The following is a 57,313-nucleotide window of genomic DNA, read 5'->3' on the forward strand; positions in this document are numbered from 1 at the left end:
GGATCACGGACGGTCTCCCCGCGGGTCGCCGCCCCCGACTCCGAGGCGCCGACCGGCCCCGAGGGCGGCGACCCGCGGGGAGACCGTCCGTGATCCCGCTCGGCCGGGTCCCCGACGCGCACGCCTGCTCCCGAGCGGGCTGCCCGCGGACGGCGACGTTCGCGATCGAGTGGCGGAACCCGAGGATCCACGCGGAGGACCGTCGGAAGACCTGGCTGGCCTGCGGCGAGCACCTGGAGTTCCTGCGCGAGTTCCTCCTCGCCCGCGACTTCCCGCTCGAGGTGAAGCCGCTCTACACGGTCGATCGCGGAGCGGAACGATGAGCGGCGACGCGCCCCGTCCCTCCTGGCGCTTCGTCTTCTCGCGACGCTGGTTCGGCTACCTCGCGCTCGCGATCGTCTTCGCCGTCGCCTGCGTGCTGCTCTCGCGCTGGCAGGTCGCGCGGCTCGACCAGGCCGCCTCGACCAACCGGCTGGTCACCGCGAACTGGACCGCCGACCCGGTGGCGCTCGACCGGCTGCTCCCCGCCGACTCCACGTGGGACGACGCGCTCGAGTACCGCCCGGTCGAGATCACCGGCGTCTACGAGACGCAGGGGCAGACCCTCGTCCGCAACCGGCCCTACAACGGCAACCCCGGCTTCGAGATCCTGACGCCGCTGCGGCTCGACGACGGCAGCGTGTTCGTCGTCGACCGCGGCTGGGTCCCCGTCGGCTCGACCCAGGACTCCCCCGACGCGATCCCCGCGCCGCCCGAGGGAGAGGTGACCGTCGTCGCTCGCCTGAAGCCCGCGGAGGGACGGATCGACGGACGCTCCGCACCGGCCGGCCAGATCGCCACGATCCAGCTCGACGACCTGTCGACGCAGCTGGACGAGCCCCTGCGGACCTCGGCGTACGGCCTGCTGGTCGCCGAGGCGCCGGCGCCGGTCGACGCTCCCCCGCTGGCCGCGATCAAGCCGGTCGCCGACGAGGGCCTGCACATCAGCTACGCCGTCCAGTGGGTGCTGTTCGCCGTCATGGGCTTCGGCGGGCTCGGCTGGGCGATCCGCCACGAGTACCGAATCCGCAACGCAGACGACCCCGAGGTCGTGGCGGCCGAGGAGCGGCGCGAGGAGCGCCGCCGACGCCGCGGCCGCAGCGACTCCGAGGTCGAGGACGAGCTGCTCGACGCCCGCTAGGCGAGCGTGATCAGGTCGAGGTAGTCGGCCGCCCAGTGGTCCTCGGTGCCCTCCGGCATGATCAGGACGCGCTCGGGGTTCAGCGCCTCGACGGCTCCCTCGTCGTGGCTGACCAGGACGACCGCGCCCTCGTAGTGCGCGAGCGCGTCGAGGATCTCCTCGCGGCTCGCGGGATCGAGGTTGTTGGTGGGCTCGTCGAGCAGGAGCACGTTCGCGCCCGAGACCACGATCATCGCCAGGGCGAGACGGGTCTTCTCCCCGCCGGAGAGGACCCCGGCCGGCTTGTGCGAGTCGTCCCCGGTGAACAGGAACGAGCCCAGGACCCGGCGCGCCTCGGTCTCGGTGAGGTTCGGGCTGGAGGAGACCATGTTCTCGAGCACCGAGCGCTTGACGTCGATCGTCTCGTGCTCCTGCGCATAGTAGCCGATCCGGAGGCCGTGCCCGGCCTCGATCACTCCGGTGTCGGGCTGGTCGACGCCGCCCAGGATGCGCAGGAGCGTCGTCTTGCCAGCTCCGTTGAGCCCCAGGATGACGACCTTGGAGCCGCGGTCGATCGCGAGGTCGACGGCGGTGAAGATCTCGAGCGAGCCGTAGCTCTTCGACAGGTTCTGAGCCTGCAGAGGGGTGCGACCGCAGGCGGACGGGGTCGGGAACCGGAGCTTCGCGACGCGGTCGACCGCGCGGACCTCCTCGAGCCCGCTGAGCATGCGCTCGGCCCGCGCGACCATCTGGTGCGCCGCTGCGGCCTTCGAGGCCTTCGCGCCGAACTTGGCGGCCTGCAGCTGGAGGGCGCCGGCCTTCTTCTCGACGTTGACCCGCTCCTTCTTGCGGCGCTCCTCGTCGGCGGCGCGCTGGCGCTGGTAGTTCTTCCAGTTCATGTTGTAGACGTCGATGACCTGGCGGTTGGCGTCGAGGTAGAAGACGCGGTTCACGGTCTCGCCGACCAGCTCGATGTCGTGGCTGATCACGATGAAGCCGCCGCGGTAGTTCTTGAGGAACTCGCGGAGCCAGACGACGGAGTCGGCGTCGAGGTGGTTCGTCGGCTCGTCGAGGATCAGCGTGCTCGCGTCGGAGAAGAGGATGCGCGCGAGCTCGATGCGGCGCCGCTGGCCACCGGAGAGCGTCTTGAGCGGCTGGTCGAGGATCCGGTCGGGGAGGTTGAGGTTGCTCGCGATCGACGCGGCCTCCGCCTCAGCCGCGTATCCGCCCAGGGAGAGGAAGCGGTCCGTGAGGTTGCCGTACTTCTTCATGCCGGCCTCGCTCACGGAGGTGTCGCTGCTCGACATCGCGACCGTCGCCTCCTGCATGCCGAGCACCAGCTGCCCCAGCCCGCGGGCGTCGAGGATGCGGGTGCGCGCGAGCTCCTCCGGGTCGCCGGAGCGCGGGTCCTGAGGGAGGTAGCCGATCTCGCCGCCGCGGTCGACCGTGCCCTTCGAGGCGATGAGGTCGCCCGCGAGGACCTTGGTCAGCGTCGTCTTCCCCGCCCCGTTGCGGCCGACGAGGCCGACCTTGTCGCCGTCGCCCACCCGGAAGGAGACGTTCTCCATCAGGAGTCGGGCGCCGACTCGGAGTTCGAGGTCGTGCACGCTGAGCACAGTGCTGTCCGTTCCCGCCAAGAAATGGCGTTCGGTTCGGGAGGAGTGGGGCAAGGGGCCGCGATGCGGCAGCCCCCTAGTATATTTCCTGAGCCGCGGGGCGGATCCACGTCCGCTCACCGCGGACGCGCTCGCTCCTCGCTCTCGGGCGACCAGGACTCTCGGAGATCACCCATGTCCCCTTCCTCTTCCGCCCTCCCGCGCCCGGTCCTCGCCGACCGGCTCGTCACCCGCTCCGTCGCGACCGACGCCCTGCTGGTGCTCGCGGGTGCGGGTCTCACCGCGGCGATGGCGCAGCTGTTCATCCCGATGTGGCCGGTCCCCTTCACGGGCCAGACCTTCGCGGTCCTCCTGGTCGGCACGACGCTCGGCGCACTCCGCGGCGCGCTGTCCATGCTCGTGTACGCGCTCGTCGGCGCTCTCGGCGCCCCGGTCTTCACCGAGGGCTCGCACGGCTGGGCGGTCCTCGCGGGTCCCACCGGCGGCTACATCGTCGGCTTCGTCCTCGCGTCGATCGTCACCGGGTGGCTCGCCCAGCGGCAGTGGGACCGTCGCGTCCTCGGCACGCTGGTGACCTTCCTCGCCGGCACCGCCACCATCTACCTCGTCGGTCTGCCCTGGCTGGCCGCCGCCCTCGCCTCGCTGGGGCTGCCAGCCGACCTCGGCTCCGTCCTCTCCGCGGGACTCGTGCCCTTCCTGGTCGGCGACGCGCTCAAGGCGCTGGTCGCCGCCGCGCTGCTCCCCACCACCTGGGCGATGCTCTCGCGCCGCTCGCGCTGAGCGGTCGCACGGACGCCGAAGGGCCGGGAGGACGATTCCTCCCGGCCCTTCGGGCGTCCGGCAGAGGTCGAGCCGCCCGGTCCTCCTGCTCGACCTCGGTGGGCACCTCCACCGACTCGACCGGCGGGGGCGACGACGGCCCCGGACTTCGGAGCCGTCCCGCCCGGCCGCTCCGACTCCACGATGGACTGCGACAGGCTGAAGACGACAGAGACGCCGAAGGGCCGGGAGGACGACTCCTCCCGGCCCTTCGGCGTCGGTGTGCAGCGGCTAGATCGAGAAGCCGAGTGCGCGCATCATGTCGCGCCCGTCCTCGGTGATCCGGTCGGGACCCCACGGCGGCATCCAGACCCAGTTGATCCGGAACGCCTCGACGATGCCGTCGAGCGACTCGGCGGTCTGCTCCTCGAGCACGTCGGTCAGCGGGCAGCCCGCCGAGGTGAGGGTCATGTGGATGACGAGGGCGTCGTTCTCGTCGTCCCAGCCCAGGTCGTAGATGAGTCCCAGGTCGACCACGTTGACCCCGAGCTCGGGGTCCATGACGTCCTTGAGGGCCTCCTCGACCTGGTCGAAGAGCTTCGGCTCGAGAGTGGTGACCGCCATGATCAGACCGTCGCCGAGGTCAGGAAGCGGTCGTAGCCCTCGTCCTCGAGCCGGGTGGCGAGCTCCTTGCCGCCCTGCTCGGCGACGCGGCCGGCGACGAAGACGTGGACGAAGTCGGGCTGGATGTAGCGCAGGATCCGCGTGTAGTGCGTGATCAGCAGCACGCCGAGACCGGTGCTCTGGTGGGCGCGGTTGACTCCCTCCGACACGATCTTGAGCGCGTCGACGTCGAGGCCGGAGTCGGTCTCGTCGAGGACGGCGAACTGCGGGGCGAGCAGCTCGAGCTGGAGGATCTCGTTGCGCTTCTTCTCGCCGCCCGAGAAGCCCTCGTTGACGTTGCGCGCCGCGAAGGACGAGTCCATGCGGAGGTTCGCCATCGCCGACTTGACGTCCTTCGTCCACGTGCGGATCGCGGGCGCCTCTCCGGCGATCGCGGTCTTGGCGGTGCGGAGGAAGTTGGTGTTGGTCACACCGGGGATCTCGACCGGGTACTGCATGGCGAGGAAGAGGCCCGCGCGGGCGCGCTCGTCGACGGACATGTCGAGGACCTCGACGCCGTCGAGGGTGATCGAGCCGCCGTCGACGTGGTACTTGGGGTGTCCCGCGATCGTGTACGCGAGGGTGGACTTGCCGGACCCGTTGGGGCCCATGATCGCGTGGATCTCACCCTGGTTGATGGTGAGATCGACACCGCGGAGGATCTGCTTGGTCCCCTGCTCGGTCTCGACACTGACGTGGAGATCGCTGATCTGGAGAACGGACATTCAGACTTCCTTCGTGACGGTCGGGTCGATGTAGACGTCGCCATCGATGATCTCGACGACGAAGACGGGGACCGGCTCGTAGGCCGGGAGGTTCAGCGGGGTGCCGGTGCGGAGGGAGAACTGGGAGCCGTGCGCCCAGCACTCGAGGCTGTCGCCCTCGACGAAGCCCTCGGAGAGCGAGATCTCGCCGTGGGTGCAGGTGTCGCCGATGGCGTGGATCTCGCCGGCGGAGTCCTGCACGACCGCGATCGCGACTCCGTCGACCTCGACCCGCATGGCCTGGTTGGGGATCAGCTCGGAGACCGAGCAGATCATCGCGGCGTTGCTCATGCGCTGACCGCCGCTCCGCGGGAGGAGCCGGTCTGGCCGGCGCTCCCGGCGAGCTCCGCCTCGATCGCGAGCTGCAGGCGGTCCTCGAGCTCGGCGACCTTGATCTGCTGCACGATCTCGCTGAGGAACCCGCGCACGACCAGGCGTCGCGCCTCGTCCTCGCGGATCCCGCGGGACTGCAAGTAGAAGAGCTGCTCGTCGTCGAAGCGGCCGGTCGCCGAGGCGTGCCCCGCTCCGGCGATGTCACCGGTCTCGATCTCGAGGTTCGGGATGGAGTCGGCGCGCGTGCCGTCCGAGAGGACCAGGTTGCGGTTCTGCTCGTAGCTGTCGGTGCCGGTGGCGCTGTTGCGGATCAGGACGTCGCCGATCCAGACGGTGCGCGCGCCCTCGCCCTGCAGCGCGCCCTTGTAGGTCACGCGGCTGCGGGTGTCGGGGGCGTCGTGGTCGACGTACACCTGCTGCTCGAGGTGCTGGCCGCCGTCGGCGAAGTACAGACCGAAGAGCTCGCCGTCCGCTCCGCGCTCGACGAGGTGCGCCGAGGGGTTCACCCGGACGATGGAGCCGCCGAGGGTGACCACGATGTGCTTCACCTTCGCGTCGCGTCCGACCCGCACGAAGTGGTTGGCCAGGTGCCGGGCGTCGTCCGCCCACTCCTGCACGGTGACGACGGTGAGCTGCGCGCCCTCGCCGACGAGGATCTCCACGTTCTCCGCGAGTGAGGCCTCCCCCTCGTTCTGCAGCACGACGACGGCGCGGGCGTAGGGCGCCGCCTCGATGATCGTGTGCGCGGCGCGGGGTGCGGAGCCGAGGCCCGAGCGGACGAGGGTGGCGACCTTCTCGTCCTCGCCCGTCACGCGGACGGCGAGGGCCTTCTCGAAGCTCGACCAGGCGTTCGCGGCGGCGCGGTCCTCGGGGAGGCCGGCGGTGCCGATCCGCTGGTCGTCGCGGCCGACCCACGAGACGTCCACACCGTCCACCGCCGCGTGCTCGAGCGGGGCGGGCGAGCCGTCGAGCGCGCCGTCGATGAGATCGCCGAGGCGGGCGACGGGCGTCAGCTTCCAGGCGATCTCGCGGCCGGTGACGGCCTCGAAGGCCTCGACGTCGGCCGACGCGAAGCGCTCGGAGCGCGTCTGCACGGGCGTGAACGCCCCGTCGGAGTGGGCGCTGATGCCCAGGCGCTCAGCGGCGGCCGCGCCGTCGATCTCGGGGGTCGCGGCGCTCGTGGGGACCGTCATCTGGCGGTGGTTCCTTTCGATGGGTGCGGGGCGCCCCGTCCGGGCGCCCCTTCGAGGGGGGAGGCGGGCGTCAACCGACGCTGCCCTCCATCCCCATCTCGATGAGCTTGTTCAGCTCGAGGGCGTACTCCATGGGCAGCTCGCGCGCGATCGGCTCGATGAAGCCGCGGACGATCATGGCCATCGCCTCGTCCTCCGGCAGGCCGCGCGACATCAGGTAGAAGAGCTGCTCCTCGCTGACCTTCGACACCGTCGCCTCGTGGCCGAGCTGCACGTCGTCGACACGGATGTCGATCGCCGGGTAGGTGTCGGAGCGCGAGATGGTGTCGACCAGGAGGGCGTCGCAGCGCACGGTGTTCGCCGAGTGGTGCGCGTTCGCGTCCACCCGGACCTCGCCGCGGTATCCGGCGCGACCGCCGCCGCGGGCGATCGACTTCGAGACGATCGACGACTGCGTGTACGGCGCCATGTGGACCATCTTCGCGCCGGCGTCCTGGTGCTGGCCGGGGCCCGCGAACGCGACGGAGAGGGTCTCGCCCTTGGCGTGCTCGCCGACCAGGAAGATCGACGGGTACTTCATCGTGACCTTCGAGCCGATGTTGCCGTCGATCCACTCCATCGTCGCGCCCTCGTGCGCGATCGCGCGCTTGGTGACGAGGTTGTAGACGTTGTTCGACCAGTTCTGGATCGTCGTGTAGCGCACGCGGGCGTTCTTCTTCACGATGATCTCGACCACGGCCGAGTGCAGCGAGTCCGACTTGTAGATCGGAGCCGTGCAGCCCTCGATGTAGTGGACGTAGCTGTCCTCGTCCGCGATGATCAGGGTCCGCTCGAACTGGCCCATGTTCTCGGTGTTGATCCGGAAGTAGGCCTGCAGCGGGATGTCGACGTGGACGCCCTTGGGGACGTACACGAAGGAGCCGCCGGACCAGACCGCGGTGTTCAGCGCCGCGAACTTGTTGTCGCCCGCGGGGATGACGGTGCCGAAGTACTCCTCGAAGATCTCGGGGTGCTCGCGCAGCGCCGTGTCGGTATCCATGAAGATGACGCCCTGCTCCTCCAGGTCCTCGCGGATCTGGTGGTAGACGACCTCGGACTCGTACTGGGCCGCGACACCGCCGACGAGGCGCTGGCGCTCCGCCTCCGGGATGCCGAGCTTCTCGTACGTGTTCTTGATGTCGTCCGGGAGGTCGTCCCAGGTCTGCGCCTGCTTCTCGGTGGAGCGGACGAAGTACTTGATGTTGTCGAAGTCGATGTCCGACAGGTCGGCGCCCCACGTCGGCATGGGCTTGCGCTCGAAGAGCTTCAGGGCCTTCATGCGGCGGTCGCGCATCCAGGCGGGCTCGTTCTTGAGCGCGGAGATGTCGGAGACGACCTCGGGCGAGATGCCGCGTCGTGCGGAGGCTCCGGCGGAGTCCGAGTCGGACCAGCCGAACTCGTAGACGCCCAGGCTCTCGAGCTCGGGGCGGTCGATCAGGATGTCTGACATGTGTACCTCGTTTCCTACCCACTGCTAACCGGTCGGGTCCCGGAGTCATTCCCCCGGGGGTGGCCCGCGGGTGCTCTCCGGCCGGTCGCGCGATCGATCTGATGCGCGGAGCGGATGATGTGCGTCCCTGGATTCCGGAGGTGTGCGTCGGCGCTCCATCGGGCCGTGTGCGGATCACGTGCGCAGGGTGCGTCGAACCGTGACCAGCTTCTCATTCTACCGGCGTCCGCCGTTCAGCGGAACCTCCGCACCTGGGTGTCGGCCGGGCGCCGGCGGCGCACCTCCACACGCGCATGGCCATACTGGTGTCGGTGGTCCGTGATTCGGTTCCGCCATGACGAACGACGCATCGACCCCGATCCCCGCCCGACTCGTGACCGCACTGGTGGGCGCCCGCCTGCCGGCCGGACCCGCACGGGCGTTCGGCCCTCTCGCTCGCGCGATCGCGGCCGACCTCCCGCTGCGGGCGCTCCCCCGCGTGCTCCTGCGCCTCCGGCGGCACCTGCTCTCCGCCGAGCCGGAGCCCGCGGTCAGGCGGCGGTCTGGAGCTCCTGGGCGGCGTCCCGGCGCTGGGCGCGCACGGTGAACAGCCTCGGGTTCACGTCGAGCAGCACGCGGACCGCGCCGACCCAGATGAGCGCCGAGCCGAGGAGGTGCACCGCGACGAGCGTCTCGGGCAGCGCGGTGAGCGACTGCGCCACCCCGACCAGTGCCTGCAGCACGACGACCACGAGGAAGGCGATCACGCGCCGCCGGGCGAGCTCCGAGCCCGCCGCCCGCGACAGGCGCAGGAGCAGCGCGGCGCCCACGACGAGCACCGCTGTGCCGAGCACGCCGTGCACGACGGTCACGCTCTCCCAGTGGAACTGCATGCGGGGCACCTCCGCGGAGTCGCCGGCGTGCGGGCCGGTCCCCGTCACGAGGGTCCCCACGAGGATCACGAGGAGCGTCAGGCCGACGAGCCCGATGCTGAGCGCCCGCGTCGCGCGGTCCGGCTCGAAGGCCACGGACTGCGAGCGGTGGGCGCGGTGCCACGTCAGTGCGGTGGTGGTGAGGAGGGCGATGGCGAGAACGAAGTGCCCGGCCACGATGTACGGGTTGAGGCCCGAGTGCACGGTCGCGCCGCCCGCGAGGGCGTTCGCGACGACGAGCCAGAACTGCGACCAGGCGAGCCGGGTCATGGTGCGGTCGCGCGGCTTCTGCAGGCGCGCGGCCGTGATCGCCCAGCCCACCGCGACCACGAGGACGCCGGTGAACGCGCGGTTCGTGAACTCGATGAAGCCGTGGATCCCGAGCTCGGGGGTCGAGGTGAGCGAGCCCGGCTCGCACGCCGGCCAGGTGGGGCAGCCGAGGCCCGAGCCGGTCAGCCGGACGACGCCCCCGAAGAAGATGATCAGGATGCTCGCGACGAGCGCCGCGGTGGTCCCCCAGCGCAGTGCGCGCGGACCGAGGGTCACCCGCTCGGCGAGCAAGGAGAACGGCGTCACCATCAGAAGGGCAGCAGCGGGTCGATGCCGACGGCGAGGAAGAGCAGGGTGAGGTATCCGATGGACCCGTGGAACACCCGCATCGGCGAGACGTGCTCGTGACGGATCGCGAGGCTGTAGAGGCGGTGCGTCTCGGCGATGAACCAGACTCCGCTGCCGAGCGCGACCACCGTGTAGAGCACCCCCATGCCGGCGACGGGGATCAGCAGGAGCGAGCAGGCGACGGTGGCCCAGGCGTAGAGGATGACCTGGAGCCCGACGATCGTGCGTCCGCGCACGACGGCCAGCATCGGCACGCCGGCGGCCTGGTAGTCGTCCCGGTACTTCATCGACAGCGGCCAGTAGTGCGGCGGCGTCCAGAGGAAGATGACGGAGAAGAGGATGACGGGGGCCCAGTCGAGCGAGCCGGTGACCGCCGCCCAGCCGATCAGCACCGGCATGCAGCCCGCGATGCCGCCCCACACGATGTTCTGCGGCGTCCGGCGCTTGAGGAAGAGCGTGTAGAACACGACGTAGATCAGGATCGCGGCGAGCGAGAGGCCCGCGGAGAGCCAGTTGGCCGTGAGGCCGAGCCAGACGATCGACAGGACGCCGATCGTGGTCGCGAAGACGAGCGCGGACCGGTCCGAGATCTCCCCGGTCACGAGCGGCCGGTTCTTCGTCCGGTTCATGATCCGGTCGATGTCGCGGTCGAAGTAGCAGTTGAACGCGCCCGCCGACCCGGCGCTCAGGGCGCCGCCGATCAGGACGTTGAGGACCAGCAGCAGGTTCGGGATCCCGCCCTGCGCCAGGATCATCGTCGGAGCGGTCACCACGAGGAGCAGCTCGATCACGCGCGGCTTCGTCAGAGCGACGAAGGCCTTCACCTTGCGCGAGAGGGACGTCGGCGACGCCCCGTCCCGCTCGACGGCGGTGGTCTCCACGACTGCGTCCATTGCTCCTCTAACGATTCGATGATCCCGAACGAGTGTAATGCGCCCGTCCGGGAGCCGGGCCCGGCGTGCACGCTTGTCCAATCGGACGCAGACATATGCGACCACGCAACCCCCGGTCAGCGGCGCACCCCCCTCCGTATACTCGGGACTGCTCGCCAGAGCGCCCGGCACGCACCCGAGCCCGCCCGACGGTCGTCGGCACGGGGCCGAGAGGGCCGTCGCCGGAGCATCGTGTCGAAGTCGTCATGCGGCGTGCTCCACCATGCGAGAGGGCGGACGGTCCCCGTCTGCCCCACGTCTCGAGAAGGGTCAGTACCAAGTGTCAGAACTGCAATGGGAATCCATTGACGAGAAGGCAGTCGACACGGCGAGGGTTCTCGCCGCGGATGCGGTCGAGAAGGTCGGCAACGGCCATCCCGGAACCGCCATGAGCCTCGCGCCCGCCGCCTACCTCCTGTTCCAGAAGGTCATGCGCCGCGATCCGTCCGACGCGACCTGGATCGGCCGCGACCGGTTCATCCTGTCGGTCGGCCACTCCTCGCTGACCCAGTACGTCCAGTTCTACCTGGGCGGCTACGGACTCGAGCTCGACGACCTCAAGGCGCTGCGCACCTGGGGCTCGAAGACCCCGGGCCACCCGGAGTACGGCCACACCGACGGCGTCGAGATCACCACCGGACCGCTCGGCCAGGGCCTCGCCTCCGCCGTGGGCTTCGCCTACGCCTCGCGCTTCGAGCGCGACCTGTTCGACCCGGAGGCCGCCGCGGGCACCTCCCCGTTCGACCACTTCGTGTACGTGATCGCCGGCGACGGCGACCTGCAGGAGGGCGTCACCAGCGAGGCCTCCTCGCTGGCCGGCCACCAGAAGCTCGGCAACCTGGTCGTCATCTACGACTCCAACCAGATCTCGATCGAGGACGACACCAACATCGCCTTCACCGAGGACGTCAAGGCGCGCTACGAGGCCTACGACTGGCAGGTCCAGGTCGTCGACTGGAAGAAGACCGGCGAGTACCACGAGGACGTCGCCGAGCTGCACGCCGCGATCGAGGCCGCGAAGGGCGAGACCGACAAGCCGTCGCTCATCATCCTGCGCACCATCATCGGCTGGCCGTCGCCGAAGAAGCAGAACACCGGCAAGATCCACGGCTCCGCCCTGGGCGCCGACGAGCTCCGCGGACTCAAGGAGGTGCTCGGCTTCGACCCCGAGAAGACCTTCGACGTCGCCGACGAGGTCATCGAGCACACCCGCAAGGCCGTCGAGCGCGGCCAGGCCCAGCACGCCGAGTGGGACGAGCAGCTCGCCGCCTGGGCGTCCGCGAACCCCGAGAAGAAGGAGCTGCTCGACCGGGTCCTCTCGGGCGAGCTGCCCGAGGGCGTCCAGGAGGCGCTCCCCGTCTTCGAGCCCGGCAAGGAGGTCTCGACCCGCGCCGCGTCCGGCAAGGTCATCAACGCCCTCGCCGGCGTGATCCCCGAGCTGTGGGGCGGCTCCGCCGACCTCGCCGAGTCGAACAACACGACGATCGAGGGAGCCGGCTCCTTCGTCCCGACGGAGTTCTCGACCCACGAGTGGACCGGGAAGAAGGGCGGCCGCGTGCTGCACTTCGGCATCCGCGAGCACGCCATGGGCGCGATCCTCAACGGGATCGTCCTGCACGGCAACACCCGCCCCTTCGGCGGCACCTTCCTGATCTTCTCCGACTACATGCGCCCGGCGGTCCGTCTCGCCGCGCTCATGAAGGCGCCGGCCATCTACGTCTGGACCCACGACTCCGTGGCGCTCGGCGAGGACGGCCCGACGCACCAGCCGGTCGAGCAGCTGTCGACCCTCCGCGCGATCCCGGGCCTGGACATCGTCCGCCCCGGCGACGCGAACGAGGTCGCCTACGCCTGGAAGACCATCCTCGAGCGCCGCGAGGGCCCCGCCGGCCTCGCGCTCACCCGTCAGAACATCCCGGTGTTCGAGCGCGGCGAGGGCGACGCGGAGGGCGAGACCTTCGCCTCCGCCGCGAACGTCGCCCGTGGTGCCTACATCCTGGCCGAGGCGCCGGGCGGCACCCCGGACGTGATCTTCATCGCGACCGGCTCCGAGGTCCAGATCGCCGTCGAGGCGCGCGAGGCCCTGAGGAGCGAGGGCGTCAACGCCCGCGTCGTCTCGGCTCCGTCCCTCGAGTGGTTCGAGGAGCAGGACGCCGAGTACCGCGAGAAGGTCCTGCCCTCCTCGGTGAAGGCCCGCGTCTCGATCGAGGCCGGCCTGAGCCTGGGCTGGCAGAAGTACGTCGGCGACGCCGGCCGCTCCGTCTCGATCGAGCACTTCGGCGCCTCGGCCGACTACAAGACCCTGTTCCGCGAGTTCGGGATCACCACCGAGGCGGCACTGTCCGCCGCCAAGGAGTCGCTCGCAGCCTCCTGACCCGAAGGCCGCGTCCACCACGGACGCGGCCTTCGCCGTCGGAGCAGCGGCTCCCCCTCACACCACGCACCACCTACGCAGAAGAAGAAGAGACATGACCGAGAACACCCCCACCGCAGAGCTCTCCGCCGCCGGCGTCAGCATCTGGCTCGACGACCTCTCCCGCTCGCGCATCTCCACCGGAGGGCTGCAGAAGCTCATCGAGGAGAAGAACGTCGTCGGAGTCACCACGAACCCCACGATCTTCGCCGCGGCCCTGACCAACGGCGAGTCCTACGACGCCCAGGTGCGCGAGCTCGCCTCCGCCGGCACCTCGGTGACCGACGCCGTCTTCGAGATCACCACCGACGACGTCGCCGCGGCGTCCGACATCTTCCGCCCGATCTACGACGCGACCAACGGCTACGACGGCCGCGTGTCGATCGAGGTCGAGCCCGGCCTGGCGCACGACGCCCAGGGCACCATCGAGCAGGCCAAGGCCCTCTGGGCCAAGGTCGACCGCCCCAACGCGATGATCAAGATCCCCGCGACCGTCGAGGGCCTCGAGGCCATCACGGAGGTCATCGGCTCCGGCATCTCGGTGAACGTCACCCTGATCTTCTCGCTCGCCCGCTACCGCGCCGTCATCAACGCGTACCTGGCCGGCCTCGAGAAGGCCAAGGACGCCGGCATCGACCTGTCGACCATCCACTCCGTCGCCTCGTTCTTCGTCTCGCGCGTCGACACCGAGATCGACAAGCGCCTCGAGGCCGTCGGCACCGACGAGGCCCGCGCCCTCAAGAGCAAGTCCGGCGTCGCCAACGCGCAGCTGGCCTACGAGGTCTTCGTCGAGGCGTTCGCCACCGAGCGCGCCCTGCTGCTCCAGGAGTCCGGCGCCAACCGCCAGCGCCCCCTCTGGGCCTCGACCGGCGTCAAGTCGACCGACCTCCCCGACACCCTCTACGTGACCGAGCTCGTCGCGGCCGGCGTGGTCAACACGATGCCCGAGAAGACCCTCGAGGCGACCTTCGACCACGGCGTCATCACCGGCGACACCGTCACGGGCTCGTACGCCGACGCGAACGCCGTCCTCGACGCCGTCGCGGCGCAGGGCGTCTCGTACGCCGACGTCACCGAGCTGCTCGAGAAGGAGGGCGTGGAGAAGTTCATCGTCTCCTGGAACGAGCTGCTCGACACCGTCACCGCGGCGCTCGAGGGCGCGAAGGCGCAGGCCTGATCATGGCCATCCAGATCCACGTCAGCGGAGACGCCGAGAAGGCCGTCGACCGCGTCGTCCCGGAGCTCGTCGCCGACGAGGTCGCGTCCGGCATCACCGCCCAGGTCCCCACCCTGTGGGGCGCCGCGGCGGAGGAGGAGGCGGCCAAGCGCCTCGGGTGGACCGAGTCGACCACCGTCTCCCGCCCCCTGATCCCCCAGATCCTCGCCCTGCGCGAGGAGTTCCAGGCCAAGGGCGTCGACCACATCGTCCTCGGCGGCATGGGCGGCTCCTCGCTCGCGCCCGAGGTCATCACCCGCACCGCCGGCGTAGAGCTCACCGTGCTCGACTCGACGGCGCCCGGCCAGGTGCTCGCGGCCCTGAACGACCGGCTCGCGTCGACCGCGGTCGTCATCTCCTCGAAGTCCGGCTCGACCGTCGAGACCGCGAGCCAGAAGAAGGCCTACGAGAAGGCGTTCACGGAGGCGGGCATCGATCCGCTCGACCGCATCGTCATCGTGACCGACCCGGGCTCGCCCCTGGACACCTCCTCCCGCGAGGCCGGCTACCGCGTGTTCAACGCCGACCCGAACATCGGCGGGCGCTTCTCGGCGCTCTCCGCGTTCGGCCTCGTGCCGTCCGGGCTCGCCGGCGCCGACATCGAGGCCCTCCTCGACGAGGCGGCCGAGGCCTCCCTCGGGCTCGCCGTGGACTCCCCCGAGAACCCGGGCCTGATCCTCGGAGCGGCGATCGCCGCGACCAGCCCGCGCCGCGACAAGCTCGCGATCGTCGCCGACGGGACCGACATCGTCGGCTTCGCCGACTGGGCGGAGCAGCTCATCGCCGAGTCCACCGGCAAGGACGGCACGGGCATCCTCCCCGTCGTCCTCGGCACGCTGGCCCCCGAGCTCTCGGAGGACCTGCCCGACGTGCAGGTCGTCCGCCTGGTCGAGGACGCCACGGCGCTGCACCTGTTCCCGCGCGACCGCCACGAGGGCGAGATCCTCCTCTCCGGCTCGCTCGGCGCTCAGATGCTGACGTGGGAGTACGCCGTCGCCGTCGCGGGTCGCCTCCTGGGCATCAACCCGTTCGACCAGCCCGACGTCGAGTCGGCGAAGGTCGCGACCCGGGCCCTGCTCGAGAAGCGCCCCGAGCCCGAGGCGCCCGCGTTCACCGACGCGGGCATCGAGGTCACCGGCAGCAGCAGCGTCACCGAGGGCGTCTCGACCGTCGCCGCCGCTGTCGACCGCCTCCTCGCGCAGCTGGGCGACGGCGGCTACGTCTCGATCCAGGCGTACGTCGACCGCCTCGCGCTCCCGCAGCTCGAGGGCGTGCGCGACCTCCTCGCCGCGCAGGCCCAGCGCCCCGTCACCTTCGGGTGGGGCCCGCGCTTCCTGCACTCGACCGGGCAGTACCACAAGGGCGGGGCGCCGACCGGCGTGTTCCTCCAGATCACCGAGCGCTCCGACGTGGACCTCGAGATCCCGGACAGCCCGTTCACCTTCGGCCAGCTCATCCTGGCGCAGGCCGCCGGTGACGCGAGCGTGCTCGCCGAGCACGGCCGGCCGGTGCTGACCCTCACGCTGACCGACCCCGAGGCCGACCTCGAGGCGCTCTTCGAGGCCCTCAACACCTGATCCGACGGGCACGCCGCCGCTGCGCTCTCGAGCGCACGGCGGCGTGCCCGCGGTCGTCCCGCGACCACTTCCCGGGGCAGCAGCCGGGCCCGCCCGCTCCTCCCCCTCCCTCACCGATAGCAGTGCGCCGGTCCCACCGGCACACAGAAGGACACTGCACATGTCTGTGGACATCACCCCCGAGTTCAACCCGCTGAGGTTGAGCTTCGACCGCCGGTTGAACCGGATCGCCGGGCCAAGCGGCCTCGTCATCTTCGGCGTGACCGGCGACCTCTCCCGCAAGAAGCTCATGCCCGCGGTCTACGATCTCGCCAACCGCGGCCTCCTGCCTCCCGGCTTCGCCCTCGTCGGATTCGCCCGGCGCGACTGGGACGACCAGGACTTCGAGCAGGTCGTCCACGACTCCGTGAAGAAGCACGCCCGCACCGAGTTCCACGAGGAGGTCTGGGCGCAGCTCGCGCAGGGCATCCGGTTCGTGCAGGGCGAGTTCGACGACCCCGAGGCGTTCGCCCGCCTGAAGACGACCGTCGACGACCTCGACCGCGAGCGCGGCACGAACGGCAACTTCGCCTTCTACCTCTCGATCCCCCCGAAGTCCTTCCCGCAGGTCACCGAGCAGCTGCGCAGCTCCGGCCTCGCCGAGCAGAAGGACGGCCAGTGGCGCCGCGTCGTCATCGAGAAGCCGTTCGGCAGCGACCTGAAGACGGCTCGCGAGCTGAACGACGTCGTCGAGTCGGTCTTCCCGCCCGACTCCGTCTTCCGGATCGACCACTACCTCGGCAAGGAGACGGTCCAGAACATCCTGGCCCTCCGCTTCGCCAACATGATGTACGAGCCGCTCTGGAACTCGAACTACGTCGACCACGTGCAGATCACCATGGCCGAGGACATCGGCGTGGGCGGGCGCGCGGGCTACTACGACGGCATCGGAGCGGCGCGCGACGTCATCCAGAACCACCTGCTGCAGCTGCTCGCCCTGACCGCCATGGAGGAGCCGATCTCGTTCGACGCGGCCGACCTCCGTGCGGAGAAGGAGAAGGTCCTCGCGGCCGTCCGCCTCCCCGCCGACCTCTCCACTTCTACCGCCCGCGGACAGTACGCCGGCGGCTGGCAGGGCGGCGAGAAGGTGCTCGGCTTCCTCGAGGAGGACGGCATGAGCCCCACCTCGACCACCGAGACCTACGCCGCCATGCGCCTGGACATCGGCACCCGACGCTGGGCCGGCGTGCCGTTCTACCTGCGGGCCGGCAAGCGCCTCGGCCGCCGCGTCACCGAGATCGCGGTCGTGTTCAAGCGGGCACCGAAGCAGCTCTTCGCCGAGAGCCAGACCACGTCGCTGGGCCAGAACGCGCTCGTCATCCGCGTCCAGCCCGACGAGGGCGTCACCATGCGATTCGGCTCGAAGGTGCCCGGCGCCGGCATGCAGGTGCGCGACGTGACGATGGACTTCGGCTACGGTCACGCGTTCACCGAGGCGAGCCCCGAGGCCTACGAGCGCCTCGTCCTCGACGTCCTCCTGGGCGAGCCGCCGCTCTTCCCACGGCACGAGGAGGTCGAGCTGTCCTGGAAGATCCTCGACCCGATCGAGGAGTTCTGGGCCACGCAGGGCCAGCCCGAGCAGTACCGCCCCGGAACCTGGGGCCCCGATTCCGCCGACGAGCTCCTCGCCCGCGACGGCCGCACCTGGAGGCGTCCATGATCGTCGATCTGCCCGACACCACGACGAGCGAGGTCTCGAAGACCCTCGTCAAGATCCGCGAGGAGGGCGGCGCCGTCGCCCTCGGCCGCGTCCTCACCCTCATCATCGCGACCTCGCGGGGTCACGAGGAGGAGGCCATCGAGGCCGCGAACGACGCGTCCCGCGAGCACCCGATGCGCGTCATCGTGGTCTCGAAGGACGACGGCACCACCACGGTCCCGGTCGACGCGACGGCGCGGGTCGACGCGCAGATCCGGGTCGGAGGCGACGCCGGCGCGAGCGAGGTCGTCGTGCTCCGTCCCTACGGAGACGCGGCCGAGGACGAGGAGAGCCTGGTCACGGGCCTGCTCCTCCCCGACGCCCCCGTCGTGGCCTGGTGGCCGAACAGCGCTCCGGACAACGCCTCCGCGTCCCCGATCGGCCGGATCGCCACCCGGCGGATCACCGACGCGTCGGCCCAGTCGAACCCGGCGGAAGCGCTGCACCACCTCGCGTCCACCTACGCCCCCGGCGACACCGACTTCGCCTGGACCCGCCTCACCCTCTGGCGCGCGCAGCTCGCCGCCGTGCTCGACCAGCCGCCCTACGAGCCGATCACGGCCGTCGAGGTCTCGGGCGCGCCCGACTCCCCCTCCACGATCCTGCTCGCCGCCTGGCTGCAGCTCGAGCTCGACATCCCCGTCGACCACGAGCTCACGATCAGCGCCACCGGGTCCAGCGGGATCCACGGCGTCCGGCTCATCCGCGAGTCCGGAGTGATCGAGCTCGAGCGCTCGGTGCCCAACGTCGCGACGCTCACGCAGCCCGATCAGCCGGTCCACGACATCTCGCTCCCCCGCCGCAGCCTCCGGGACTGCCTGGCGGAGGAGCTGCGTCGACTCGACCCGGATGACCTGTACGGTGAAGTGATCTCGCGCGGGGTCGACATGCTCACTGAGAAGGCCGAGGCCCGCAGCGCCTCCTGAGGTGTGGGCGCCCGTCCAGGGCGCCCACACCTCAGAGCTTCCCGACACGGAGCCGAACCCCGCCGATCGGCACCCGAACCCGAAGGAGTCCCCTGAGATGACCACCGAACGCCGCGTGCTGGTCCACCGCGACAAGCAGACCCTCGCCGGCTCGGTCGCCGCCCGGTTCCTCACCAAGACGATCGACGTCCTCGACGACCTGGGTTCGGCGAACGTCGTGCTCACCGGAGGGACGATGGGAGCCGCCACGCTCAAGGAGATCGGCTCCTCCTCCGCCGCCGGCAACGTGGACTGGTCGCGCGTGCACTTCTGGTGGGGCGACGAGCGCTGGGTGCCCCGCGGCCACGAGGACCGCAACGACGTCCAGGCCGGGGACCTCTTCAGCGTCCTCGATGTGCCGGCGGCGAACGTGCACTCCTACCCGGCCTCGGACGAGGGCCTGGACCTCGACGGCGCCGCCGCTGCCTACGACGCGGAGCTGCGCGGGCACGCCTCCGAGGGGCGCGACTACCCGCGCTTCGACATCACCTTCCTCGGCGTCGGGCCGGACGGGCACATCGCGTCGCTGTTCCCCGAGCGCTCCGCGATCCGCTCCACGACGCCCGGCGTCCTCGCCGTCCGCAACTCTCCGAAGCCGCCGCCCGAGCGCCTCACCCTCACGCTGCCGCTGATCAACCAGTCGGACCGCATCTGGATGGTGCTCGCCGGCGCCGACAAGGCCTCGGCCCTGGGCCTCGCGCTCGCGGGTGCCAGCACGAACGAGGTGCCCGCGTCGGGCGCGTTCGGTCGCAAGCGCACGGTGTTCTTCGTCGACCAGGAGGCAGCGGCCGAGGTCCCCGAGTCGCTCATCGCTCCGAGCTACTGAGCACGGTCCGGAAACGACGGAAGGCCCGTCCCCCGAGGGGGCGGGCCTTCCGTCGTTCGTCGTCCGGTGAGGATCAGGACGGGGTCGCGGTGCCTCGTCGGGCGCGCAGCTGCTGCAGCGCCTCCTCGAGGAGCTGAGCCGCCTCGGCCTCGGTGCGGCGCTCCTTCACGTAGGCGAGGTGCGTCTTGTAGGGCTCGGTCTTCGCGACCTGCGGCGGGTTCGCCCGGTCGCGGCCCGCGGGGAGACCGGACTGCGGCGAGTCGATCACCTCGGGGATCTCGTCCTCGGGGAGGGCCGCCGAGAAGTGGCGCACAGTCTCGTTGCCGAGAGCGTCCCAGTAGGAGACCGCGACGCGCTCCGCGTGGAAGCCCCGGTCCTGCTCGCCCATGGGTCCTGCGCCGACGCGCGAACCGCGGATTGCACTGCCGCCTGATGCCATTGCGAGTACCCCTATGCTCCGGTGGTGAACTTGGTGATGAGTCCGAGAACCACGATGCAGGCCAGCCAGACGACGCCCAGGATCACGGTGATGCGGTTCAGGTTGCGCTCGGCGACGCCCGACGCGCCGAGGTTGGAGGTGACTCCGCCCCCGAACATGTCGGACAGACCGCCGCCGCGCCCCTTGTGGAGCAGGATCAGCATGGTGAGCAGGAGGCTCGTGATGCCCAGGATGACCTGGAGCACGACCTGGAGGATGTCCACGCGGTACCTTTCGAAGTTCTGGCGCGTTGCGCGCCCCGACGAGTATAACGGCGCCTGCGAATCCGCGAGGAATGCGTCGTCCCGTGTTCAGGGCGATGTATACGAGTGTCCGACGATGGGCGGAGCGGGTGGCCTCGTCAAGGTGCCCTCGACAACCTCTCCAGTCGCTTGACCGCGAGCCTGTGATCCACGTACTTTCGGATCGATCGAGCCGAACGCGCCACGCTCTCGGAGGGCACCCCGCAACGAGCCGACAGCCCCGGACCGGCCAACGCGTGAAGCCGGTGTGGGATCTTCCGAGGCGAACCGGTGATCCGCGTTTCACCGGATCGACGTAGCCGGACGCATCCCGCTCTCGGAACCGCGCCCGGTCGCGGAGCCGACCGCGCCACGCCGCGCAGGGAGCGGCGTGGACGACAGCGAGGCGAACCGGTGATCCGCGTCCCAGCGGATCGACGTAGCCGGACGCATCCCGCTCTCGGAACCGCGCCCCGTCGCGAAGCCGACCGCGCCACGCCGTGCAGGGAGCGGCGTGGACGACGAGAGGGCGGGCCCGATGGGCCCGCCCTCTCGTCGCAGCAGCTCAGACCCCGACGTGGTTCCGGAATCGCGCGATCGCCGCGAACTCGTCGACCTGGAGGCTGGCGCCTCCGACGAGTGCTCCGTCGACGTCGGGCTCGCGCATGAAGCCGGCGATGTTGCCGGACTTCACGGAGCCGCCGTAGAGGATGCGGGTCTTCGCGGCGGTGTCGGCGCCGAGGACGTCGGCGACGACTCCGCGGAGCGCCTTGCAGACCTGCTGGGCCTGCTCGGGCGTCGCGGCCTGTCCGGAGCCGATGGCCCAGACCGGCTCGTAGGCGACGACGAGGTCGGCGTCCGCGGGGAGGCCGGTGAGGGCCTCCTTCAGCTGGGCCACCGGCACGGCCGACGGGCCGTGCTTCTCGAGGTCCTCCGCGGTCTCGCCGACGCAGATGATCGGAGCGATGCCGTGCTGGAGGGCTGCAGCCGACTTGGCGGCGATGTCCGCGTCCGTCTCGCCGTGGAGCGTGCGACGCTCCGAGTGGCCGACGATCACGTAGTCGCAGTCGAGCTGCTTCAGGAACTGGCCCGAGATCTCACCGGTGTAGGCGCCGCTGTCGAACTTCGAGACGTCCTGCGCGCCGTACTTGAGCGGCAGCTTGTCCGAGTCGACGAGGATCTGCACGGGCCGGAGGTCCGTGAAGGGCGGGAACACCGCGACCTCGACGCCGTCGAAGTCGTGATCGGCGTCCTTGAGGCTCCACGCCAGCTTCTGCACGAAGGCGATGGCCTGGAGGTGGTCCAGGTTCATCTTCCAGTTGCCGGCGATGAGCGGGGTGCGGGCGGCGGTGTCTACCATCCGAGGACCTCCAGTCCGGGGAGGCGCTTGCCCTCGAGGAATTCGAGGCTCGCTCCGCCTCCCGTCGAGATGTGGCCGAACTGGTCGTCGCGGAACCCGAGGGCGCGGACGGCCGCGGCGGAGTCGCCTCCGCCGACGACGCTGAGGCCGTCGACCTCGGTGAGCGCCTGCGCGACGGTCTTGGTGCCCGCCGCGAACGGCTCGAGCTCGAAGACGCCCATGGGGCCGTTCCAGAACACCGTCTCGGACGCCGCGATGATCTCGGCGAAGTGCGCGGCGGTGTCCGGCCCGATGTCCAGGCCGAGGCCCTTCTCACCGAAGGGCGTGCCCTCGATCGCGTCGGCCGAGGCGACCTGGTGCTCGGCGTCGGGGCCGAACTCCGACGCCACGACGACGTCCGTCGGCAGGACGATCTCCACGCCCAGCTCCTTCGCCTTCGCGAGGTAGCCGAGCACGGTGTCGACCTGGTCCGCCTCCAGCAGGCTGGCGCCGACCTCGTGGCCCTGGGCCTTGAGGAAGGTGAAGAGCATTCCGCCGCCGATGAGGATCGAGTCGACCTTCGGCAGCAGGTGCTCGATCACGCCGAGCTTGTCCGAGACCTTCGAGCCGCCGAGGACGACCGCGTAGGGGCGCTCGGGCTTCTCGGTGAGCCGCTCCAGCACCTCGAGCTCGGCCGCGATCAGCGTGCCGGCGGCGCTGGGGAGAAGCTCGGCGAGCTCGTAGACGCTCGCCTGCTTGCGGTGCACGACGCCGAACCCGTCGGAGACGAAGGCGTCACCGTAGGCGGCCAGCTTCTCGGCGAAGGTGCGGCGCTCGGCCTCGTCCTTGCTCGTCTCGCCGGCGTTGAACCGGAGGTTCTCGAGGACGACGACCTGGCCGTCCTCGAGGGCGTCGACGGCGGCCGAGGCCGCCTCCCCGACGGTGTCCTCGGCGAAGGCCACCGGCGCGTCGAGCAGCTCGCCGAGGCGGGCGGCGACGGGAGCGAGGCTGTACTTCGCCTCGGGCTTCCCCTCGGGGCGCCCGAGGTGGCTCACGACCACGACTCGGGCGCCCTCGGAGACCAGACGCTGGAGCGTGGGCACCGACGCGCGCACGCGGCCGTCGTCCGTGATCGTTCCGTCCTTCAGGGGGACGTTCAGATCGCAGCGGACGACGACGCGCTTGCCTGCGAGGGAGCCCAGTGAGTCCAGAGTGCGGAGCGTCACTGCGCGCAGCCCTTAGAGCTTGCCGGCGACGAACTCGGTGACGTCGACGAGGCGGTTGGAGTAGCCCCACTCGTTGTCGTACCAGGAGGCGACCTTGACCTGGCTGCCGATGACCTTCGTGAGGCCCGCGTCGAAGATCGACGAGTGCGGGTCGGTCACGATGTCGCTCGAGACGATCGGGTCCTCGGTGTACTTGAGGATGCCCTTGAGGTCTCCCTCGGAGGCCGCCTTGTACGCCGCGTTGATCTCCTCGACGGTGGCGGGCTTGGTCAGCTCGACGGTGAGGTCGGTGATCGAGCCGGTCGGGACCGGGACGCGGAGGGCGTAGCCGTCGAGCTTGCCGACGAGCTCCGGGATGACCAGGCCGAGCGCCTTGGCGGCACCGGTCGAGGTCGGGATGATGTTGACGGCGGCGGCGCGGGCGCGACGCAGGTCGCTGTGCGGGCCGTCCTGGAGGTTCTGGTCGGCGGTGTACGCGTGGACCGTGGTCATCAGGCCGCGCTCGATGCCGAAGTTGTCGAGCAGCACCTTGGCGAGCGGCGCGAGGCAGTTCGTGGTGCAGGACGCGTTCGAGATGATGTCGTGCGTCGCGGGGTCGTAGGTGTTCTCGTTCACGCCGAGGACCAGGGTCGCGACGTCGCTGCCGGTGGCGGGAGCGGAGACGATGACCTTCTTGGCACCCGCGGTGATGTGCTTGCGCGCGTCCTCCGACTTGGTGAAGCGGCCGGTCGACTCGATGACGACGTCGACTCCCAGCTCGCCCCAGGGGAGGTTCGCGGGGTCGCGCTCCTCGAGGACGATGATCGGCTTGCCGTTGACGACGATGCGGTCGCCGTCGAGCTCGACGGTCGCGTCGAGGCGGCCCGTGATGGAGTCGTACTTCAGGAGGTGCGCGAGGGCCTTGTTGTCGGTGAGGTCGTTGACCGCGACGATCTCGAGGTCGCTGCCCTTGGCGAGGGCTGCACGGAAGAAGTTACGGCCGATACGGCCGAAGCCGTTGATGCCGATCTTGACGGACACAGATATCTCCTGGTGAGGAAAGGCACCTCGACGGTGCAGTGGAGGGGTGGAAGCCGACGACAGGGCGTCCCGGACGCGGGGCCCGGGACGCCGAGATCGCTACGACAGTAGCAGCAGGCCCGAAGTCTTCTCGCGGGCCTTCTCGAAGCGCGCGGAGACGTCGGCCCAGTTCACGATGTTCCAGAACGCCTTGACGTAGTCGGCCTTCACGTTGACGTAGTCGAGGTAGAAGGCGTGCTCCCACATGTCGAGGAGGAGGACCGGGACGGTCGCCGCGGCGAGGTTGCCCTGGTGGTCGTAGAGCTGCTCGATGATGAGCTTCTCGCCGAGCGAGTCCCAGGCGAGGATCGACCAGCCGGAGCCCTGGATGCCGAGGGCCGAGGCGGTGAAGTGGGCGCGGAACTTGTCGAACGACCCGAAGTTGTCGTCGATGGCCGCGGCGAGCTCGCCGACGGGCTTGTCGCCGCCGTCCGGCGAGAGGTTGTTCCAGAACACGGTGTGGTTCACGTGACCGGCGAGGTTGAAGGCGAGGTCCTTCTGGAGCTTGTTCACGTTCGCGAGGTTCTCGCTGTCGCGAGCCTCCTGCAGCGAGGCGAGGGCGGTGTTCGCCCCGGCCACGTACGTCGCGTGGTGCTTGTCGTGGTGGAGCTCCATGATCCGCCCACTGATGTTCGGCTCGAGGGCCGAGTAGTCGTAGGGCAGTTCGGCGAGCGTGTAGTCAGCCATGTGCGATCTCCTGTTCGTGGTCGTCGCTCCCGTGCGACCCGCCGGCGTCTCGGCGTCCTCCGCGAGGCGGAGGAGGAGGGCCGGGAGTGTCCTGAGCGACCCGATCAGTCTAGCGAGGGGGCCCCTCCGCGTTCGGAGGGCTTGCGTTGTTCGACCAGGAGACACTCAGCGTTCGCCGGGCGGGGCGCGCCGTGCGGCCGGGCCTACAGGTCCTGCAGCTCTGCCGGGAGGTTCGCGTCGGTGCCCGGGATGTCGAGGTCGGACGCGCGCTTGTCGGCCATCGCGAGGAGGCGGCGGATGCGGCCGGCGACGGCGTCCTTCGTCATCGGCGGATCGGCGTGGTGGCCGAGCTCGTCGAGGCTCGCGTCGCGGTGCGCGAGGCGCAGGCGCCCGGCGTAGCGGAGGTGCTCGGGGATGTCGTCGCCGAGGATCTCCATCGCGCGCTCGACGCGGGCGCACGCCGCGACGGCGGCCTGGGCGGAGCGGCGGAGGTTCGCGTCGTCGAAGTTGACGAGGCGGTTCGCGGTCGCCCGCACCTCGCGGCGCTGGCGCAGCTCCTCCCAGCTCGCGACGGTCGCGGTCGCGCCCATCAGGGTGAGCATCGCGCTGATGCTCTCGCCGTCGCGGATGACGACCCGGTGGACGCCGCGCACCTCGCGGGACTTGGCCTGGACTCCCAGGCGTCCGGCGGCTCCGACGATCGCCATGGCCGCCTCGTTGCCGGGGCAGATGATCTCGAGCGCCGCGGAGCGGCCCGGGTCGGTCAGCGAGCCCTGGGCGAGGAAGGCGCCGCGCCACAGGGCGGCGAGCTCCTCGCGGGAGCCGGTCGTGAGGCGGTTGGGCAGGCCGCGGACGGGCCGGCCCCGCTGGTCGAGGAGGCCGGTCTGCCGGGCGAGGGTGTCCCCGCCCTCGACGACGCGCACCAGCCAGCTCGTGGTCCTCCGGGATCCGCCGGCCGAGACGATGCTGCCCTCGCTGCGGACGCCGTACAGCTCCGCGAGGTCGCGGCGCACGCGGGTCGCGAGCGGGGCGGAGTCGAGCTCGACCTCGACCGCGAGGCGGTTGGAGATGATGTGCAGTCCTCCGGAGAAGCGGAGGATGGTCGCCAGTTCGGCGGCACGGACGGTGTTCTTGCGCGAGACGATCGCGACCAGTTCGCCCTTGACGTCTGCGGTGAGGGCCACGGAGTCTTCCTTACGTCGGGTGCGCGGCTGAGCGCGCGGGGATCATTCTCGGCCGAGGTCGCGGTGCGCCACGTTGACGGCGACGCCCGGCAGCTCGGCCAGACGGGCCGCGACACGGCCCGCGACCGCGACGGAGCGGTGCTTGCCTCCCGTGCAGCCGATCGCGATGGTCGCGTGGCGCTTGTTCTCGCGCTGGTAGCCGTCGAGCACGGGGCGCAGGGCCCGGGAGTAGGAGTCGATGAACTCCTCGGCGCCCTGCTGGGCCAGCACGTAGTCTCTCACCTCTTCGTCGAGACCCGTGTGCGGACGCAGCTCCGGGATCCAGTACGGGTTCGGCAGGAACCGCGCGTCGGCCACCATGTCGGCGTCCGTCGGCAGCCCGTACTTGAAGCCGAAGCTCATCACCGTGACCTGGAGGCCCGCGCGGCCGGCCTCGGCGAAGCGCTCGGTGATGCTGGTGGCCAGCTGGTGGATGTTGAGGTCCGAGGTGTCGATGACGATGTCGGCCGACTCCCGCAGCTGAGCGAGGCGCGTCCGCTCGGCGGAGATGCCGTCGAGGAGGGTCCCCCGGCCCTGCAGCGGGTGCGGACGGCGCACCTGCTCGAAGCGGCGGACGAGCGCGGCGTCGGTGGCCTCGAGGAACACCACTCGGAGGTCGACCCCGGCGCGCAGCTCGCGGACGATGTCGCCGAGGTCCTCGAAGAAGTCGCGTCCGCGGACGTCGACGACCGCCGCGATCTTCGGCAGCGTGTCCCCTGCACGCTGCGCCAGGTCGACCAGCGGGCGCAGCATCTGCGGCGGCAGGTTGTCGACGACGTACCAGCCGAGGTCCTCCAGCGCGTTCGCGGCCGTGGACCGGCCCGCTCCGGACATCCCCGTGACGATCAGCACGTCCTGCTGCTCGCTCTCCGTGCTCATGCGCTCTCCGTGCTCGTGTCTGCTCGTGTCCTCGGTGCCGGGCACCGGCCGCTCTCCCCCGGAGCGCGGGCCTCCAGCCTAGGGCGTGCCCCTGACGGAGGACCCGTCCGGATGCAGGTGCGCGTGGATCGCGCCCGCCAGCGTCGGGCCGATGCCCTTGACCTCGGCGATCTCGGCCTCGCCCGCCTCGCGGAGCCGGGCGACGGATCCGAAGTGCTTCAGCAGGTCGCGGACTCGCGTGCCTCCGAGCCCGGGCACCTCGGCCAGCTGCGACGAGATGTCGCGCTTGCGACGCGTCCTCTGGTGGGTGATCGCGAAGCGGTGCGCCTCGTCGCGGATGCGCTGGAAGAGGAAGAGCGCATCGCTGTTGCGCGGCAGGATGACGGGGAAGTCGGAGTCCGGCAGCCAGATCTCCTCGAGGCGCTTGGCGATCCCGCAGAGGGTGATGCCGGTCACCCCGGACTCGTCGAGCGCGCGCTGCGCGGCTGCGACCTGCGGCTGGCCGCCGTCGACGATCAGCAGCTGCGGGGGGTACGAGAACTTGCGCCGCTTGGCCTCGCCGGTCTCGGGGTCGACCGCCGCGGGCTCGACCGGCTCGCGGAGGTACGCGAGGCGGCGGGTGAGCACCTGGTGCAGCGACTCGGTGTCGTCCGTCGACTCCGCGATGGAGAACCGCCGGTACTGGTCCTTCCGCGCGAGCCCGTCCTCGAAGACCACCATCGAGGCGACGATGTTGGTGCCGCTGAGGTGGGAGACGTCGTAGCACTCCATCCGGAGCGGCGCCTCGCTCATGCCGAGGGCGTCGCGGATGTCCTCCAGGGCCTGCGTCCGAGCGGTGAAGTCGGCGGAGCGGCGGGTCTTGTAGAGCATCAGCGAGTGCTTCGCGTTCTGCGTCGCCGTCTCGAGGAGGGCGGCCTTGTCTCCGCGCTGGGCCGCTCGGAGGCGCACGTTCGTGCCGCGCAGTCCGCTCAGCCACTCCTCGAGCGCCTCGGTGTCCTCGGGCAGCTCCGGCACGACGACCTCCCGGGGCGGGACGTCGCCGGTCTCGTAGGCGGCCTGGAGTGCCGTGTCGACGAGCTCCGCCGTGCTCATGTCGAGCTCCTTGTCGACGACCCAGCCCCGCTCGCCGCGGATGCGCCCGCCGCGGACCCGGAACTGCTGCACGGAGGCGGCGAGTTCGTCGTGGACGATCGCGTAGAGGTCGACGTCCACGTTGTCCTTGAGCACGACCGCGCTCTTGGCGAGGACCGCGTCGAGGGCGGCGGCCTGATCGCGCAGCTTCCCCGCGCGCTCGTACTCCATCGCCGCGGCGGCCTCGCGCATCTCCTTCTCGAGCTCGCCGATCATCCGGCGGTCGTGGCTGCCCATGAAGGCGACGAAGCGGTCGACCATCTCGCGGTGCTCGGCGAAGGTGACGCGGTGGGAGCAGGGCCCGCCGCAGCGGCCGATCTGCGACGCGAAGCAGGGCTTGCCGCTCTGCATGGCGCGCTTGTAGTTGGAGTCGTTGCAGGTCCTGATCGGGAACGCCTTGATCATCAGGTCGATCGTCTCGTGGATCGCCCAGATCTTGGGGTAGGGCCCGAAGTAGCGGGCCTTCCTGATCTTGGCGTTCCGCGTGACCATCACCCGCGGGGCCTCGTCGCCGAGCGTCACCGCCATGTAGGGGTAGGACTTGTCGTCGCGGAACTTGACGTTGAAGGGTGGATCGAACTCGTTGATCCAGGTGAACTCGAGCTGCAGGGCCTCGACGTCGGTGCCGACGACGGTCCACTCGACGCCGGAGGCCGAGGTGACCATCCGCCGGGTGCGCTCGTGCAGGCTCGGCAGCGGGGCGAAGTAGTTGCTCAGCCGCGCGCGGAGGTTCTTGGCCTTGCCCACGTAGAGCACCCGCCCCCGGGCGTCCGTGAAGCGGTACACGCCCGGTAGGGTCGGGATCTCACCCGGCTTCGGCCGGAAGTCGACTGTCTGCGCCATGCCTCTCGCTCGCGTCAGCCGAGGATCTCGGCGAGGAACATGCCGGTGTGGCTGCCCTCGACCTTCGCCACGTGCTCGGGGGTGCCCACCGCGACCACCTGTCCGCCGCCGGCGCCGCCCTCGGGACCCATGTCGATCAGCCAGTCGGCGGACTTGATGACGTCGAGGTTGTGCTCGATGGTGATCACCGTGTTGCCCTTGTCGACCAGGCCGTTGAGGACGAGGAGGAGCTTGCGGACGTCCTCGAAGTGCAGGCCCGTCGTCGGCTCGTCGAGCACGTAGACGCTGCGGCCGTTGGAGCGGCGCTGGAGCTCGGTGGCCAGCTTCACGCGCTGCGCCTCGCCGCCGGAGAGCGTGGTCGCGCTCTGCCCGAGGCGGACGTAGCCGAGGCCCACCTCCACCAGCGTGCGGAGGAAGCGGTGGATCGCCGTGATCGGCTCGAAGAAGTCGGCCGCCTCGGCGATCGGCATGTCGAGCACCTCGGCGATGTTCTTGCCCTTGTAGTGCACGGTCAGGGTGTCGCGGTTGTAGCGCGCTCCCCCGCAGACCTCGCACGCCACGTAGACGTCGGGCAGGAAGTTCATCTCGATCTTGATGGTGCCGTCGCCCGAGCAGGCCTCGCAGCGGCCGCCCTTGACGTTGAAGCTGAAGCGGCCGGGCAGGTACCCCCGCGCCTTCGCCTCGGTGGTCTCGGCGAAGAGGTTGCGGATGCGGTCGAACACGCCCGTGTAGGTGGCGGGGTTCGAGCGCGGCGTGCGGCCGATCGGGTTCTGGTCGACGTGCACGACCTTGTCGAGGTTCTCGAGGCCGGTGACGCGCGTGTGCTTGCCCGGCACCTTGCGGGCGCCGTTGAGCTGGTTGGCGAGCACGCGGTAGAGGATGTCGTTCACGAGGGTGCTCTTGCCGGAGCCGGAGACCCCGGTGACCGCGACGAACGTGCCGAGCGGGAACTCCGCGTCGACCTTGCGGAGATTGTTGGCGTTCGCCCCGACGACCTTGATCATCCGCTTGCGGTCGATCTTCCGCCGCTTCTTCGGGACCTCGATCGCCTTGCGGCCCGAGACGTAGTCGCCGGTCAGCGAGTGGGTGTTCTCGAGCAGCGACTCGTAGGAGCCGGAGTGCACGACCTTGCCGCCGTTGACCCCGGCGCCCGGGCCGATGTCGACGATCCAGTCGGCGGTGCGGATGGTGTCCTCGTCGTGCTCGACCACGATCAGCGTGTTGCCCAGGTCGCGCAGCTTGATGAGGGTGTCGATCAGGCGGCGGTTGTCGCGCTGATGCAGGCCGATGCTCGGCTCGTCGAGCACGTAGAGCACGCCGGTCAGCCCGGAGCCGATCTGGGTCGCCAGGCGGATGCGCTGCGCCTCGCCGCCCGACAGGGAGGCGGCGGCGCGCGAGAGGTTGAGGTAGTTGAGCCCGACCTCGATGAGGAAGTCGATGCGCGCGCGGATCTCGCGCAGCACCTGCGCGGCGATGTGCGCCTCGCGGTCGGTCAGCTCGAGCCGGCTCATGAAGTCCTGGGCGTCGCCGAGGCTGAGGTCGGCCACGTCCGCGATGCTCGCCCCGTGCACGAGCACGGCGAGCACCTCCGGCTTCAGGCGGGAGCCCTTGCACACGGGGCAGGGCACCTCGCGGAGGAACTCGGACCAGCGGGTGCGCTGGACATCGGTCTCGGCCTGGACGAACTGGCGCTCGATGTAGGGCACGACGCCCTCGAAGCCCGAGGTGTAGCTCATCTCGCGGCCGTAGCGGTTCTTCCACTTGACCTTGACCTCGAAGTTGTCGCCGTGGAGGACGGCCTGTTGCACCTCGGTGCTGAGGCGCTTCCACGGGGTGGTGAGCGTGAAGCCGAGGTCGCGGGAGAGGCCGTCGAGCAGCTTCTCGTAGTACTGGAACAGGCCCTTGCCCTGGGTGGTCCAGGGGATGATGACGCCCTCGGCGATGCTCAGGTCGGGGTCGCCGAGCAGCAGCTCGTCGTCGACCGACATGCGCGTGCCGAGGCCCGAGCACTCCGGGCAGGCGCCGAAGGGCGCGTTGAAGGAGAAGGTCCGCGGCTCGATCTCGGTCAGCGAGATCGGGTGGTTGTTGGGGCAGGACAGCTTCTCGGAGTAGGTGGTCCAGGCGCCGTCGCCCTCGCCGTCGACGTAGTTGATCTGCACGATGCCGTCGGTGAGCCGCAGGGCCGTCTCGAGCGAGTCGGTGAGGCGCCCGAGGATGTCGGGGCCGGCCACGAGCCGGTCGACCACGACGGAGATGTCGTGCTTGTACTGCTTCTTGAGCACCGGCGGCTCGCTCAGCTGGACGAGCTTCCCGTCCACCATGGCGCGGGAGTAGCCGCCCGCGGTCAGCTCCTTGAAGAGGTCGACGAACTCGCCCTTCTTCTGCGAGACGACGGGGCTGAGGATCTGGTAGCGGGTACCGGTCTCGAGCTCCATCAGCTGGTCGGCGATCTGCTGCACGGTCTGCGCGGAGATCCGCTCGCTGCAGATGGGGCAGTGCGGGACGCCGATGCGCGCCCAGAGCAGACGCATGTAGTCGAAGATCTCGGTGATCGTGCCGACGGTGGAGCGCGGGTTGCGGTTCGTCGACTTCTGGTCGATCGAGACCGCGGGGCTGAGGCCCTCGATGAAGTCGACGTCAGGCCGGTCCACCTGCCCGAGGAACTGGCGGGCGTACGCGGAGAGGGACTCGACGTAGCGCCGCTGGCCCTCCGCGAAGATCGTGTCGAAGGCCAGGGAGGACTTGCCCGAGCCCGAGAGACCGGTGAACACCACCATCGAGTCGCGCGGGATCTCGAGGTCGACGTTCTGCAGGTTGTGCACCCGCGCGCCGCTCACCACCAGCTTCGAGGACGACTCGTCGAGCGAGGAGACGAAGCGGTGGAAGGAGGGAGAGGGGGTGGAGGAGGGGTCCGTAACGGCGTTCAGGATCGACACTCCGAAAGTGTATGCGGAGCCACCGACATCGCCCGTGGCGTTCGCTGGGCGCTGATCCGCGGGCCCCTCCCCTTGCGGATCAGCGCCCCCGATCAGGACAGGTGCCCGGCCTTCTCCATCTGGCGGAGCTCGCGCTTGAGCTCCTGGACCTCGTCCCGCAGCCGGGCCGCGAGCTCGAACTTGAGCTCGCCCGCCGCCTGGAGCATCTGCCCGTTGAGGTCGGAGATGATCGCCTCGAGGTCGTTGCCGCCGTTCGCGGCGAGACCCTGACGGCGCAGGTTCGGCGTCGGGCTCTTCTTCTTGGCGTCGCGGCCGGCGAGCAGCTTGGCGGTGTCGGCCCCCTCGCGGGCGAGGGCGTCGGTGATGTCGGCGATCTTCTTCCGCAGCGGCGTCGGGTCGATGCCGTGGTCGAGGTTGTAGGCGACCTGCTTCTCGCGTCGGCGGTCGGTCTCGTCGATCGCGAGCCGCATCGAGTCCGTCACCTTGTCGGCGTACATGTGGACCTCGCCCGAGACGTTGCGCGCCGCACGGCCGATCGTCTGGATCAGCGACGTGGACGAGCGGAGGAAGCCCTCCTTGTCGGCGTCGAGGATCGCCACGAGCGAGACCTCGGGCAGGTCGAGCCCCTCGCGCAGCAGGTTGATGCCGACCAGGACGTCGTACACGCCCGCCCGCAGCTCCGAGAGGAGCTCGACGCGGCGCAGGGTGTCGACATCGGAGTGCAGGTAGCGGACGCGGACGCCGGCCTCCGTGAGGAAGTCGGTGAGCTCCTCGGCCATGCGCTTCGTCAGCGTCGTGACGAGCACGCGCTCGTCGCGCTCGGTGCGGCGCTTGATCTCCTCGAGCAGGTCGTCGATCTGGCCCTTCGTCGGCTTGACGACGATCTCGGGGTCGATCAGGCCGGTCGGGCGGATGATCTGCTCGACGATGCCGTCGGCGATGCCCATCTCGTAGCGGCCCGGGGTCGCCGAGAGGTAGACGGTCTGACCGACGCGCGACTTGAACTCCTCCCACTTCAGGGGCCGGTTGTCCATCGCCGAGGGCAGGCGGAAGCCGTGCTCGACCAGCGTGCGCTTGCGGGACGCGTCGCCCTCGTACATCGCACCGATCTGCGGCACCGTCACGTGCGACTCGTCGATCACGACGAGGAAGTCGTCCGGGAAGTAGTCGAGCAGGCAGTGCGGGGCCTCGCCCGACTCGCGGCCGTCGATGTGGCGGGAGTAGTTCTCGATGCCGGAGCAGAATCCGATCTGCTGCATCATCTCGAGATCGAAGGTCGTGCGCATCCGAAGGCGCTGCGCCTCGAGGAGCTTGTTCTGCTTCTCGAGGTCGGCCAGGCGCACCTCGAGCTCCTGCTGGATGGTGTCGATCGCACGGTGCATGACGTCCTGGCTGGCGACGTAGTGCGAGCCGGGGAAGACCGACACGGAGTCGAGCTTCCGGACGATGTCGCCGGTGAGCGGGTGGAGCGTGTAGAGCGCCTCGATCTCGTCGCCGAACATCTCGATCCGGATCGCGAGCTCCTCGTACATCGGGATGATCTCGATCGTGTCGCCCCGCACCCGGAAGGTGCCGCGGGCGAAGTCGACGTCGTTGCGCGCGTACTGCATCGACACGAACTTGCGGATGAGGCGGTCCCGGTCGACCCGCTGGCCGACCTGGAGCGCCACCATCGCCTCGAGGTACTGCTCGGGCTGGCCGAGGCCGTAGATGCACGAGACGGTCGACACCACGATCACGTCGCGGCGGCTCAGGAGCGAGTTCGTGGTGGAGTGGCGCAGCCGCTCGACCTCGGCGTTGACCGAGCTGTCCTTCTCGATGAAGGTGTCGGTCTGCGGGACGTAGGCCTCGGGCTGGTAGTAGTCGTAGTACGAGACGAAGTACTCGACGGCGTTGTTGGGGAACAGCTCGCGGAACTCGTTGGCGAGCTGCGCGGCGAGGGTCTTGTTGTGCGCGAGCACGAGCGTGGGGCGCTGCACGGCCTCGACGAGCCAGGCCGTGGTCGCGGACTTGCCGGTTCCGGTGGCGCCCAGCAGGACGACATCGGTCTCGCCGGCGTTGATGCGGGCGCTCAGATCGGCGATCGCGCCGGGCTGGTCACCGCTCGGCTTGTACTCGCTGATGACCTCGAACGGGTGCACGGCACGGGTTGGCTCCATGGTTCGAAGCGTAGCCGCGACCACCGACACCGGACGGCGCGTGCGCTGGCGGCGAACGGGGGTGCGCTCCCCGGCCGGGCCGCTCGGTCACGAGGGCGGGTGTCCGGGAGGGACCGTCAGCGGGCGAGCCGCTCCCACAGCGCGTCGGTCCGAGCGAGCGTCTCCTCCAGCGTGCCGGAGGAGTCGATCACGACGTCGGCGAGGGCGAGGCGCTCCTCGTCGCTCGCCTGCGACGAGACCCGCGCACGAGCCTCCTCCTCGGTCAGTCCCCGGAGGGCGACGAGACGCTCGATGCGGAGGTGCTGCGGCGCGTGCACGACGACCACCTCGTCGAACTCCCCCGCTCCACGGCCCTCGGCGAGGAGGGGGACGTCGTAGACGACCACCGCGGCCGGGTCCGCCTCGGCGGCCTCCGCGAACAGCCGCTGCGAGCGGAGGGTCACCGCCGGATGGGTGATCGCATTGAGGTCGGCGCGGGCCGCCGCGTCCGAGAAGACGATCGCGCCGAGCGCCGGGCGGTCGAGCGCGCCGTCCGCGCGGATCACGGACGGGCCGAAGCGCTCGGCGATCGCCGCCAGCGCCGGCTCCCCCGGCTCGACGACCTCGCGCGCGAGGACGTCGGCGTCGACCACCACCGCTCCGTGCTCGGCGAGACGGCGGGCGACGGTGGACTTGCCCGAGGCGATGCCTCCGGTGAGGGCGACGAGATGCACCCGGCCACCCTACCCAGCGCCGTCGCCCGGAACGCCGAACGGCCGACCCCCGAGGGGACCGGCCGTTCGATGCGATGTGCTCGCGATCAGTTGTTCGAGGACAGCTTCTCGCGGAGCGCGGCGAGCGACTCGTCGTCGGCGAGGGTGCCGCCGGTGGTCGACTCGCTGGTGAAGCCGGCGCCGACCGAGACGCCCTCGGAGACGGTGGCCGCCTCCTCCTGCGACTTGGCGACCTGGGCCTTGTGGGCCTCCCAGCGCGCCTGAGCAGCGGCGTACTCCAGCTCCCAGGCCTCGCGCTGCGACTCGAAGCCCTCGCGCCACTCGTTGGTCTCGGGGTCGAAGCCCTCGGGGTACTTGTAGTTCCCCTGGTCGTCGTACTCCGTGGCCATGCCGTAGAGCGCCGGGTCGAACTCGGTGCCCTCGGGGTCGACGTTCTCGTTCGCCTGCTTGAGCGAGAGGGAGATGCGGCGACGGTCGAGGTCGATGTCGATGACCTTGACGAACACCTCTTCGCCGACCGACACGACCTGCTCGGCGAGCTCGACGTGCTTGCCCGACAGCTCGGAGATGTGGACGAGGCCCTCGATGCCGTCCGCGACGCGGACGAAGGCACCGAACGGGACCAGCTTCGTGACCTTGCCCGGCGCGACCTGTCCGATCGCGTGGGTGCGGGCGAAGACCTGCCACGGGTCCTCCTGGGTCGCCTTGAGCGAGAGCGACACGCGCTCGCGGTCGAGGTCGACCTCGAGGATCTCGACGGTGACCTCCTGGCCCACCTCGACGACCTCGGAGGCGTGCTCGATGTGCTTCCAGGAGAGCTCGGAGACGTGGACGAGACCGTCGACGCCGCCGAGGTCGACGAACGCGCCGAAGTTGACGATCGACGACACGACGCCCTTGCGGACCTGACCCTTGTGCAGGTTGTTCAGGAACGTGGTGCGGCTCTCGGACTGCGTCTGCTCGAGGAGCGCGCGACGCGACAGGACCACGTTGTTGCGGTTCTTGTCGAGCTCGAGGATCTTCGCCTCGATCTCCTGGCCGAGGTACGGCGTGAGGTCGCGGACGCGGCGCAGCTCGATGAGCGAGGCCGGGAGGAAGCCGCGGAGGCCGATGTCGACGATGAGACCGCCCTTGACGACCTCGATGACCGAGCCGGTGACGACGCCGTCCGACTCCTTGATCTTCTCGACGTCGCCCCACGCGCGCTCGTACTGCGCACGCTTCTTGGACAGGATCAGGCGACCCTCCTTGTCCTCCTTCTGGAGGACGAGGGCCTCGACGCTGTCGCCCACGTTGACGACCTCGGAGGGGTCGACGTCGTGCTTGATGGAGAGCTCGCGCGAGGGGATGACGCCCTCGGTCTTGTAGCCGACGTCGAGGAGGACCTCGTCGCGGTCGATCTTCACGACGGTGCCTTCGATGAGGTCTCCGTCGTTGAAGAACTTCAGAGTCTTTTCGACCGCGGCAAGAAAGTCTTCAGCAGACCCGATGTCGTTGATCGCGACCTGCTTGGTTGCCTTGTCGGTCGTTGCGGTTGTCATTAAGGGATGCTCCAGGATGGATGGGTCTCGGGCGGCGGCCGCCTGCGGGCCTCGCGGCTCGGCGGAGTGGTGACCACTGCGGTGGTGAGGGATGTGCCTCCGGCCCGGGAGCCGCGCTCGGCCGGCCGGAGGACCGGCCTTCCTCGCGCGCCGCGGGCACGGCGGCGCCACAGATGTGACACCCCAGCTTAGACGCCCCGGGAGGCGCACGGCAATCTCGCCGCGCCCGTCCAGGCGCGGGTTCCGGAGTCAGCCGGCGAGGGAGGAGCGGAGGGTGTCGAGACCGACGCCGCCGAGGTCGAGCGCCCTCCGGTGGAAGGCCGCGAGCGAGAACGCGGCGCCCTCGCGCGCCTCCGCCTCGTCGCGCAGCTGCTCCCAGATCCGCTGCCCGATCTTGTAGGACGGAGCCTGCCCCGGCCAGCCGAGGTACCGGTTCACCTCGAAGCGCACGAACGCGTCGTCCATGTTCACGTTGGCCCGCATGAAGTCGAGGGCCGACTCGGCGGTCCAGACGGTGCCGGAGCCCGGCATCGGCTTCTGGAGGTGCACGCCGATGTCCAGCACGACGCGCGCCGCGCGCATCCGCTGGCCGTCGAGCATGCCCAGGCGGTCGGCCGGGTCGTCGAGGTAGCCGAAGCGCTCCATCAGCCGCTCCGCGTAGAGCGCCCAGCCCTCGGCGTGGCCGGAGGTCCCGGCGAGCTGACGGCGCCAGGTGTTGAGGCGGGCGCGGTTGTGGACGGCCTGGCCGATCTGCAGGTGATGGCCCGGGACGCCCTCGTGGTAGACCGTGGTCAGCTCCCGCCAGGTGGCGAACTCGGTGACTCCGGCCGGAACCGACCACCACATCCGCCCCGGGCGCGAGAAGTCGTCGCTCGGACCGGTGTAGTAGATGCCGCCCTCCTGGGTCGGCGCAATCCTGCACTCGAGGCGGCGCACCTCCTCCGGGATGTCGAAGGCGGTGCCGGCGAGCTCGCGGACGGAGCGGTCGCTGGTCTCCTGCATCCAGGCCTGCAGAGCGTCGACGCCGTGCAGAGTGCGGGCCGGGTCCGCCTCGAGGTGGGCGATCGCCTCGGCGACGGAGGCGCCGGGCAGGATCTCGCGCGCGATCGCCTCCTGCTCGGACGTCATGCGGGCCAGCTCCTCGATCCCCCACTCGTAGGTCTCGTCGAGGTCGACGACAGCGCCGAGGAAGCGGCGGGAGTGCAGCGCGTACAGCTCCCGGCCGACGGCGTCCTGCTCGGTCGCGGCGGGGGCGAGCTCGCCCCGGAGGAACTGCGCGAGCGACCCGTAGGCGGCCGAGGCACGGCGGGCGCCGTCCTCCAGTCGCTGAGCGAGCGACGCGGGCAGGGATCCGGCGGCGGGAGCGGCCTCCGCGGCCAGCTCGGCGAAGAACCCGCGGGGAGCGGCGATCTTCCGCGCCTGCTCGGCGACGAGCTCGACCTGGCGGCGGGCGGGGACCACGCCGGTGCGGATCCCCTCGCGCAGGGTCTCCGCGTAGCCCTCGAGGGCGGCCGGCACGGCCAGCAGCCGCTCGGCGACCGCCTCCCAGTCGGCGACCTCGTCCGTCGGCATCAGGTCGAAGACGTCGCGCAGCTCCTGCGCCGGGGACGCGATCACGTTGAGGTCCCGCAGCGGCAGACCGGCGTCGTGCCCCTCCAGGGAGAGCCGGAGCTCGGCGCCGAGGTCGGCGACCGTGACGCTGTCGACGTCGTCCACGGGGTCGGCTGCCTCGAGCTCGGCGAGGGCCGAGGCGGTCGCCGCCCGGGCGCGCTCGAGACCGGCCGGCGAGTAGTCGCCCAGGCGGCCGTTCGCGCCGCTGCGTCCGATCGCGGTGCCGAGGGTGGGGTCGAGGTCGACGAGCGTGTCGACCCAGCGCTCGGCCACGGCGTCGACGGCGGTGGGCTCGCGGGGGATGTCGGTGCTCATGCCTCCGAGCCTAGCCAGGCGCTGCGGCCGGCTCAGTGCGCGGCGACGTCCCAGTCGGACCCGTGGCCCACCTGCACCTCGAGCGGGACGCTCAGGTCGGCGGCTCCCGCCATCCGGCCGCGGACGATGGCCTCGAGCGGCTCCTCCTCGCCGGGGGCGACGTCGAAGATGAGCTCGTCGTGCACCTGGAGGAGCATCCGCGAGCCGAGCCCCTGCTCGTCGAGGTCGGCCTGCACGCCGATCATCGCCCGCTTCATGATGTCGGCGGCCGAGCCCTGGATCGGCGAGTTGAGCGCCGCCCGCTCGGCGTTGTCGCGGAGGACGCGGTTCGCGCTCTGCAGGTCGGGGAAGGGACGCCGGCGACCGAAGATCGTCTCGGTGTAGCCGGTCTCGCGGGCCTGCTCGACGACGCTGCGGAGGTAGTCGCGCACCGCGCCGAAGCGGACGAAGTAGTCGGTCATCAGCTGCTTCGCCTCGGCGCTCGAGATGCGCAGCTGCTTCGACAGGCCGAAGGCGCTCAGGCCGTAGGCGAGGCCGTACGACATCGCCTTGACCTTGTTGCGCATGGCCGAGGTGACGTCGCCCGGATCGACGCCGAAGATCCGCGATCCGACGAAGCGGTGCAGGTCCTCGCCGGAGTGGAAGGCCTCGATCAGCCCGGCGTCCCCGGAGAGGTGCGCCATGATCCGCATCTCGATCTGCGAGTAGTCGGCGGTGAGGAGGGTGCTCGCGTCCGCTCCGTGGACGAAGGCGGTGCGGATGCGGCGGCCCACCTCGCTGCGGACGGGGATGTTCTGCAGGTTCGGGTCGTTGGAGGAGATCCGGCCGGTGGCCGTGCCGGTCTGGTCGTAGCTGGTGTGGATCCGGCCGTCGGCGGTGACCGACTTCTCGAGCGTCTCGATGATCTGCTTGAGCTTGGTCGCGTCGCGGTGCTCGAGGAGCAGCCCGAGGAACGGGTGCGGGTGCGACTCCTGCAGGTCTGCGAGGGCGGAGGCGTCGGTGGTGTAGCCCGTCTTCGTGGCCCGGGTGCGCGGCATGTCGAGCTCCTCGAAGAGGACCTGCTGCAGCTGCTTGGGCGAGCCGAGGTTCATCTCGTGGCCGATCTCGGCGAACGCGCGGCTCGCGAGGTCGGCGGCCGAGACGGTCAGCTCGGCGCGGAGGCGCGCCAGCACATCGGCGTCGATCGCGACGCCGGTGAGCTCCATCGTCGCGAGGACCTGAACGATCGGCAGCTCGATGTCGACGAGCACCGAGAGCATCCCCTCGCCCAGCCGCTCGCGCAGCGGAGCGACGAGCCGGTACGCGTACCAGGCCTCGGTGGCGGGCCCCATCGGCTCGACGGTGGGGACCAGCTGGTTCGGGTCGCCCTGCGCCATGGTCTCGTCGAGGTGCTGCGCGACCTGCGCCGCGAGCGTGGCCGGGTGCCCGGTGGGCTGCACCAGCCAGGAGGCGACGCGGGTGTCGAACGCGAGCCCCGCGACGGGGAGTCCGGCCCTCCGCAGCGCCTTGATCTGGGGCTTCGCGTCGGCGAAGTACTTGGGGGCGGGCCCGGCCAGCCACTGCTCGAGCGCGGTGTAGTCGGGCCGCTCGGCGGCCCACGGGACGAACGCCGTCTCCTTCTCGACCGCGAGACCCACACCCTCGAGCCCGCCGGCTCCGAGCAGGACCTGCACGGCGACGGGCGCTGTGCCCTTCGCCGACACGCGGTCGAGCCAGTGCGCGAGCTCCTCGTCGACCAGGGTGCGGACGGCGGGTGCGGAGGTCGTGACCACGTCGCCCGCCAGGGCCGCGGCAGCGCCGTCGACGCCCTCCTCCGCGGCGATCGTGAGGACCCTCTCCTGCAGGGTCTTGAACTCGAGGCGGCTGAAGATCTCGCGGACCGCGTCGGGATCGATCGGACGGCGCGTCAGATCGTGCGGCCCGAGGGGGAGCTCGACGTCCGTCACCAGCCGGTTGAGGCGGCGGTTGCGGAGCGCGTTCTCCTTCTGCTCGCGCAGCTTCTCGCCGACCACGCCCTTGATCTCGTCGGCGTGGGCGATGATGTCGGCGACCGTGCCGTACTGGTTGACCCACTTCGCGGCCGTCTTGGGGCCGACCTTGTCGACGCCGGGCAGGTTGTCGCTGGTCTCGCCGACGAGGGCGGCGATCTCGGGGTACTGGTGCGGCTCGACGCCGTACTTCTCGAACACCTTGTCGCGGTCGTAGCGGGTGAGCTGCGAGACGCCCTGGGTGGAGGGGTAGAGCAGGGTGACGTCCGGAGTCACCAGCTGGATGGTGTCGCGATCGCCCGAGACGACCAGCACGCGGAAGCCGGCCTCGGCCCCCTGGCGGGCGAGCGTCGCGAGGATGTCGTCGGCCTCGAAGTCCTCCTTCGAGACGGTCCGGATGTTCATGGCGTGCAGCGCCTCCTCGAGGAGGGGGACCTGGCCCTTGAACTCGGGCGGCGTCTCGCCGCGGGTGCCCTTGTACTCCGGGTACTCGCGCGTGCGGAACGAGTAGCGGGAGATGTCGAACGCGACGCCGAGGTGGGTCGGCTTCTCGTTCTTCAGCAGCAGGATCAGCATCGAGAGGAAGCCGTGGATGGCGTTCGTGTGCTGGCCCTCGCGGGTCTGGAAGCTGTCGACCGGGAGCGCGTAGAACGCCCGGAACGCCAGGGAATGGCCGTCGACGAGCAGGAGGGTAGGCTGTTCCGGATCTGACACAGGGCCAGACTACACAGCGCCTCCGACACCGGATCGGCCCGCTCGCGCCCGCCGGTCAGGGCCGCTCCGAGGCTCCAGCGCGAGGAGCGACGTGACCGAGCCGACCCCCACCACGACCGCCTGGATCCGCCCGCCCGCGCTCGACCTGGTCGCCGGGATCGGCCGCGGCATGGGCGAGCTCGCCGAGCGGATGGGGATCCTCTGGCACGAGCTCACCCCGCAGCACTCGGTGGCCTCGATGCCCGTCGAGGGCAACCGGCAGCCGGTCGGCATCCTGCACGGCGGCGCGCACGTCGTGCTCGCCGAGTCGATGGGCTCGATCGCGGCGAACGTGCACGCCGGCGCGGGCCGCCTGGCGATGGGCATCGAGCTGAACGCGAGCCACAGCCGCTCGGTCCACTCGGGCTTCGTGATCGCCACCTGCGACGCGATCCACCTGGGGTCCACCCTCACCACCCACGAGATCGTCGTGCGCGACCAGGAGGGGCGCCGCCTCTCCACCGTGCGGATCACCAACATCATCCGCGACGCCCGCTGACGGGAGCGGACGGGTCCCCCTCGCGGGAGCGGAGGGCGACGACCGCGCCCAGGACCGCGACCGCCGTCGGGACCGCCCGCGCCTGCGAGCGACGGGGGATCGACCGATCGGCCGCGCCGCTCGGGGACCAGGCACCGCGGCGAGCGGCACTGTCAAGCGACGGCGCGCGACTGTGCCCGGTGGTGCCCGAAGGGCGACACTGAGCGGATGAGCCTTCGCCATCTCCTCAAGAGCCTCCCGTCCATGCCCTCCGAGCTGCCCTCGTTCGATGCGGAGGCGGCTCCGGCCGATCCTCTCGAGCTGTTCGCGCAGTGGCTCGAGGAGGCGAAGGACGCGGGCCAGCTCCTCCCCCACGGCGCCACGCTCTCCACCGCCTCCGACGACGGCACGGTCTCGGCGCGCGTGCTCGTGCTGCGCGAGATCGACGAGGCGGGCTGGGCGTTCTCCACCCATGCCACCAGCCCCAAGGGACGCGCCATGGAGGAGAACCCGCACGCTGCGCTGGCCTTCTTCTGGCCGGTCCAGGGCCGTCAGGTCCGGGTCGAGGGCCGGGTCGAGCGCGCCTCCGCGCAGGAGTCGGCCGACGACTTCCGCCGCCGCTCCGAGGCCGCTCGCACCGCCCTGCTCGTCGGACGCCAGAGCGAGCCGATGCGCAGCGCGCAGGACTTCGGCCTCGTCACGCTCCAGACCAGCGTCGCCGTGGGCTGCTCGCCGGCGACGCTCGACCGGGAGTGGGCCGTCTACCGCGTCGTGCCCGAGCGCATCGAGTTCTGGCAGGGCTCGACCGCGCCGGAGCAGGATCACACCCGTCTCGAGTACCGCCCGGGAACGACGGAGGCGGGCGGCTCCCCGTGGGAGCGCACCCGCCTCTGGCCCTGAGGCCGTGGGCCCTCGGGCCCGGCCTCGCGCTAGGCCTTCTTCGTGCTCAGCTGCTCGATGATCGCCTGCGCGACGTCGTGCATGGTGAGCCGGCGGTCCATGGAGGCCTTCTGGATCCAGCGGAACGCCTCGGGCTCGGTGAGCCCCATCTTCTCGTTGAGCAGGCCCTTGGCGCGGTCGACGAGCTTGCGGGTCTCGAAGCGCTCGACCATGTCGGCGACCTCGGCCTCGAGGGTGAGGATCTGGGCGTACCGCGAGAGGGCGATCTCGATCGCGGGCAGCAGGTCGTTGGGCGTGAAGGGCTTCACGACGTAGGCGAGCGCTCCGGCCTCGCTGGCGCGCTCGACGAGCTCCTTCTGGCTGAAGGCGGTGAGCAGGACGACGGGCGCGATGTGCGCCTTCGAGAGGCGCTCGGCCGCCGAGATGCCGTCGAGCTGGGGCATCTTGACGTCCATGATGACGAGATCGGGGCGCAGCTCGGTGGCGAGGGCCACAGCGGTCTCGCCGTCGCCGGCCTCGCCGACGACCTCGAAGCCGTTGTCGCGGAGGATCTCCACGATGTCGAGGCGGATGAGGGATTCGTCTTCGGCGACGACGACCCGACGGGGTGCGGTCGACGAGGGTTCCTGGTCAGTCACGCCGATGAGCCTACGGTATTCTCGACGGGCTGGTGATGAGCCGGTGTGGCGGAATGGCAGACGCGGGGCACTCAAAATGCTCTGTCCGAGAGGGCTTGTGGGTTCGAGTCCCACCACCGGTACCCGCCTGGTCGCGCGGTGCGCGCCTCCGCTCGCTAGCGTCGTCGGATGAGCACCGACCCCTGGCCCCTGTTCTCGCTGGAGCTGCGCACGCCGCGGCTCGAGCTTCATCCGGTCCGCGACGCCGACCTCGGCCCTCTCGCCGAGGCAGCCCTCGCGGGCGTGCACGAGAGCGGCCGCTCGCCGTTCCCCTCCCCCTGGGCCGAGGCGCCGGCGGAGCGCCTGCCCGGCGAGCTCGCCCGCTTCCACTGGTCGCAGCGCGCGCAGACGACGCGGGAGTCGTGGCGCGTCGCGTTCGCCGTGGTCGAGGACGGCCGGGTCGTCGGCTGCCAGGACGTGGTCGCCGAGTCCTTCGCCGCCACCCGCACCCTGACCACGGGCTCGTGGCTCACCCGCTCGGCGCAGGGCCGCGGCCTCGGGCGGGAGATGCGCGCCGCCGTCCTCCTCCTCGCCTTCGACCACCTCGGAGCCGAGGTCGCCGAGAGCGCCGCTCTCGCCTGGAACACCCGCTCGATCCGGGTCTCGGAGGCCCTCGGCTACCGGCCGAACGGGACGCACCGGATCGTCGGTCCGGACGGTGCGCCGGTCGAGGAGCTGCGGTTCCGCGTCACGCAGGAGACCCTGGTACGGCCGGAATGGACGCTGGAGGCCTCGGGGATCGACGCCGCACGAGCGGTCCTCGTCCAGGACCCGCTCGGTCCGCCCTCCCCCGTCTGATTCACCAGAACATCGTGCCCGGCGAGCCCTTGAACGGACCGACCACGCGCGAGGTGATCCAGCCGCCGTAGAAGTCGCCCGGCTGCGGCTGGACCGCCTCGCCGTCGACCGTGCAGGAGTCCATCCGGCCGGGGTAGAGGGCGACGGTGTCGACGAGGGCCTCGAAGCCGGCCATCGGCTCGGGGTACGTCCAGCCCGCCGCCTCCGCGACCGCTCCTCCTCCCCCGCGCACGGTCAGGTAGGAGGCCGCGCCCTTGAACTCGCAGATGCTGCGGCCGGGCGCGGGCTCGAGCGCCCCGGGCGCGAACGAGGACACGGGGAGGTAGTAGACGGGAGGGTGGCTCGTCTCGAGGACGCGGAGAGCGTCGCGGGACTCGGCGACGACGACGCCGCCCAGCCGCACGACCACGTGCTCGGTGGTGGTCTCGACCCTCGGGGGTCGCGGGTAGTCCCAGACGGATTCCTGGCCCTCGGCGGGCGGCACGCGCTTCATCCCGCTCACGCTACGCGGCGGGGAGCGGTGCTCCGGCGCCTCCCAGAGGATGCCCGGGCGGACGCCGCGGCTCCGCAGATCCCCGCCGCCGGGACGCGCGGGGGCCCCGGTCGCGTAACGTCGTCCCTGCGGCGGAACCCCGAGCCCGCGCGCAGAAGGAATCCAGAGTGCCCACCGAATGCATCCACGGCCTCGACATCGCGCTCTGCGACGTCTGCACCCCGAAGAAGCTCCCCGAGCAGGTCGGCCGTGCCACCCGCGCCCCCGCGCGCGTGCCCGGGACCTCCCGTGCGGCCACCGCCCGTGCCGCCGCCCGCGGCACGGCGCGCGAGAAGCCCCTGCCGAAGGTCGACATCGCCGCGCAGCGGATCTACCACGTCACCCACCTCGACAACCTCGAGGCGATCGTCGCCGCCGGCGCGATCCTGGCGGACCAGCAGCTCCAGGAGCGCCCCGCGATCGACGTCAGCGCCGAGACCACCCGCGAGCACCGCCGTGCCGTGCAGGTGAAGGACGGCGTCAGCGTCGCCGGCTTCGTGCCCTTCTTCCTCTCCCCCGACGCCGCCCTCTGGGCCGACCTGCGCGGCGAGCGGGTCGCTCCGCACTGGTCGCCGAGCGCCCACGAGACCACCGCTTCGCAGTACGTCGTCCTGGTGGGCTCGCTCGCCTCCGCCCCGGTCCTGAGCGACGGCGACGCCTCCCACGTCCTCACGCGCTTCACCGAGGGCGACGCGCTCGTGCGCACCTTCGCGCGCCTCCTGGTCGACGAGCCGGCCCTGCGCAGCGCCGAGGCGCTCGTGCCCGAGCGCTTCCCGCTCGAGGGCGTCGCGACGGTCGGCGTGGCGTCGGTCGCCGCCCGCAACCGCGTCAAGGCTCTCTTCGAGGGCATCGACGCCTCTCCCCGCGTCGCCGTCTACCCGCCGTGGTTCCACCCGGTGGCCGAGGAGGAGTGACCCGGCGCTAGTCGGCCTCGAGGAGGTCGAGGCGGTCGGCCAGGTACCGGCGCAGCGGCATCAGTCCCTGCTCGCCCAGACCGGGCGCCCAGCGCACGAGCACCTCGGAGCCGCGCAGGGCCAGCGGCTCCTGGCCCGACTCGAGCGCTGCGGCGTCCAGTGCGAGGCGCCGCCAGCCGTAGTTGACGATCTCGCCCTCCTGGAACGGACCGTCGAAGGCGGCGCGCCGGATCTCGCGGCGCGCCTCCTGCGACTCGGACTGGTTGTTGGCGTGCAGCGGAGCGACTGCACGAGTGACCGATCCCGTCGCGAGGAGCTCGCCCTCGCGTCCGAGGAGCACCACGCCGAGGCGCCACGCGCGGGTCACCGGCGCCATCACCGGCTTGCGGCGGAAGCCGAGGATCGCGCGCGGCGTCCGCAGCTCGGCGACGGCCTGGTCGGCTATGCCGCGGGCGTCGAGCTCGGCGGAGACCTCGCGCAGGAGCGCGGCCAGATCGGCGGCGGCCTGCTCGGCCCCGGGTGCTGCGGGCATCGCTCCTCCTCGGCTCGTCCCGCCAGCCTACGGGCGCGGTGTGCACCGGCCACCCCGCTCCGCACCGCTAGCATCGCCTGACGACACCGAGGAGGACGAGCGATGCGCGTCATCATGATGGGCCCGCCCGGCGTGGGCAAGGGCACCCAGGCGGCCGTGCTGTCGCGCGAGCTGGGGGTGCCGGCGATCTCCACCGGCGATCTGTTCCGCGCGCACGTCGCCGACGGCACCGACCTCGGACGGCGTCTGCGGGCGCTCGTGGAGGCCGGCGAGTACGTGCCGGACGAGCTGACGAACGCCCTGGTCGCCGAGCGCATCGCCGAGGAGGACGCCCGGGACGGGTTCATCCTCGACGGCTACCCGCGCACGCTCGCCCAGGTGGACGCGCTGGCGGAGCTCCTCGAGGAGCGGGGCACGCCGCTCTCGTGCGTCGTGCTGCTGACGGCCGACGCGGACGTGGTCCTCGAACGGCTGCACGTGCGGGCGCAGGAGCAGGACCGCGCCGACGACGACCCCGAGGTGGTGCGGAACCGGATCGAGGTCTACGAGCGCGAGACGGCTCCTCTGGCGGAGGTCTACGATGAGCGCGAGCTCCTGGTGCGGATCGACGGCTCCGCCTCGCAGGACGAGGTCGCCGCGAGGATCATCGCGGCGTGCCGGCCCGAGTGAGCCGACCCGCCGCGACGCGGGCTCAGATCGCCGAGGCGAGGACCTCGTCGAGCTTGGCCGAGGCCTCCTCGTCGGTGCCCTTCAGGGCGAGCGAGAGCTCCGACACGAGGATCTGACGCGCCTTCAGGAGCATCCGCTTCTCGCCGGCCGAGACGCCGCCCGCCTGCTCGCGGCGCCACAGGTCGCGGACGACCTCGCTGACGCGGTACACGCTGCCGCTGGCCATCTTCTCCTGGTTGGCCTTGAAGCGGCGGGACCAGTTGCTGGCCTCCTCCGCGACGTCGCTGCGCAGGACGTCGTAGACCGACTGGACTCCGGCGTCGTCGATGATCTCGCGGACGCCGACGAGCTCGGCGTTCTCGACGGGGAGGGTGATGGTGAGCTCGCTGGTGTGCACGTTCATCGTCATGAACGTCTTCTCGACGCCCTTGACCGAGCGCTTCTCGAGCCCGGTGATCGTCACCGCTCCGTGGTGCGGGTAGACCAGGGTCTCGCCGACCTCGAATGTCATCATGTCGTGCCTTTCGTCGTGGGGCGTGGTGGGAGTGAGGAGTCCAGGGGGCGCAGCGGCGCCGCGGCGAGCCAGGCCGGGAGCAGCGCGACGAGGTGCTCGACCAGCTCCTCGTCGGTGCCGTCGAGGGAGCCGGCGAGCCAGGCGCCGACCACGGAGAGGACGCCGCCGGCCGCGAAGACCGCGGTGAGCTCGGGGTCGACCGCTGCGGGGACGTCGACCCGGGCGAGCACCTCGCGGTGCAGGGCGAGCGCCGTGTCGAGCACGGCGTCGTCGGAGGCGACCCGGGCGGAGGCCCGCGCGCGGAGCCGGGCATGGAAGGCGTGGCGGTCGACCAGCCGCTCGACGAGCCGCGAGTAGCCGCGCTGCAGGGCGTCGGCTCCGGAGCGGTCGGCGGGATCGCCCTCGGCGACGTCGGCGACCACGAGGTCCTGGCGGAGCAGCGCGGAGGCGACTCCCGCCGCGTCGTCGAAGTGGGCGTAGAACGAGCTGCGGCTGATCCCGGCCTCGCGCACGATGTCGCTCACCGCGATGCCCTCGGCCCTCTCGCCGTCGCTCTGCATGACGAGCCGCTCGACCGCGTCGAACACGCGGCGGCGGGTGCGCCGGGCTCGCGGATCGGCGGAGCCGAGCGCCGAGGGGGACTCCGCCGCGGGCACGGAGGCGAGGCGGGCGGGAGTCATCGGCGTCAGTCTACCACTTCCCGGACAGGTGTACGGGAAGAGCGTCAGGCGCCGGTGCGCACCTGGTCGAGGCCGGCGATGCGGTCGATCGCGGCCTGCTCGCTCGGCGAGACCCGGCCGAGATACCGACCCAGGAACACGAACAGCAGGCGGTTCGCCGTGATCGCGGGCCACCACGGGCGCCGGAGGCCCAGGAGCCTCCGCACCTCGGGGCTGAGCGAGGCGACCGCGCCGGCGAACAGCAGCGGGTAGACCACGCCCGCCTCGCCCGGCAGCCGGATGTCGCGGAGGAAGCCGACCGCCTCGTGCACGCGTGCGTCGGGCTTGAGCTCGCCCGCGAATCCGGCGAGCTGCGCGCGGAGCTCCGCGACGCTCTCGGGCGGATCCTCCACTCCGAGCAGCCGGCCGGAGGCGGCCCACTCGCGCACGTAGGCGTCGGGGCCGCCGGGGATCCGTCCGCCCCAGATCTCGTGGGCGCCGAGGAACGCGTCGGTGAAGGCGTCGTGCACCCAGAGCAGCAGGCGGGGGTCCTGCGCCGAGTAGGAGCGCTCACGCCCGCCGGCGTCCTCGTAGGAGCCGACGATCCGCTCGTGCACGCCGGTCACCCAGCGCGCCGCTCCGCTCGCCGCGGCGGTGTCGCCGAAGCTGGTGGTCAGGACCCAGCGGACCGTGTTGTCGAGCCGGCCCATCGGGTCCTCGCGGTAGCGGGAGTGGTCGTGCACACCGGCCATCGCTCCGGCGTGGAGGGTCTGCATGAGCAGAGCCCGCACTCCGGCGATCATCGTGGGCAGGCCGCCGTTGACCGCCCAGACCGCGCTGCCCGGTCCGAAGAGCCCGGCGTCGTCGCCCTTCTCGAGGGCCATGATCCAGTCGGCGCGGGGGCGGGGGCGGCGGCGTCTCATCCGCTCAGTGTGCGCTCAGATCCTGGGCCGCGGCTGGCCGTTCTGTCACCCTTCGTGGGGCCGTGGTCACTCGGCCAGCAGTTCGCGGACGTCGTCGGCCGACAGCGCCCGGGCGAAGAGCTCGCCCTCGTCGAGCACCGCCGTGCTGAGGCGGCCCTTGCGCTCCTGGAGGCGCACGATCTTCTCCTCGATCGTGTCCGTCGCCACCAGCCGGTACACGTTCACCCGCCGCTCCTGGCCGATGCGGTGCGCGCGGTCGACGGCCTGCGCCTCGGCCGCCGGGTTCCACCACGGGTCGAGGATGAAGACGTGGTCGGCCTCGGTGAGGGTGAGCCCGGTGCCGCCCGCCTTCAGGCTGATCAGGAAGACGGGCGCGGCTCCCGAGCGGAACTCCTCGATCACTCCCGCGCGGTCCCGCGTGGAGCCGTCGAGCTGCACGAACGGGATGCCGCGCCGACGCAGCCGCTCCCCCGCCCGCTCCAGGTACGAGGTGAAGGTGCTGAAGACGAGGGCCCGACGGCCTTCCGCGATCACGTCGTCGAGCTGCTCGACGAGCACGTCGAGCTTCGCGGACGGGACGTGCCGGTAGGCCGGGTCGACCAGGGACGCGTCGAGCGCGAGCAGGCGCAGGAGGGTGAGCGATCGGAACACCGTGAAGCGCTGCCGGTCGAGGTCGTCGACCAGACCCAGGAGCTTCCGCCGCTCGCGCTGGAGGTAGCCGTCGTAGAGCACCCGGTGGGCGGGGGTCAGCGCGACCTCGATCGTCTGCTCCTGCTTCTCGGGGAGCTCCGGCGCCACCGCCTCCTTGGTGCGGCGGAGCAGGAACGGACGCAGTCGTCGGCGCAGTCTCTCGAGGCGGCGGCGCGCGCCCTCGGTGTGGCCGACGGTCCGTCCCTCGGACAGATCGGGCGAGGCGATGCCGACGGGCGCCTCCGCGTGCAGGATCGGCCGGGTGTACTCCTCGCGGAAGCGGCGCAGCGGCGGCAGGAGCCCGGGCGCCACCAGGGCGAGGACCGCCCAGAGCTCGTCGAGCGAGTTCTCCAGCGGTGTGCCGGTGAGCGCGAGCGTGACGGGCGCGCCGACCCCGCGGGCGGCCCGGTGCGTCTGTGAGGCGGGGTTCTTGACGAACTGGGCCTCGTCGAGGATCAGCGCCGACCACGTCCTCGACGCCCAGCGCTCGCCGCCGAGGCGCAGGACCGCGTAGCTGGTGAGGACCACGTCCGCGTCGGCCGGGATCGCGTCGAGCACGCCCTCCCGCGAGCTCGCGACGACGTGGACGCGCAGGGCGGGCGCGAAGCGCTCGGCCTCCGAGCGCCAGCCCGGCACGACCGAGGTGGGGGCGACCACGAGGAACGGCGCGCGGCGGATCCCGGCGCGGCCCGCCTCCTCGACCGCGTCGAGCATCATGGCCAGCGCCTGCAGGGTCTTGCCGAGGCCCATGTCGTCGGCCAGGATCCCGCCGAGCCCGTGACGGAGGCGGTGCACGAGCCAGGCGTAGCCCGCCCGCTGGTACGGACGCAGCCGGGCGGTCAGGCCCTCCGGCGGCTCCACGTCCTCCGGCGACCCGGCGGCCAGCGCGGAGTCGAGCACGGCGCGCCACGCGTCGGAGGGGACGCTCTCGTCGGCGAGCTCCTCCAGCTCGTTCCACAGCCCGGCCTGGTGCCGGCCGAGCCGCGGTCCCGTCTCCCACTCCTCGAGCTCGTCCGCCCGGGTCAGCAGCTCCCGGAGCCGGTCGAGGCCGGGGTGCGCGAGCGAGAGGTAGGAGTGGTCGACCAGGCGGATGCGGTCGCCGCCCGCGGCCAGAGCGCGGAAGAGGGGCAGGAACGGCACGGTCGCGTCGCCGATGGTCACGACGACGCCGAGGTCGAACCAGTCGGCGCTCTCGGTGTCGACCGCGGTGATGGTGAGCGTGAGCGGTCCGGTCAGCAGGCGGTAGTCCGGTGCCGCGCCCTCGCGCTCGATCCGGACCCCGCCGATCCCCTCCAGCTGCGGGAGCTGCTCCACCACGAACACCGCCGCCTCGGCCCCGCGCAGGACCGCGCTCGTCCCCGGCTCCGGCACGAGAGCGGACCCGGCCTCGCCGAGCACCGAGCGCACCCGGCGGAGCACCGCGCGCTCGAGAGCCGCGTCGGCCGTGCCGTCGAGCTCGCCCGCGCGATCGGGCGAGCGGCGCCAGTGCCAGCCCACCCTGACGGCGCGCCGCGGCTCGAACGAGACCGTGCAGACCAGGCGCGGGGGCTCCGGATCGTCCAGGACGAGGTCGACGCCCTCCTCGCGCACCGCGACGCGGCCGCGGAGGGCGGGGAGGTGCTCGCCGACGAACTCGGGCACGTCCTCCGCCGGGACCTCCGTCTCCTCGGGGTGGTCGAGGAGCCGCAGCTCCTCGTCGTCGAAGGGCAGGGACGCGGGCGCGAGCAGGAGCGAGGACGGATCGCCGCCCTCGACCGCGTAGACGCCGTGCCGGGCGACCGGACGCGCCGACTCGGGCGCGTGCTCCGCGCCGTCGATCCGCAGGACGGGCCGCAGCCGGAGCGCTCCCTCCTCCGCCGAGACCGTCACCGCCACATGCGCAGGACCGGCGAGACGGACCGCGCCCTTCTCCGGGGCGAGCAGCGGGATCCCGGCGGCCTGCGCCTGCTCGAGCAGCCGCCAGAGCAGCGGGCTCTCGTAGTCGTCGAGGTGGATCCAGTCGGGGTCCTGCCCCAGGTGGACGGTGCGCGTGGCGCGGTGCAGGGCCGCGAACTCGGCGAACCAGCGCTGGTGAGCGGGGTCGAGCGAGAGCCGGTGGGTCTGGAAGTTCAGCGACTTCCAGGTCAGGGTGGTGCGGTTCCAGGCGCCCCCGCGCCCGCGGACGACGGGGCGGGTGGCCAGACGGTGGTCGCGGCGCTCGTCGGGGTCGTAGGTCTTCGCCGTGACGCGCTCGCTCGCCGGCGCCCGCCACGGATCGTCGGCCCGGCGCACCAGCCGGCGCAGCTCGAACTGCAGCCCGATCGGAGTGAGGACGGTCGGCGACTCGGCCTCGGGGGGTCCGCTGAGCTCGCCGACGCGGGCGCGCCAGGAGGAGGGGGTCGACTCGGGAGGCACCGCCCCATGCTGCCACGCGCCGCCGACACCCCCGCCCGCACCGCGTGACGGGCAGAATCGGAGGATGACCAGCAGCGACTCCCCCGCGCCCACCGTCCTCACCCTCGGCAGCGAGAGCCTGCGCCTCGCTTTGACGACCGCCGGGGCCGAGATGACGTCCCTCCGCGACGACGAGGGCCGCGAGTACCTGTGGCAGGCCGGCCCGGAGTGGCGCCGGCACGCTCCCGTCCTGTTCCCGATCATCGGGCGCCTCCCCGGCGACACGCTGCACCACGACGGCGCGGACCACCGGATGGGGCAGCACGGCTTCGCGCGGGACCGGGTCTTCGAGCTCGCGGGCGTCTCGGCGGACGAGGCGGTGTTCCGGCTCCGGAGCGACGACGCCACGCGCGCGGTGTTCCCCTTCGACTGGACGCTCCTCATCGCCTACGCCGTGACCGGCGCCTCGCTCCGGATCACCCAGACCGTCGAGAACAGGGGTCCCTCTCCGCTGGGCTTCTCGCTCGGCAACCACCCGGCCTTCGCGCTGCCGCTGCCCGAGGGCCGCGGCGAGTACCGCATCCGCTTCGCGCAGCCCGAGCCGGAGGGGTACCGCCGCGCTCCGGAGAACCTGCTGCTCGAGGCGCGCCACCCGGCGCCGCTCGAGGACGGGGTCCTGACAGTGGACGACGCGCACTTCGAGGAGGGCGTGATGATCTTCGACGAGCCGCGCCGGCGGACCCTCCGGCTCGAGGCCGACGGCGCCGCCCGCGCGATCGTCGTCGACACCGGGGACTTCGACGTGGTCGGCGTGTGGAAGCCCGTCGGGGCCCCGTTCGTCTGCCTCGAGCCCTGGCGGAGCGTCCCGACCCCCGAGGGCTGGGACGGCGACATCGTCGACAAGCCGCGCCAGATCGTCCTCGAGCCGGGCGGCCGGCGGTCGCTGTCCTACAGCATCGCGCTGAGCTGAACGTCCTCGCGCTGGATCTGCGCGTCGAGCAGCTCGAAGCGGCGGATGATCAGCCCCTCGCGGGTGGCCCAGGGGCAGATCACCAGCGTCTCGATGCCGAGGGCGTCCATGGCCGCCTCCGCGACGAGAGCGCCCGCGAGCAGCTGCGGAGCCCGCAGAGCGGAGACGCCGGGCAGCGCTGAGCGGTCGGCCGCGCTGATCGCGGCGAGGCGGGCGGACCACAGCCGGAGGTCGACCAGGTGCAGCTCCCGGCGCACCAGCGGACCGGCGGCGCTCGGAGCGGCGCCGGTGATCCGCGCCAGAGACCGGAAGGTCTTCGACGTGCCTGCGACCAGGTCCGGGCGCCCCAGGGCGAGGAAGCCGCGGACGGGCTCCGCGAGCACCTCGCGTGCGTGACGCCGGGCGGCCTTCACGCTCGTGGCCGAGGCGGGATCGCCGACCAGCAGGTCCCGCGTCACCCGCCCCGCTCCGAGCGGGACCGACACGGCGAGCTCGGGCACCTCGTCCACGCCCATCGAGAGCTCGAACGAGCCGCCGCCGATGTCGAGGTCCAGGATCGAGCCCGCGCCCCAGCCGAACCAGCGGCGCACGGCGAGGAAGGTGGCCGACGCCTCCGCCTCGCCGCCGAGCTCCTGGAGGTGCACGCCCGTCTCGGCGCGGACCCGGTCGAGGACCGCCGCGCCGTTGCCGGCCTCGCGGATCGCCGAGGTCGCGAACGCCAGCAGGTCCTCCGCGCGGTGCTCGCGGGCGACCTCGGCGGCCTCGGTCACGAACGCGATCAGCTCGCGCTGGCCCCGCTCGGTGATCTCCCCCGCCTCGTCGAGGTGCGCCACGAGAGCGAGGCTCCGCTTGTGCGAGCGGTAGGGCACCGGGCGGGCGCCGGGGTGCGCGTCGACGAGGAGCAGGTGGACCGTGTTGGAGCCGATGTCGAGCACGCCGAGTCGCATGGGTCCACGGTATCCGCCCGCGGAGGCGCGTCCCGCCACGCGGGCCGCCGGGGAACGCCGGAGGGCCCGGCCGCTCGCGCGACCGGGCCCTCCGGAGGGTGCTGGACTCAGTGGTCCCAGTTCTCGGCCCTGTCGGCCGAGCTGGACGAGCCGACGATGTGCACCCGCATGTCGTTCGTCGTGCCGGCGCGCCCGGGGGGCGATCCGGAGACGACGACCACGGTCTCGCCCGCCTGGGCGAGGCCCTCGCGGAGCAGCACCGCGTCCACCTGCGCGAACATCGCGTCGGTGTGGTTGACGCGCGGCGTGACGAAGGACTGGACGCCCCAGTTCAGCGCCATGCGGCGGCGGACGGCCGGCTCGGGGGTGAAGCCGATGATCGGGATGCCGTGACGCAGGCGCGTCATGCGGCGGACCGAGTCGCCCGACTCCGTGAACACGCAGAGGAACTTCGCCTCGACGAACTCCGCGACCTCGGCGGCGGCCAGCGTGACGGATCCGCCCTGGGTGCGGGGCTTGCTCCCCAGCGGGGGGATGCGCTCCAGGCCGTGCTCCTCGGTGGACTCGACGATGCGGGCCATGGTCTGCACGGTGACGACGGGCCAGGCTCCGACGCTGGTCTCGCCCGAGAGCATGACCGCGTCCGCGCCGTCGAGGATGGCGTTCGCGACGTCCGAGGCCTCGGCCCGCGTGGGGCGCGGGCTCTCGATCATCGACTCGAGCATCTGGGTCGCGACGATGACCGGCTTCGCCCAGCGGCGGGCGAGCTCGACGGCGTGCTTCTGCACGATCGGCACCGCCTCGAGGGGCAGCTCAACGCCGAGGTCGCCGCGGGCGACCATGATGCCGTCGAAGACGTCGATGATCTCCTGCAGGTTGTCGACCGCCTGCGGCTTCTCGATCTTGGCGATGACGGGAGCCTTGCGGCCCTCCTCCGCCATGATCTCGTGCACGCGCTCGATGTCGCTGGCGTTGCGCACGAAGGAGAGGGCGATGATGTCGGCGCCGAGGCGGATCGCCCAGCGGAGGTCGTCCTCGTCCTTCTGGGAGAGAGCGGGGACGTTGACCGCGACACCGGGCAGGTTGATGCCCTTGTTGTTCGAGACGTTGCCGGGGACGACGACCTCGGTGACGACCCGGGGGCCCTCGACGGCGGTGACGCGGACAGCGACCTTGCCGTCGTCGATGAGGAGCATGTCGCCCGGGTTCACGTCGTCCGGGAGGCCCTTGAACGTGGTGCCCGAGAGCTCGCGCGTGCCGAGGACGTCCTCGGTGGTGATGGTGAAGACGTCGCCCTCGGCGAGGGCGTACGGGCCGCCCTCGAACTTGCCGAGGCGGATCTTCGGACCCTGCAGGTCGACGAGGATCGCGACCGCGCGCCCGGCGTCGTCCGCGGCCTTCCGCACGATGCGGTAGATGCCTTCGTGGACGTCGTAGCTTCCGTGACTGAGGTTCATGCGGGCCACGTCCACGCCGGCGTCGATGATCGCACGAATGGTCTCGTACGACGACGTTGCCGGGCCGAGGGTGGCGACGATTTTCGCTCGTCTCATTGAGGGGGTGCTCCGTTGTTCTGCGCCCGGAGGCGCGTCGTTAGCGGGGAGGGTGAGCTGATTGCTGGCGGGCCGAGACTATCGCGTCCCGGGGACTAGAGCGTGAAGCCCCGGTCGTCGGGGCCGACCGGCGCCGGCAGCTGGGTCGTGCCCTCGAGGTAGCGGTCGACCTCGGCCGCGACGGAGCGGCCCTCGGCGATCGCCCAGACGATCAGGGACTGGCCGCGCCCGGCGTCGCCGGCCACGAAGACGCCGGGGACGGTCGTCTCGAAGGCGTCGCCGCGCGCGACGTTGCCGCGCTCGGTGAAGGGGACGTCGAGCTGGCGGCCGAGGTGGTCCGCCTCCGGGCCGGTGAAGCCGAGGGCGAGCAGGACCAGGTCGGCCGGGATCTCGCGCTCGGTGCCCGCCTTGGGGACGCGGCGCCCGTCGAGGTACTCGGTCTCGGCCACGCGCACCGCGCGGACCTCGCCGCCCTCGTTCGCGAGGAACTCCACGGTCGACGCGAGGAACATCCGCTCCCCGCCCTCCTCGTGGGCGCTCGAGACCTCGAACACGGTCGGGTCCATCGGCCAGGGCTGGCTGTCCGGGCGCTGCGACGGCGGCTGCTGCCCGATCGCCAGGTTCGTGACCGACGCGGCCTTCTGGCGGTGGGCGGTGCCGATGCAGTCCGCTCCGGTGTCGCCTCCGCCCAGGACGACGACGTGCTTGCCCTCCGCCGAGATCTGCTCGAAGACGCGGTCGCCCGCGATCGCGCGGTTCGACTGCACGAGGTACTCCATGGCGAAGTGCACGCCGTCGAGGTCGCGACCCGGGATCGGCAGGTCGCGCGGCACGAGAGCACCGGTGGCGACCACGACCGCGTCGTAGCGCGCCCGCAGGTCGTCCCAGGTGATGTCGGAGCCGATGTCGACGCCCGCGCGGAACCGGGTGCCCTCGGCCTTCATCTGGTTCAGGCGCAGTTCGAGGTGCTTCTTCTCCATCTTGAAGTCCGGGATCCCGTAGCGCAGGAGGCCGCCGATGCGGTCGTCGCGCTCGTAGACCGCGACGGTGTGCCCGGCGCGGGTGAGCTGCTGAGCGGCGGCGAGCCCCGCCGGGCCGGAGCCGACGACCGCGACGGTCTTGCCGGTCAGGCGCTCCGGCGGGTGCGGCTGCACCCAGTCGTTGCCGAAGGCCTGATCGATGATCGAGACCTCGATCTGCTTGATCGTGACGGCGGGCTGATTGATGCCGAGCACGCAGGACGACTCGCACGGCGCCGGGCAGAGCCGGCCCGTGAACTCCGGGAAGTTGTTCGTCGCGTGCAGGCGCTCGATCGCCTGGCGGCCCTCGCCGCGCCACATCAGGTCGTTCCACTCGGGGATCAGGTTCCCCAGCGGGCAGCCCTTGTGGCAGAACGGGATGCCGCAGTCCATGCAGCGGCCCGCCTGCCGGCGCAGCACGGCGGAGTCGCCCTGCTCGTAGACCTCTTTCCAGTCCATCAGGCGGACGGACACGGGACGCCGCTTGGGCAGCTCCCGGTCCTGCACCTTCAGGAACCCCTTGGGATCAGCCACCGGTCACCTCCAGAATCCGTCCCCAGACGACGTCGCCGTCGGGGTCGAGCCCCTCCTCCACAGCGGATGCGCGCGTCGCGAGCACCGCGGCGAAGTCGCGGGGCAGTACCTTGACGAAACGCGAGACCGTTCCGTCGAAATCGTCGAGCATCCCCTGTGCCAGGGTCGACTCGGTCTCCGCGACGTGCCGCTCGAGCAGGTCGCGCAGGATCTCCACGTCGGCGCTGCCGAGCTCGGAGAGGGTGAGCTCGCCGGAGGCGATCGCGTCGCGGTTCACGAGCTCGCGGCGCAGGCCGTGGATGTAGGCCGTGCCGCCCGACATGCCGGCGCCGAGGTTCCGCCCGGTCTCGCCGAGGATCACCGCCAGGCCGCCGGTCATGTACTCGAGCGCGTGGTCGCCCACTCCCTCGACCACCGCGGTGGCGCCGGAGTTGCGGACCAGGAAGCGCTCGCCGACCATCCCGCGGATGAACATCGTGCCCTGGGTCGCCCCGTAGCCGATCACATTGCCCGCGATCACGTTCGTCGAGGCGTCGAAGGTGCTGCGGCGGTCCGGCCGCACCACGATCTGGCCGCCCGAGAGGCCCTTGCCGACGTAGTCGTTGGAGTCGCCCTCGAGCCGCAGCGTGATGCCGGCGGGGAGGAACGCTCCGAGCGACTGCCCGGCCGAGCCGCGGAGCGATACGACGATGGAGTCGGCCGGCAGGCCGTTCTCACCGAAGCGGACGGTGACCTCGTGGCCGAGCATGGTGCCGACGGCGCGCTCGGTGTTCTTGATCTCGCGCTCGATCCGCACGGTGCCGCGGTGGTCGAGCACGTTCGCCGCGAGGCGGATCAGCTCGTTGTCGAAGTGGTGCTCGAGCTCGTGCTCCTGCGCGCGGCCGTGGCGGCGCGGCTCCTCCGCCGTGAAGACCGGTCCGACGAGGATCGGCGTCAGGTCGAGCCCGCTCGCCTTCCAGTGCTCGATCGCCTGGTCGACGTCAAGCAGCTCGCGGTGTCCGACGATCTCGTCGACGCTCCGGAAGCCGAGCTGCGCGAGGTACTCGCGCACCTCCTGGGCGATGAACTCGAAGAAGTTGACGACGAATTCCGGCTTTCCGGAGAACCGCTGGCGCAGCTCCGGGTTCTGCGTCGCGACGCCCACCGGGCAGGTGTCGAGGTGGCAGACGCGCATCATGATGCAGCCCTCGACGATCAGCGGAGCCGTCGCGAAGCCGAACTCCTCGGCTCCGAGCAGCGCGCCGATGACGACGTCGCGACCGGTCTTCATCTGGCCGTCGACCTGCACGACCACGCGGTCGCGCATGCCGTTGAGCATCAGCGTCTGCTGGGTCTC

General features: G+C 71.2%; 49 protein-coding genes and 1 tRNA gene (1 of these 50 cut by a window edge). 16 read left to right on the forward strand and 34 right to left on the reverse strand.

All coding sequences use genetic code 11. The annotated features are described in order from the left end of the window. Positions 1-89: 89 nt before the first annotated feature. Together C5C10_RS08830 and C5C10_RS08835 are read left to right on the forward strand one after the other, a co-directional pair. Positions 90-323, forward strand: a complete 234-nt coding sequence (locus C5C10_RS08830; protein WP_104225286.1) for a hypothetical protein — start codon at positions 90-92, stop codon at positions 321-323. Next, entirely contained in the window at positions 320-1,180 is an 861-nt protein-coding gene (locus tag C5C10_RS08835; RefSeq protein ID WP_104329046.1) for an SURF1 family protein, read from the forward strand. Before C5C10_RS08830 ends, C5C10_RS08835 begins: the two co-directional genes overlap by 4 nt. Here C5C10_RS08835 and C5C10_RS08840 read toward each other — a convergent pair. Continuing rightward, complete coding sequence (locus C5C10_RS08840) at positions 1,177-2,775, reverse strand: ABC-F family ATP-binding cassette domain-containing protein (RefSeq protein WP_104221943.1); 1,599 nt, start codon at positions 2,773-2,775, stop codon at positions 1,177-1,179. The two genes, C5C10_RS08835 and C5C10_RS08840, sit on opposite strands and share 4 nt — an antisense overlap. Before the next feature lie 174 nt (positions 2,776-2,949). Between C5C10_RS08840 and C5C10_RS08845 the strand changes: the two genes are divergently transcribed. Beyond that, on the forward strand, positions 2,950-3,555 hold the full coding sequence (locus tag C5C10_RS08845; RefSeq protein ID WP_104232632.1) for a biotin transporter BioY: 606 nt from the start codon (positions 2,950-2,952) through the stop codon (positions 3,553-3,555). Positions 3,556-3,825: 270 nt separating this feature from the next. Here the strand turns inward: C5C10_RS08845 and C5C10_RS08850 are convergent, their stop codons facing one another. From C5C10_RS08850 to C5C10_RS08880, 7 genes are all read right to left on the reverse strand, one after another. Beyond that, positions 3,826-4,158, reverse strand: a complete 333-nt coding sequence (locus tag C5C10_RS08850) for a metal-sulfur cluster assembly factor (RefSeq protein WP_104221939.1) — start codon at positions 4,156-4,158, stop codon at positions 3,826-3,828. Positions 4,159-4,160: 2 nt separating this feature from the next. Further along, positions 4,161-4,922 carry a Fe-S cluster assembly ATPase SufC gene (gene sufC, locus C5C10_RS08855; protein ID WP_104221937.1) on the reverse strand — a complete coding sequence of 254 codons (762 nt, stop codon included), beginning with the start codon at positions 4,920-4,922 and terminating at the stop codon, positions 4,161-4,163. Beyond that, positions 4,923-5,252, reverse strand: coding sequence for a non-heme iron oxygenase ferredoxin subunit (locus C5C10_RS08860; RefSeq protein WP_077222834.1), 330 nt, complete (start codon positions 5,250-5,252; stop codon positions 4,923-4,925). Further along, entirely contained in the window at positions 5,249-6,487 is a 1,239-nt protein-coding gene (gene sufD, locus C5C10_RS08865) for a Fe-S cluster assembly protein SufD (RefSeq protein WP_104260743.1), read from the reverse strand. Before sufD ends, C5C10_RS08860 begins: the two co-directional genes overlap by 4 nt. Positions 6,488-6,557: 70 nt before the next feature. Beyond that, positions 6,558-7,976, reverse strand: coding sequence for a Fe-S cluster assembly protein SufB (sufB, locus tag C5C10_RS08870; protein ID WP_104221933.1), 1,419 nt, complete (start codon positions 7,974-7,976; stop codon positions 6,558-6,560). A 530-nt stretch (positions 7,977-8,506) separates the two neighbouring features. Beyond that, entirely contained in the window at positions 8,507-9,466 is a 960-nt protein-coding gene (locus C5C10_RS08875; RefSeq protein ID WP_104329047.1) for a heme A synthase, read from the reverse strand. Next, positions 9,466-10,398, reverse strand: a complete 933-nt coding sequence (locus C5C10_RS08880; protein WP_104329048.1) for a heme o synthase — start codon at positions 10,396-10,398, stop codon at positions 9,466-9,468. The genes C5C10_RS08875 and C5C10_RS08880 overlap by 1 nt, the downstream gene beginning before the upstream one ends. A gap of 319 nt (positions 10,399-10,717) precedes the next feature. On the opposite strand from C5C10_RS08880, the gene tkt reads away from it, so the two are divergent. The 6 genes from tkt (at position 10,718) to pgl (ending at position 19,172) form a co-directional block, all read left to right on the forward strand. Further along, entirely contained in the window at positions 10,718-12,811 is a 2,094-nt protein-coding gene (gene tkt / locus C5C10_RS08885; RefSeq protein WP_104221926.1) for a transketolase, read from the forward strand. Between the two features lie 94 nt (positions 12,812-12,905). Next, a complete protein-coding gene (gene tal / locus C5C10_RS08890) occupies positions 12,906-14,027 on the forward strand; it encodes a transaldolase (RefSeq protein WP_104221924.1) in 1,122 nt (373 codons plus the stop codon). 2 nt (positions 14,028-14,029) lie between these two features. Next, entirely contained in the window at positions 14,030-15,643 is a 1,614-nt protein-coding gene (locus C5C10_RS08895; protein ID WP_104221922.1) for a glucose-6-phosphate isomerase, read from the forward strand. Between the two features lie 160 nt (positions 15,644-15,803). Further along, positions 15,804-17,342: a glucose-6-phosphate dehydrogenase gene (gene zwf / locus C5C10_RS08900; RefSeq protein WP_104329049.1), complete on the forward strand. Its 1,539-nt coding sequence runs from the start codon at positions 15,804-15,806 to the stop codon at positions 17,340-17,342. Next, a complete protein-coding gene (locus C5C10_RS08905) occupies positions 17,339-18,307 on the forward strand; it encodes a glucose-6-phosphate dehydrogenase assembly protein OpcA (RefSeq protein ID WP_104329050.1) in 969 nt (322 codons plus the stop codon). Before zwf ends, C5C10_RS08905 begins: the two co-directional genes overlap by 4 nt. A gap of 97 nt (positions 18,308-18,404) precedes the next feature. Next, on the forward strand, positions 18,405-19,172 hold the full coding sequence (pgl, locus tag C5C10_RS08910) for a 6-phosphogluconolactonase (RefSeq protein ID WP_104329051.1): 768 nt from the start codon (positions 18,405-18,407) through the stop codon (positions 19,170-19,172). A gap of 73 nt (positions 19,173-19,245) precedes the next feature. Here the strand turns inward: pgl and C5C10_RS08915 are convergent, their stop codons facing one another. The 15 genes from C5C10_RS08915 to polA all read right to left on the reverse strand — a co-directional run bounded on the left by C5C10_RS08915 (position 19,246) and on the right by polA (position 40,256). Then, positions 19,246-19,611 (reverse strand): RNA polymerase-binding protein RbpA, encoded by a 366-nt coding sequence (locus C5C10_RS08915; protein WP_055791968.1) that lies wholly within the window; start codon positions 19,609-19,611, stop codon positions 19,246-19,248. An 11-nt stretch (positions 19,612-19,622) separates the two neighbouring features. Further along, positions 19,623-19,874 carry a preprotein translocase subunit SecG gene (gene secG, locus C5C10_RS08920; protein ID WP_104221915.1) on the reverse strand — a complete coding sequence of 84 codons (252 nt, stop codon included), beginning with the start codon at positions 19,872-19,874 and terminating at the stop codon, positions 19,623-19,625. Between the two features lie 583 nt (positions 19,875-20,457). After that, positions 20,458-21,252 carry a triose-phosphate isomerase gene (tpiA, locus tag C5C10_RS08925; protein WP_104329052.1) on the reverse strand — a complete coding sequence of 265 codons (795 nt, stop codon included), beginning with the start codon at positions 21,250-21,252 and terminating at the stop codon, positions 20,458-20,460. Beyond that, positions 21,246-22,457: a phosphoglycerate kinase gene (locus C5C10_RS08930; protein WP_104263177.1), complete on the reverse strand. Its 1,212-nt coding sequence runs from the start codon at positions 22,455-22,457 to the stop codon at positions 21,246-21,248. Before C5C10_RS08930 ends, tpiA begins: the two co-directional genes overlap by 7 nt. A gap of 12 nt (positions 22,458-22,469) precedes the next feature. Continuing rightward, entirely contained in the window at positions 22,470-23,477 is a 1,008-nt protein-coding gene (gene gap / locus C5C10_RS08935; RefSeq protein ID WP_104221909.1) for a type I glyceraldehyde-3-phosphate dehydrogenase, read from the reverse strand. 99 nt (positions 23,478-23,576) lie between these two features. Beyond that, on the reverse strand, positions 23,577-24,203 hold the full coding sequence (locus tag C5C10_RS08940; RefSeq protein ID WP_104221907.1) for a superoxide dismutase: 627 nt from the start codon (positions 24,201-24,203) through the stop codon (positions 23,577-23,579). 203 nt (positions 24,204-24,406) lie between these two features. Beyond that, positions 24,407-25,387 (reverse strand): DNA-binding protein WhiA, encoded by a 981-nt coding sequence (whiA, locus tag C5C10_RS08945; RefSeq protein ID WP_104221905.1) that lies wholly within the window; start codon positions 25,385-25,387, stop codon positions 24,407-24,409. 42 nt (positions 25,388-25,429) lie between these two features. Next, a complete protein-coding gene (gene rapZ, locus C5C10_RS08950) occupies positions 25,430-26,305 on the reverse strand; it encodes an RNase adapter RapZ (protein WP_097166020.1) in 876 nt (291 codons plus the stop codon). A 78-nt stretch (positions 26,306-26,383) separates the two neighbouring features. After that, a complete protein-coding gene (uvrC, locus tag C5C10_RS08955) occupies positions 26,384-28,279 on the reverse strand; it encodes an excinuclease ABC subunit UvrC (RefSeq protein WP_104329053.1) in 1,896 nt (631 codons plus the stop codon). A 14-nt stretch (positions 28,280-28,293) separates the two neighbouring features. Further along, positions 28,294-31,119 (reverse strand): excinuclease ABC subunit UvrA, encoded by a 2,826-nt coding sequence (gene uvrA / locus C5C10_RS08960; protein ID WP_244229661.1) that lies wholly within the window; start codon positions 31,117-31,119, stop codon positions 28,294-28,296. Positions 31,120-31,307: 188 nt separating this feature from the next. Then, positions 31,308-33,374 carry an excinuclease ABC subunit UvrB gene (gene uvrB, locus C5C10_RS08965; protein WP_104221901.1) on the reverse strand — a complete coding sequence of 689 codons (2,067 nt, stop codon included), beginning with the start codon at positions 33,372-33,374 and terminating at the stop codon, positions 31,308-31,310. 116 nt (positions 33,375-33,490) lie between these two features. Next, on the reverse strand, positions 33,491-34,087 hold the full coding sequence (gene coaE, locus C5C10_RS08970) for a dephospho-CoA kinase (protein ID WP_104221899.1): 597 nt from the start codon (positions 34,085-34,087) through the stop codon (positions 33,491-33,493). Between the two features lie 86 nt (positions 34,088-34,173). Next, the gene (gene rpsA, locus C5C10_RS08975; protein ID WP_104225298.1) at positions 34,174-35,628 is read right to left on the reverse strand and encodes a 30S ribosomal protein S1; all 1,455 of its coding nucleotides are present in this window, start codon (positions 35,626-35,628) and stop codon (positions 34,174-34,176) included. A 249-nt stretch (positions 35,629-35,877) separates the two neighbouring features. Beyond that, complete coding sequence (locus C5C10_RS08980) at positions 35,878-37,554, reverse strand: DUF885 domain-containing protein (RefSeq protein WP_104329054.1); 1,677 nt, start codon at positions 37,552-37,554, stop codon at positions 35,878-35,880. 32 nt (positions 37,555-37,586) lie between these two features. Further along, positions 37,587-40,256: a DNA polymerase I gene (polA, locus tag C5C10_RS08985; RefSeq protein WP_104273125.1), complete on the reverse strand. Its 2,670-nt coding sequence runs from the start codon at positions 40,254-40,256 to the stop codon at positions 37,587-37,589. A 91-nt stretch (positions 40,257-40,347) separates the two neighbouring features. Between polA and C5C10_RS08990 the strand changes: the two genes are divergently transcribed. Both C5C10_RS08990 and C5C10_RS08995 read left to right on the forward strand, forming a co-directional pair. Beyond that, a complete protein-coding gene (locus C5C10_RS08990) occupies positions 40,348-40,794 on the forward strand; it encodes a PaaI family thioesterase (protein WP_374953047.1) in 447 nt (148 codons plus the stop codon). Between the two features lie 207 nt (positions 40,795-41,001). After that, positions 41,002-41,673, forward strand: coding sequence for a pyridoxal 5'-phosphate synthase (locus tag C5C10_RS08995; protein ID WP_104329055.1), 672 nt, complete (start codon positions 41,002-41,004; stop codon positions 41,671-41,673). 29 nt (positions 41,674-41,702) lie between these two features. Here C5C10_RS08995 and C5C10_RS09000 read toward each other — a convergent pair whose 3' ends face one another. Further along, positions 41,703-42,311, reverse strand: coding sequence for an ANTAR domain-containing response regulator (locus C5C10_RS09000; RefSeq protein WP_104221889.1), 609 nt, complete (start codon positions 42,309-42,311; stop codon positions 41,703-41,705). Between the two features lie 39 nt (positions 42,312-42,350). On the opposite strand from C5C10_RS09000, the gene C5C10_RS09005 reads away from it, so the two are divergent. Next, positions 42,351-42,433 (forward strand) — tRNA-Leu (locus C5C10_RS09005). Between the two features lie 46 nt (positions 42,434-42,479). Then, on the forward strand, positions 42,480-43,148 hold the full coding sequence (locus C5C10_RS09010; protein ID WP_104329056.1) for a GNAT family N-acetyltransferase: 669 nt from the start codon (positions 42,480-42,482) through the stop codon (positions 43,146-43,148). A 1-nt stretch (position 43,149) separates the two neighbouring features. Here the strand turns inward: C5C10_RS09010 and C5C10_RS09015 are convergent, their stop codons facing one another. Continuing rightward, complete coding sequence (locus C5C10_RS09015; protein ID WP_104221885.1) at positions 43,150-43,641, reverse strand: DUF427 domain-containing protein; 492 nt, start codon at positions 43,639-43,641, stop codon at positions 43,150-43,152. A 167-nt stretch (positions 43,642-43,808) separates the two neighbouring features. Here C5C10_RS09015 and C5C10_RS09020 point away from each other — a divergent pair, with 167 nt between their 5' ends. Next, positions 43,809-44,594, forward strand: a complete 786-nt coding sequence (locus tag C5C10_RS09020; protein WP_104221883.1) for a DarT ssDNA thymidine ADP-ribosyltransferase family protein — start codon at positions 43,809-43,811, stop codon at positions 44,592-44,594. 7 nt (positions 44,595-44,601) lie between these two features. Here the strand turns inward: C5C10_RS09020 and C5C10_RS09025 are convergent, their stop codons facing one another. Continuing rightward, positions 44,602-45,126 (reverse strand): hypothetical protein, encoded by a 525-nt coding sequence (locus C5C10_RS09025; RefSeq protein ID WP_104232649.1) that lies wholly within the window; start codon positions 45,124-45,126, stop codon positions 44,602-44,604. A gap of 102 nt (positions 45,127-45,228) precedes the next feature. Between C5C10_RS09025 and C5C10_RS09030 the strand changes: the two genes are divergently transcribed. Further along, complete coding sequence (locus tag C5C10_RS09030) at positions 45,229-45,795, forward strand: adenylate kinase (protein ID WP_104221879.1); 567 nt, start codon at positions 45,229-45,231, stop codon at positions 45,793-45,795. A gap of 22 nt (positions 45,796-45,817) precedes the next feature. On the opposite strand, the gene C5C10_RS09035 is transcribed toward C5C10_RS09030, so the two are convergent. The 4 genes from C5C10_RS09035 to C5C10_RS09050 all read right to left on the reverse strand — a co-directional run bounded on the left by C5C10_RS09035 (position 45,818) and on the right by C5C10_RS09050 (position 50,975). Next, positions 45,818-46,306: a CarD family transcriptional regulator gene (locus C5C10_RS09035; protein WP_104329064.1), complete on the reverse strand. Its 489-nt coding sequence runs from the start codon at positions 46,304-46,306 to the stop codon at positions 45,818-45,820. Next, a complete protein-coding gene (locus C5C10_RS09040; RefSeq protein WP_104221877.1) occupies positions 46,306-46,989 on the reverse strand; it encodes a TetR/AcrR family transcriptional regulator in 684 nt (227 codons plus the stop codon). Before C5C10_RS09040 ends, C5C10_RS09035 begins: the two co-directional genes overlap by 1 nt. 44 nt (positions 46,990-47,033) lie before the next feature. Next, positions 47,034-47,891 (reverse strand): oxygenase MpaB family protein, encoded by an 858-nt coding sequence (locus C5C10_RS09045; RefSeq protein ID WP_104329057.1) that lies wholly within the window; start codon positions 47,889-47,891, stop codon positions 47,034-47,036. 66 nt (positions 47,892-47,957) lie between these two features. Continuing rightward, complete coding sequence (locus C5C10_RS09050; protein ID WP_104329065.1) at positions 47,958-50,975, reverse strand: DEAD/DEAH box helicase; 3,018 nt, start codon at positions 50,973-50,975, stop codon at positions 47,958-47,960. 64 nt (positions 50,976-51,039) lie between these two features. Between C5C10_RS09050 and C5C10_RS09055 the strand changes: the two genes are divergently transcribed. Next, on the forward strand, positions 51,040-51,924 hold the full coding sequence (locus C5C10_RS09055; protein ID WP_104329058.1) for an aldose 1-epimerase family protein: 885 nt from the start codon (positions 51,040-51,042) through the stop codon (positions 51,922-51,924). Here C5C10_RS09055 and C5C10_RS09060 read toward each other — a convergent pair. The 4 genes from C5C10_RS09060 to gltB all read right to left on the reverse strand — a co-directional run. After that, entirely contained in the window at positions 51,903-52,871 is a 969-nt protein-coding gene (locus C5C10_RS09060) for an exopolyphosphatase (RefSeq protein ID WP_104232654.1), read from the reverse strand. The two genes, C5C10_RS09055 and C5C10_RS09060, sit on opposite strands and share 22 nt — an antisense overlap. Positions 52,872-52,978: 107 nt before the next feature. Next, positions 52,979-54,424 carry a pyruvate kinase gene (gene pyk, locus C5C10_RS09065; protein ID WP_104221869.1) on the reverse strand — a complete coding sequence of 482 codons (1,446 nt, stop codon included), beginning with the start codon at positions 54,422-54,424 and terminating at the stop codon, positions 52,979-52,981. Between the two features lie 95 nt (positions 54,425-54,519). After that, positions 54,520-55,977, reverse strand: a complete 1,458-nt coding sequence (locus C5C10_RS09070; RefSeq protein ID WP_104232655.1) for a glutamate synthase subunit beta — start codon at positions 55,975-55,977, stop codon at positions 54,520-54,522. Next, positions 55,970-57,313 carry the final stretch of a glutamate synthase large subunit gene (gene gltB, locus C5C10_RS09075; protein ID WP_104232656.1) on the reverse strand. The gene runs 3,252 nt beyond the window's last position, so the window shows 1,344 of its 4,596 coding nt (coding positions 3,253-4,596); its start codon lies off the right edge, out of view; the stop codon is at positions 55,970-55,972. Before gltB ends, C5C10_RS09070 begins: the two co-directional genes overlap by 8 nt.

The sequence above is a fragment of the Rathayibacter sp. AY1A3 genome (assembly GCF_002930975.1).
Taxonomy (GTDB): domain Bacteria; phylum Actinomycetota; class Actinomycetes; order Actinomycetales; family Microbacteriaceae; genus Rathayibacter.

Excerpts from the sequence above, each read along its gene's own strand:
- C5C10_RS08845 (WP_104232632.1), top strand. The coding sequence starts at position 2,950 with ATGTCCCCTTCCTCTTCCGCCCTCCCGCGCCCGGTCCTCGCCGACCGG.
- C5C10_RS09045 (WP_104329057.1), bottom strand. The coding sequence starts at position 47,891 with ATGAGACGCCGCCGCCCCCGCCCCCGCGCCGACTGGATCATGGCCCTC.
- rapZ (WP_097166020.1), bottom strand. The coding sequence starts at position 26,305 with ATGAGCACGGAGAGCGAGCAGCAGGACGTGCTGATCGTCACGGGGATG.
- C5C10_RS08875 (WP_104329047.1), bottom strand. The coding sequence starts at position 9,466 with ATGGTGACGCCGTTCTCCTTGCTCGCCGAGCGGGTGACCCTCGGTCCG.
- C5C10_RS09040 (WP_104221877.1), bottom strand. The coding sequence starts at position 46,989 with ATGACTCCCGCCCGCCTCGCCTCCGTGCCCGCGGCGGAGTCCCCCTCG.
- zwf (WP_104329049.1), top strand. The coding sequence starts at position 15,804 with ATGTCTGTGGACATCACCCCCGAGTTCAACCCGCTGAGGTTGAGCTTC.
- pyk (WP_104221869.1), bottom strand. The coding sequence starts at position 54,424 with ATGAGACGAGCGAAAATCGTCGCCACCCTCGGCCCGGCAACGTCGTCG.
- C5C10_RS09035 (WP_104329064.1), bottom strand. The coding sequence starts at position 46,306 with ATGACATTCGAGGTCGGCGAGACCCTGGTCTACCCGCACCACGGAGCG.
- C5C10_RS09060 (WP_104232654.1), bottom strand. The coding sequence starts at position 52,871 with ATGCGACTCGGCGTGCTCGACATCGGCTCCAACACGGTCCACCTGCTC.
- C5C10_RS09015 (WP_104221885.1), bottom strand. The coding sequence starts at position 43,641 with ATGAAGCGCGTGCCGCCCGCCGAGGGCCAGGAATCCGTCTGGGACTAC.
- C5C10_RS08850 (WP_104221939.1), bottom strand. The coding sequence starts at position 4,158 with ATGGCGGTCACCACTCTCGAGCCGAAGCTCTTCGACCAGGTCGAGGAG.
- C5C10_RS09010 (WP_104329056.1), top strand. The coding sequence starts at position 42,480 with ATGAGCACCGACCCCTGGCCCCTGTTCTCGCTGGAGCTGCGCACGCCG.
- uvrB (WP_104221901.1), bottom strand. The coding sequence starts at position 33,374 with ATGGAGCCAACCCGTGCCGTGCACCCGTTCGAGGTCATCAGCGAGTAC.
- sufD (WP_104260743.1), bottom strand. The coding sequence starts at position 6,487 with ATGACGGTCCCCACGAGCGCCGCGACCCCCGAGATCGACGGCGCGGCC.
- C5C10_RS08980 (WP_104329054.1), bottom strand. The coding sequence starts at position 37,554 with ATGAGCACCGACATCCCCCGCGAGCCCACCGCCGTCGACGCCGTGGCC.
- C5C10_RS09055 (WP_104329058.1), top strand. The coding sequence starts at position 51,040 with ATGACCAGCAGCGACTCCCCCGCGCCCACCGTCCTCACCCTCGGCAGC.
- C5C10_RS08905 (WP_104329050.1), top strand. The coding sequence starts at position 17,339 with ATGATCGTCGATCTGCCCGACACCACGACGAGCGAGGTCTCGAAGACC.
- C5C10_RS08940 (WP_104221907.1), bottom strand. The coding sequence starts at position 24,203 with ATGGCTGACTACACGCTCGCCGAACTGCCCTACGACTACTCGGCCCTC.
- C5C10_RS09030 (WP_104221879.1), top strand. The coding sequence starts at position 45,229 with ATGCGCGTCATCATGATGGGCCCGCCCGGCGTGGGCAAGGGCACCCAG.
- rpsA (WP_104225298.1), bottom strand. The coding sequence starts at position 35,628 with ATGACAACCGCAACGACCGACAAGGCAACCAAGCAGGTCGCGATCAAC.
- tpiA (WP_104329052.1), bottom strand. The coding sequence starts at position 21,252 with ATGGTAGACACCGCCGCCCGCACCCCGCTCATCGCCGGCAACTGGAAG.
- sufC (WP_104221937.1), bottom strand. The coding sequence starts at position 4,922 with ATGTCCGTTCTCCAGATCAGCGATCTCCACGTCAGTGTCGAGACCGAG.
- uvrC (WP_104329053.1), bottom strand. The coding sequence starts at position 28,279 with ATGGCGCAGACAGTCGACTTCCGGCCGAAGCCGGGTGAGATCCCGACC.
- C5C10_RS08895 (WP_104221922.1), top strand. The coding sequence starts at position 14,030 with ATGGCCATCCAGATCCACGTCAGCGGAGACGCCGAGAAGGCCGTCGAC.
- C5C10_RS08995 (WP_104329055.1), top strand. The coding sequence starts at position 41,002 with ATGAGCCTTCGCCATCTCCTCAAGAGCCTCCCGTCCATGCCCTCCGAG.
- tal (WP_104221924.1), top strand. The coding sequence starts at position 12,906 with ATGACCGAGAACACCCCCACCGCAGAGCTCTCCGCCGCCGGCGTCAGC.
- C5C10_RS08880 (WP_104329048.1), bottom strand. The coding sequence starts at position 10,398 with ATGGACGCAGTCGTGGAGACCACCGCCGTCGAGCGGGACGGGGCGTCG.
- pgl (WP_104329051.1), top strand. The coding sequence starts at position 18,405 with ATGACCACCGAACGCCGCGTGCTGGTCCACCGCGACAAGCAGACCCTC.
- C5C10_RS08860 (WP_077222834.1), bottom strand. The coding sequence starts at position 5,252 with ATGAGCAACGCCGCGATGATCTGCTCGGTCTCCGAGCTGATCCCCAAC.
- C5C10_RS09025 (WP_104232649.1), bottom strand. The coding sequence starts at position 45,126 with ATGCCCGCAGCACCCGGGGCCGAGCAGGCCGCCGCCGATCTGGCCGCG.
- C5C10_RS08835 (WP_104329046.1), top strand. The coding sequence starts at position 320 with ATGAGCGGCGACGCGCCCCGTCCCTCCTGGCGCTTCGTCTTCTCGCGA.
- C5C10_RS08915 (WP_055791968.1), bottom strand. The coding sequence starts at position 19,611 with ATGGCATCAGGCGGCAGTGCAATCCGCGGTTCGCGCGTCGGCGCAGGA.
- sufB (WP_104221933.1), bottom strand. The coding sequence starts at position 7,976 with ATGTCAGACATCCTGATCGACCGCCCCGAGCTCGAGAGCCTGGGCGTC.